The sequence below is a fragment of the Pseudooceanicola sp. DL12 genome (assembly GCF_056270665.1).
The window spans coordinates 4,092,319-4,149,533 of record NZ_CM149884.1 but is presented as its reverse complement, the minus strand read 5'-3'; the positions used below and the strand labels follow the sequence as shown (position 1 = coordinate 4,149,533).

The window sequence follows — 57,215 nt, the reverse complement described above, 5'->3', positions numbered from 1 at the left end:
CCAGTCGAAGGGTGGCTGACCCGGCACGCTCACGCATTCTTTGAGTGACAGCTGCGCGGAGCGGGGCCATGCCTGAGAGGATGGAGCTGATCCTTGCATATCTGGCCGGGCTCGTGACGCTGATCAATCCCTGCGTTCTTCCGGTGTTGCCGATCGTGCTGGGCGCCGCCCTTCAGGCCAGCCCGCGCGGCCCCCTGGCGCTTGCCGCCGGAATGGGGCTCTCCTTCGTGACGCTCGGCGTCCTGGTAACCGCTTTCGGTTATCTTGTCGGCCTGAGCGAGCAGGGCGTGGCCCGTGTGGGGGCCGTCTTGATGATCGTCTTCGGTATCGTTCTACTCGTGCCTCGCTTCGGTGTTGCCTTCGAAGGCATGGCGGCAGGGATTGCCGCGGGGGCTGATGCCGGTATTGCCCGAAGGAAGCAGGTCGGCTGGCATGGTCAGTTCCTGGGTGGGCTGCTTCTTGGCGCGGTATGGAGCCCCTGCATCGGGCCGACGCTGGGCGGGGCGATTGCCCTGGCGGCCGCAGGGCAGGGTCTGTTGCGGGCAACGCTGATCATGATGGCGTTTGCCGCAGGGGTATCCACGCTGATCATGGGGATCGGCTATGGCGCGCGCGGCCTCCTCATGCGCCATCGCGCCCTCGCGGGTCATGTGGCCCGGGTGGCACGGCCCGTGATGGGCATCTTGTTCATCCTCGTCGGTCTGGCCATTCTGTTGCGGCTGCATCACCTTGCCGAGGCATGGGCCGTTCAAAACATGCCAGCGTGGCTCATCGACCTATCTGTCAGGTTCTGACTGCTTATCCGGATCAGGAGTTATCCAATGGATCGCCGCATCTTTCTCGCTTCTTCAGCAGCCCTGATCGCCTTGGGGCCCGGCATGGCCTTTGCCGGTTCCGAGACCCTCGAATACAAGCCGGGCCTGCTGCAGCTACATCTTGATCGGGGCGACACGGTGCTTCTCGACTTCAGCGCCAGCTGGTGCAGCACATGTGCGGCGCAGGAAAAGGTGTTGGCAAGGCTGCGCGACGAGAACCCCGCCTATGATCGCGGCATTACCTTCATCAAGGTTGACTGGGATACCTATGGTCGCGCGACCTTTGCCACACGTATGCGGATTCCGCGCCGCTCGACGCTGGTGCTCCTGAGGGGCGACGCAGAGCTGGGGCGCTTGGTTGCAGAGACCCGGGAAGACAAGCTGAAGGCACTTCTCGAGCAGGCCGTAACGCCGTCGGCCTACTGACGGCACGGGATCAGAGGCCGGGGAAGAGTGGCTGCCGATATCCTTCCGGCAAAGGAAGGGCACCGGCAACCATCCGCTTCTACCCATTTAAGGTGTATCCGTATCATAGGTTAACAAAACGCTAATACGGTCGCGTATGATCTGATCAGAGCAGCAATGCCATGAAGACGGTCAGGGTAAAGAAGGCCGCGATGGTGGAAATCAATACGGTCAGAGAGGCCGCGCCGGATTGGCCGGACTCGTAGGCCAGAAGCGGGAAGATCCCGAAAACCGGCATGGCGGTCGAAATGATCAGCGCGTCGGCCATCGCTCCGGTGGGGTGCGGCAGTCCGACGAGGATGAAAACCGTCAGCATCAACGTTGTGACCATCGGGTGCACGATCAGCTTGAAGAAGGAGATCCCGCCAGCCAGCCTTAGGTTGCCCTGCAGTGGCAGGCCGACCAGGGACCCGCCGATATTGAACAGCGCGATGGGCGAGGCTGCGAAGGACAGAAGCTCCAGCGGGCGGTCAACCGGTTTCGGTATCGGTATTCCAAGCACGGATACGATGGCCCCCACGATCAGCGCGGCGATCATCGGCCGTTTGACCACCGAGATGAGGGAAGTGCGCACCGTGTGCCAGCGGTTGGTGCGGCTGTCGCTGCAGGCGGTGTCCATGATCATCAGGCTGATCGGGTTCAGGATGAAATTCTCGACCAACAGACACATCGCCAGGATCGAGGCTGCATACTCCGGAAAGAGCATCTGGTTGATGGGAAACGCCAGGAAGGCCGAGTTAGGCGTGGCAGAGCCCATCACCCCCACGGCGCGGCGCCGGGGGCCGATGCCCAGCAGGCGCATCGTGATCCACATCAGCAGCTGCGTCGACAGGCCCGCCACCAGCATGATCACGAAGAAGCCGGGCTCTACCAGTTCTGCGAAGGAACGTGTGGCGGTGGCGTGAAACAGCAGGGCGGGCAGCGCGATCAGCATCACGAAGCGACCGAGCACCGTGATGTCCTTGGAGGAGAAGACGCCGAGCCGGGTAAAGAAATACCCCGCGCCGATGATCGCAAAGACCGGAAAGGTGATCGACAGGATGGAAAGCATTCAGCCTATCTTGCCGCCTCCGTCACCGATCTGACCGCGGTGCAGCAGGAAATGGTCGAGCAGCACGCAGGCCATCATCGCCTCGGCGACGGGCACGGCGCGGATGCCGACGCAGGGATCGTGCCTGCCCTTGGTGATGATCTCGGCCGCCTCGCCGGATTTGGTGATCGTCTGGCGGGTCTTCAGGATCGAGGAGGTCGGCTTGACCGCAAAGCGCACGACGACTTCCTGACCGGTGGAGATGCCGCCAAGAATGCCACCCGCGTGATTGGAGGAGTAGACCGGCTCTCCGTCATTGCCGAGGAAGATCTCGTCGGCGTTCTCTTCGCCGGTGAGGGTGGCCGCGGCCATGCCTTCCCCGATCTCGACGGCCTTGACCGCATTGATCGACATCATCGCCGCGGCAAGGTCGGTATCGAGCTTGGCGTAGATCGGCGCACCGAGGCCTGCCGGTACGCCCCTGGCGACCACTTCGACGATGGCCCCGACCGAGTTGCCGGATTTGCGCAGACCATCAAGATAGTCCGCCCATTGATCGGCGGAGCCGGGATCCGGGCACCAGAAGGGGTTTTCCTCGATCTGCAGCGGATCGAACCTGCTGCGGTCGATGCCATACGGGCCGATCTGGGTCATGTAGCCCTTGATCTCGATCTGCGGCGCCAGGACCGACAACGCGGCACGGGCCAGGCCGCCGGCGGCCACTCGCGCTGCGGTTTCGCGGGCCGAAGAGCGGCCACCGCCCCGGTAATCGCGGATGCCGTATTTCTGCCAGTAGGTGATGTCGGCGTGTCCGGGCCGGAACTTCTCGGCAATGTCGCCATAATCCTTCGAACGCTGATCGGTGTTGCGGATCATCAGCTGAACCGGCGTGCCGGTTGTCTTGCCCTCGAAGGTGCCCGAGAGGATCTCTACCGCGTCGGCTTCGCGACGCTGGGTGGTGTACTTCGATTGTCCCGGTTTGCGCCGGTCCAGCCAGTATTGCAGCAGCTCGGGGTCGACGTCGATGCCGGGGGGGCAGCCATCGACCGTGGCGCCGAGGGCCGGCCCGTGGCTCTCGCCCCAGGTGGTGACGCGGAACAGATGGCCGAAAGTGTTGAAGGACATGTGGATCTCCGGGCGTGGTCCGGATCGGGTTACCCCATCGTTTCGTCGCGCGCAATTCCACTGGCGCGCGATGATGCCCGCACAACGGTCTCAGGCGCCCCTTGCGCATGAGCCAAGCGGGTCTTAGGGTTTGCCGCACCTCGGGGAGCCCATCCATGGCTGAGACGCAGATTTGCGGACCCGTTGAACCTGAACCGGTTAGAACCGGCGGAGGGAAGGTCCGGGTCTATGGAACGTGCCCAATCTTTCTCCCGCCCGTAGCAGAATGGAGGATGCGATGAAGCATCTTGTACTCGCCACGGGTTGTCTTCTTGCCATGCCGGCGTTGCCGGCCCTGGCGGAGACCCCCGTTCTGAATGTCTATACCTATGATTCCTTCGTGCCCGATTGGGGCCCCGGGCCGGCGATCGAAAAGGCCTTCGAGGCGCATTGCGGCTGTGACGTGAAGTTCACGGCGGCCGGTGATGGCGCTGCCCTGCTCTCGCGGGTGCGGCTGGAGGGCGCGCGAAGCGACGCAGACGTCGTGCTGGGCCTCGATACCAACCTGATGGCGCAGGCCGAGGCAACGGGCCTTTTCGCACAAACCGATGTGGCCCCCGCGTACGATCTGCCCATCGAGTGGACGGACAAGACCTTCGTGCCCTTCGACTGGAGCTATTTCGCCTTTGTGGCAAATGCCGATGGCCCACACCCGACCTCCTTCCGGGAGCTGGCCGAGAGCGACGCGAGCATCGTCATAGAGGATCCCCGCAGCTCTACGCCGGGCCTAGGTCTTCTGCTCTGGGTCAAGGCGGCCTACGGCGACGAGGCGCCTGCGATCTGGCAGGCGCTGGCGGACAATATCGTGACGGTCACGCCGGGCTGGTCCGAGGCCTATGGCATGTTCACAGATGGCGAAGCCGACATGGTGCTGAGTTATACCACCTCGCCCGCCTATCACATCATTGCCGAGGACGACCGCAGCAAGGTGGCGCTGCCTTTCGACGAAGGCAACTACATGCAGGTCGAGGTGGCGGCCAGGATGGCAAACACGGATCAGCCCGAGCTGGCCGATCAGTTCCTGGCCTTCCTGACCAGTGATGAGGCGCAGGCGCTGCTTCCGACGACGAACTGGATGTATCCCGTGGTGATCCCGACCGGTGGTTTGCCCGAAGGCTTCGGGCAGATCGTGACTCCGGACAAGGCCCTGCTGCTGGATCCTGAAGAGGCCGAATCCATCCGGAGCGAGGCGCTGGAAGAATGGCGCACGGCGCTGTCGCAATAGCACGCATCGGCCTCGGAAAACGCGCCGGGATCGTCACTGCCGCTGCCGTGCTGATCCTGCTGGCGGCACCACTCGTGGCGATCCTCTGGCGGGCCGGAGGGGGCGTCTCTACCGGCCCGGCGGATTGGGCGGCGCTGCGGTTCACGTTGGTCCAGGCGGCGCTTTCGGCCATCTTCTCGGTGGTGCTGGCCATTCCCGTGGCGCGCGCACTGGCGCGACGAAGGTTCCGCTTTCGGCGTCTGCTGGTGGCGCTGACCGGTGCGCCCTTCATCCTGCCGGTGGTGGTTGCGGTTACCGGGTTGCTGGCGGTTTTCGGGCGCGGTGGGCTTGTCAACGAGATTGCGGCGCTTGTCGGCCTCGGGCCCTGGCGGATCTACGGGCTTCATGGTGTCGTGCTGGCGCATGTCTTCTTTAACATGCCGTTGGCGGTGCGGATGCTGCTGCAGGGCTGGCAGGTGATTCCCGCCGAGCGGTTCCGCCTCGCCGCGCAACTTGACCTGCCGCAGGGCCAGGTCTTTCGGCTGCTGGAATTGCCCATGCTGAGGCAGGTGGTTCCGGGCGCGCTTGCCACGATCTTTGCGATCTGCCTTGGCAGTTTCGCCGTTGCGCTGATCCTCGGTGGCGGACCGCGCGCCACGACGGTCGAACTGGCGATCTATCAGGCCTTCATGTTCGACTTCGACCTCGGGCGGGCCGCAATGCTGGCAATCATGCAGCTCGTGCTGGTGGCCGCTGCGGCGGTCCTGGCCCTTTTGGTCACGCGCATGGACGGCAGTGGTACGGGGCTCGACCGTGCGGTGGAGCGCTGGGACAGCCCGGGCGGATGGCGTCGGGGCGGCGACGCCCTCGCGCTGGTGCTGGCCTCGGTCTTTCTGCTCGGGCCGTTGGTGGCCGTGGTTCTGCAGGGGCTTCGGGGTTTTTCCGACCTGCCTCCGGGCCTGATGCCCGCGGCGATCAACTCGGTGACCGTCGCGCTCGTCTCTTCCTTTACCACGGTGCTGGCCGCGTTGATGCTCTCTGCTGCCCGAAGCCGCGTGATGCAGGGCATCGGGCTGCTGCCACTGGCGATGTCCTCGCTCGTGCTCGGTACCGGCTTCTTCCTGATCCTGAACCCGGTGATCGCTCCTGCGCGGCTGGCCTTGCCGATCACCGTGCTGGTCAACACGCTGTTGGCGCTGCCCTTCTGCCTGCGGATCATCGCCCCTGCCTATGACAGGATCGAGCAGGACCACGGCCGGCTTGCCGACATCCTGGGCCTCAGGGGGCTGGCGCGTCTGCGCTGGCTGATCCTGCCGCGGCTGCGTGCCCCGATGGGGTTTGCCCTTGGCCTTGCAGGGGCCCTGTCGATGGGCGACCTGGGGGTCATCGCGCTCTTTGGCACCGATGACCGGCAGACACTGCCATTGCTGATGTACCGGCTGATGGGGTATCGCGGCGAGGCTGCCTCCTCAGTGGGGCTGATCCTGCTGGTGCTGAGCTTCGGGATCTTCTGGCTGTTCGACCGTGGCGGGGGCCGCAAGGATGCTTGAACTGAAAGCCGTCTCACTCCGGCAGGGGGATTTCCACCTGACGGCGGACCTGTCGATCGCCGCCGGGCGCCGCGTCGCCGTGATGGGCCCCTCCGGGGCCGGAAAATCCACCCTGCTGGCAGCGCTGGCGGGCTTCTTGCCGCTGGCCGAGGGTGAAATCCTATGGCGTGGCAGCCCGATTCAGGCGGTACCACCGGGCAAGCGCCCGATTGCGATGCTGTTCCAGGATGGCAACCTGTTTCCCCATCTCGACATCGCGCGGAACGTGGGCCTGGGCCTGAGCACCGCGACACGACTGACGGCAGAGCAGAAGGCCCGCGTTGCCACCGCTCTTGAGCGTGTCGGTCTCGGTGGGCTGGGCGCACGCCTGCCTGCCGCGCTCTCGGGGGGACAGCAGAGCCGCGCCGCCCTCGCGCGGGTGCTTGTGCAGGATCGGCCGCTGCTGCTGCTGGACGAGCCCTTTGCCGCCCTCGGACCGGCCCTGCGTGCCGAGATGCTGGACCTCGTGGCGCAGCTGGCGACCGAGACCGGCGCGACCCTCCTGATGGTCAGCCATGATCCGGGAGATGCGCGGCGCATCGCGGAAGAGATCGTGGTGGTCGATGAAGGGCGGGCATTTGAGCCTGCGCCGGCGCAGCAGACGCTGGACGATCCTCCCGCTGGCTTGAAGCGATATCTGGGATAATATGCGTTTCGGCACAGGCCGGACTTGCATTTCATATTCAAGTTACGATATGTGTATTCTAACCCACGGGCCGTCCTGCGTTCGAGGAAGGAAACATCAATGCCAGCAGCTTCCCGCCAAAGCAAACTACGTATCAGCCGCTACTTTCCGATTCTCGAATGGGGACGGGAATACCGAAAGGACGTCTTCGTAAGCGATTTCGTGGCAGCCATCATCGTGACGGTGATGCTGATCCCGCAATCCCTTGCCTATGCGCTGCTGGCCGGCCTGCCGCCGGAAATGGGGCTTTATGCCTCGATCCTGCCGCTTGTGGCCTATGCCATCTTCGGGACGTCCAGGGCGCTCGCAGTTGGGCCGGTGGCCGTTGTCTCGCTGATGACGGCCGCAGCCGTCGGCGGGCTGAACCTGTCGTCGCCGGCAGAATATGCCGCGGCCGCGATCACGCTTGCCTTCATCTCGGGGGTGCTGCTTGCCCTTCTGGGGCTGTTCCGCCTCGGGTTCCTGGCGAATTTCCTCTCGCACCCGGTCATCGCGGGCTTCATCACCGCCTCGGGCGTGCTGATCGCGGGCTCGCAGCTGAAACATATCCTGGGGATCAACGCCGGGGGGCAGACCCTGCCGGAAATCGTCACCTCGCTGGCCGAGAACATCGGTCAGACAAACTGGGTGACCGTGGTCATCGGGGGGCTGTCACTGGCCTTTCTCTTCTGGGTTCGCAAGGGGCTGAAGCCGCTGCTGGCGAAGATGGGCGTTGGCCCCCGCATGGCCGATATCCTGGCCAAGGCCGGCCCGGTCGCCGTGGTCATCGTCTCGGTTCTCGCGGTCTGGCTGCTGGATCTCACGGCCGCCGGCGTCAAGGTCGTCGGTGACATTCCGACCGGCCTGCCGCCGCTGACCATGCCGAGCTTCAACCCCGAAATGTGGGGGCAGCTGCTGGTTCCGGCCCTGCTGATCTCGATCATCGGTTTCGTCGAATCCGTCTCTGTCGCGCAGACGCTTGCGGCAAAACGCCGGCAGCGGATTTCGCCGGACCAGGAGCTTGTCGGTCTTGGCGCCTCCAACGTTGCGGCCGCCATCTCTGGGGGCTTTCCGGTGACGGGTGGCTTCTCGCGCTCGGTCGTCAACTTCGATGCCGGTGCCGAAACCCCTGCCGCGGGTGCTTATACCGCCATCGGCATCTCGCTCTCGGCGTTGTTCCTGACCCCGCTGCTGTTCTTCCTCCCCAAGGCGGTTCTTGCGGCCACGATCATCGTCGCGGTGCTGAGCCTGGTCGATTTCTCGATCCTGCGGAAGTCGTGGAACTACAGCAAGGTGGACTTTGCCGCCGTGGCTGTGACCATCGTTCTGACCCTGCTGGCCGGTGTCGAGATCGGCGTCAGCGCAGGCGTGGGCCTCTCGGTGCTGATGTTCCTCTACCGCACCTCGCGGCCTCACGTGGCCGAGGTGGGGCTGGTGCCCGGCACGCAGCACTTCCGCAACATCCTGCGGCACGAGGTGGAGACCGATCCGAGCGTGCTGACCATCCGCATCGACGAGAGTCTCTATTTTGCCAATGCCGGGTACCTGCAGGAACTGGTGCAGGAGCGCGTGGTCTGTGACCAGCCGATCCGCAACGTGGTGCTGATGTGCTCTGCCGTGAACGAGATCGACATGAGCGCGCTGGAAAGCCTCGAGGGGCTGAATACCCGGCTGGAGGAAATGCAGATCAAGCTGAACCTCTCGGAAGTGAAGGGCCCGGTGATGGACAGGCTGAAACGCTCGCATTTCCTGCAAGAGCTGACCGGGCAGGTGTTCCTGTCGCAGTATGACGCCTGGCGGACACTGACCGCCGAAGCCCGGCCGCGCGCCGCGGAATGATTGACCCCCGTACCCCGCAGGCATATCTGCGGGGTATGGAATGGCAGGGTCTCGATATCAGCAGCAACACTTGCTGGAACGAGGGGGGCGCATGCGTCCCCCGTACGCTTGGTCCGGAGCGCACCTTGATGGCGGGTGATCCCGCGGTGCCGCCCGGGACGATCCCGGGGCCGCTGTTGCCGGATCAGATGCCGCGAGATGGGCGCGGACTGCATCTGCCGGACCTGGCCGGTCTCGACGCGGGATCGCGGCTGCGTCTGCTCGGCTTCCAGACTCTCAATGCGAACTGGGACGGGCTTGCCATCGTCGTCGGTGAAACGCGGACCCTCTGGGTGACCCTGAGCGCCGGCGAGGTGATCCACCTGCAGGCCTCTGCCACCGGTGAGTTGGCGCAGGCCCTGGGCTGTGCCGAGGCAGTGCCGGGGGATCTGGACGAGGCAATGGATCGGGCCGACAAGCTGCCCTTCAAGCTTGCCGGGGCAAAGGCCCCGGGCGAGCGCCTTGCCGCGCTCCTGGGGGCCGAGATGGCGGCGGCAAAGACCCTTTGGCTGGGCCAGCAGGCGGTGCTGATCGGGCAGGGCCCGCTTTCGCAGGCCTACCTGCAGGCGCTGAAGGGGCTCTATGTGCCGGTCACCGAGACAATGGAAGCGGCATTGATCCGTGAAGGTTTCCGGGCGTTGGCGCGGAAATTCGTGCTGCCGGAATAGGTATCAGTCCATAAATTTGACCGTATGGTATATTTTTGTCGCCGGGTGACGCGCTCCGGCTTGCGTGAACGCGGGACCCGTGGAAAGGTCCGCCACGAGATCAGGAGTGCCGCCATGCAGATGACAGAGACGACGAAGGCAGCCAGTAAAAGCGCCCAGTTGCCCCAGACGATCGACGTGCAACACGAGCCGCGAAACCCGGGCATGCCGCTCGACATGGACTGGGTGCGCTCGGCGAGCGCCAATCGTTCCGCCATCGAACGCAGGGCCGCGACGCTGCCCGGGCGCCGCAGCCTGAAGAAGGATTACCAGGCGGCATGGCTGCTCCGGGCGATCACCTGCATCGACCTGACGACGCTGGCAGGCGACGATACCGAGGGGCGTGTCCGGCGCCTGTGCGCAAAGGCCAAGGCTCCGGTGCGCAAGGATATTCTCGATGCGCTGGGCGTCGAGGGGATCACCACGGGGGCTGTCTGCGTCTATCACGACATGGTGCCCACGGCCGTTGCGGCGCTGGAGGGAACCGGCATCCCGGTTGCGGCCGTTTCCACCGGCTTCCCCGCCGGCCTGTCGCCCTTTCACCTGCGCCTGGCCGAGATCGGCGAGAGCGTGAAGGCGGGGGCGACGGAGATCGATATCGTCATCAGCCGTCGCCACGTGCTGACCGGCAACTGGCAGGCGCTCTATGACGAGATGAAGGCCTTCCGCGAGGCCTGTGGAGACGCCCATGTAAAGGCGATCCTGGCCACCGGGGAACTGGGCACGCTGGCCAACGTGGCGCGGGCGAGCCTCGTCTGCATGATGGCGGGTGCGGATTTCATCAAGACGTCGACCGGCAAGGAGAGCGTCAATGCGACGCTGCCCGTGAGCCTGGTGATGATCCGGGCGATACGCGAGTACCATGAGCGCACCGGGTTCCGCGTGGGGTACAAACCAGCCGGCGGCATCAGCAAGGCCAAGGATTCGCTGGTTTATCTCAGCCTGATCAAGGAAGAGCTGGGCGATCGCTGGCTGCGCAACGACCTGTTCCGGTTCGGCGCATCGAGCCTGCTGGGCGATATCGAGCGGCAGTTGGAACACCACGTCTCCGGCGCCTATTCGGCCGGCTGGCGGCACGCGGCCGGCTGAGGCCGGAATCCGTATTTCTGGAAAGATGAAAGATCGGGGTAAGGGCATGAGCGTGAAAGAGATTTTCGAGACGATGGACTATGGCCCCGCCCCCGAGGCGGCCGGCGAGGCACTGGCCTGGATCGCATCGCACGACGGGGCCTTCGGGCAGTTCATCGACGGCAAGTTTACCAAGGCGGGCGAGACCTTTGAGAGCCGCAACCCGGCGACGGGAGAGGTGATGGCCAGGGTATCGCAGGCGGGCCAGAAGGACGTGGATGCCGCAGTGAAGGCCGCAGCGGCCGCGCAGGCCAAATGGGCCAAGCTCGGCGGCCATGGTCGGGCGAGAATTCTCTATGCAGTTGCGCGACTTATGCAGAAGAACGCGCGGCTGTTCGCGGTGCTGGAGACGCTGGATAACGGCAAGCCGGTGCGCGAGGCGCGCGACGTCGACCTGCCGCTGGTGCATCGGCACTTCTACTATCATGCTGGCATGGCGCAATTGATGGAGAGTGAACTGCCCGGGCGCGAGGCCATCGGCGTCTGCGGCCAGGTGATTCCATGGAACTTCCCGCTGCTGATGCTGGCCTGGAAGGTGGCGCCGGCCCTGGCCATGGGCAACACGGTTGTGCTGAAGCCGGCCGAATACACCTCGCTGACGGCGCTGCTGTTCGCGGAGATCTGCGTGCAGGCGGGCGTGCCGAAGGGCGTGGTGAACATCGTCACCGGCGACGGTGCCGTGGGCGAGATGATTGTGACGCACCCCGGCGTGGACAAGGTGGCCTTTACCGGCAGCACCGAGGTCGGGCGGAAAATCCGTTTGGCCACAGCAGGTTCGGGCAAGGCCCTGTCTCTCGAGCTGGGGGGCAAGAGCCCCTACATCGTCTTCGAGGACGCAGACCTCGACAGCGCCGTCGAGGGGCTGGTGGACGCGATCTGGTTCAACGGCGGGCAGGTCTGCTGTGCCGGCAGCCGGCTGCTGGTGCAGGAGGGCGTGGCCGAGACTTTCCATGCCCGGCTGAAGGCGCGGATGGAGAAGCTGCGGGTGGGCAACCCGCTCGACAAGAGCATCGACGTAGGGGCCATCGTCGACCCGGTGCAGCTCGAGCGGATCCGCTCGATGGTGGCGGCGAGCGAGGGCGAGGTGTTCCAGCCGGCCTGCGAGATGCCCGAGGGCTGTTTCTATCCGCCGACGCTGATCACCGGGCTGGAGACGGCCAACCCGCTGATGCAGGAGGAAATTTTCGGGCCGGTTCTGGTCTCTACCACCTTCCGCACGCCAGAAGAGGCGGTGCAGCTGGCCAACAACACGCGCTATGGCCTGGCCGCGACGCTCTGGAGCGAGAACATCAACGTGGCGCTGGATGTGGCGCCCAAGCTGGTGGCGGGCGTGGTCTGGATCAACGGGACCAACATGTTCGACGCCGCCGCCGGATTTGGCGGGATGCGCGAGAGCGGCTTTGGCCGCGAGGGCGGCTGGGAAGGGCTGAGCGCCTATACCCGGCCCGCGGGCAAGCGCAAGGAACTGAAAAAGCTGGAGGTTTTCAGCGGCGAGGCGGGGCCTGTCGAGGGCCTCGACCGGACGCCGAAGCTGTATGTCGGCGGCAAGCAGGCGCGGCCCGATGGCGGCCATGTGAAAACCGTGTTCGGCAAGGGCGGCAAGCCGCTGGGACAGGTGGCCATTGCCGGGCGCAAGGACGTGCGCAACGCCGTGGAAGCGGCGCAGGCGGCGAAGGGCTGGTGCGGATCCACGGGGCACCTGCGGGCGCAGATCCTCTATTACATCGCCGAGAACCTGGAAGCGCGGAGCGCGGAATTTGCAAGTCGCCTCAATGCCTTGAGCGGGCATGGCAAGGGCGCGGACGAGGTGGAGGCCGCGGTGCGGCGCCTGTTCACCTATGCTGCCTGGGCGGACAAGTTCGCCGGCGACATCCGTGACGTGCCGATCCGGGGCACGGCGCTTGCGACCCGCGCACCGGTGGGGGTGATCGGGGCGCTCTGCCCCGAGGAGGCGCCGCTGCTGGGCCTTGTCAGCGCCATGGCGCCGGCCATCGCCATGGGCAACCGGGTGATCCTCGTGCCCGGCGAGAGCGGGCCGCTGACCGCGACGGACTTCTATCAAGTGCTTGATACATCTGACGTTCCCGGCGGCGTGGTGAACATCCTGACGGGGCCGCATGCCGATCTGGCGCCGGTTCTGGCGGCGCATATGGACGTGGATGCGGTATGGTCCTTCTCCTCGGCCGACCTGAGCGGCGTGATCGAGGCGGAGAGCGCCGGCAGCCTGAAGCGCACCTGGGTCAACGACAGCTATGGCCGAGACTGGGCCGGGGCCGAGGGCGAAGGTAAGGAATTCCTGAATGCAGCGACCGAGGTCAAGACTCTCTGGATTCCGTGGGGAGCTTAACCCTTTGAAATCGCCAATTTCCAACGTCGGTATTACGTCGGTATCGCGTCGGTAATCCGTCGGTGCGAAATCGGCACCGGCGGAACGGGCGAAAAGGTTAATCGGGGAGAATCACCTCGACATCGGCGTCGTCGTGATGGGCCTTGTGCTCGGGCTCGATGTGGATCTGGATCGAGGTATCGGGTCCGAGCTCGCGGATCAGCGCGCGCTCGATCCGGTCGCAGATCTCATGCGCGTCGAAGACCGTGGTCGCGCTCGGCACCACCAGGTGGAAATCGATGAAGTTCATCGGCCCGGCGTGGCGGGTGAGCAGCTTGTGCGTCTCGATGGCGCCCTGGCTCTCGGCGGCGATGACGCGGCGGACGGTGGCAAGGTCCTCCTCGGGGAGGGCTTCGTCCATCAGGCTGGAGAGCGATTCCCGCACCAGCCCGTAGCCCTGCCAGAGGATGTTGAGCGCCACGGCCACGGCCATGAGCGGATCGAGCAGCCACCAGCCGGTGATCATTGCGAGCACGATGCCGGCGAGCACGCCCACCGAGGTATAGACATCGGTCATCAGGTGGCGGCCGTCGGCCACCAGCGCCGGCGAGCGCAGGCCCCGCCCGCGCCGGATCAGCACCAGCGCCCAGAGCCCGTTGCAGGCGGTGGCGGCCAGGTTGATCGCCATGCCGAGGGCGGGCGCATCGAGCGCGGTGGGCGCGGCAAAGGCGTACCAGGCGTGGCGCAGGATCAGCAGGGCGGCGACGATGATCATCACGCCCTCGAGCACGGCCGAGAAGAACTCGGCCTTGTGATGGCCGTAGTTGTGGTTTTCGTCTGCCGGGATCTGGGCGATGCGGATGGCGAAGAGGGCGGTGAAGGCGGTGGCCACGTTCACCGTGCTCTCCAGCGCATCGGAGTAGAGCGCGACGGAGCCGGTGAAGAGGTAGGCAAGGGTTTTCAGGCCGAGGACAAGGACGCCGATGAAAAGGCTTCCGATGGCAAGTTTCATCGTACCCGACATGGAAGTCTCTCTGATCCTGGGGTTTGTGTCCCTTCCGGGGATAGGCAGCACGTGCCGCAAGGGCAAGGGGAGAATGTCGAGGATTGGCGCGGGTTGTCGCCGAGCGCGGGAGTATTTCCGGAAAGAGGGCGGCAGGGGTGCCCGGGGAGGCGCCGGGGAGGCGCCCCGCCCGGAGTGCAGCCGGGGCCGGGCGGCGGATCACATCTCGATGGGCACGATCGGCGTGACCTCGATCTCGCCGCCGCCGGTGACCATCGGGTTGTCGGCGGCCAGGGCGCAGGCCTGTTCGATATCGGCGCAGTCGAGGATGGAATAGCCCATGATCGGGGGCGTGTTGCCGCCCTGAGCCGCGCCCGAGGCGGTGACCGTCCAGGAGGTGCCGACCGGGTTGCCGGGATCGGCGATATGGGGGCCGACCTTTTCCATCCAGGCGCCCCAGGCGGCCATGGCGGCGAATTGCGCCTCTGGCGTTGTGGGGACCTGCGAGAGGTCGGATTTGTAGATCAGCAGGTACCTTGGCATGGGCTGTCTCCTCGGGTCAGCCGGTGATGAAGACGTCGGGCCGGCGCGTGAGCCTTTCCCCCAGGGCGGGGCGGAAAGAGGCGGGAAGGGCGGGCGCAAGATCGGTCATGGGAAGAGGATGAGGGGATTCCCGGTTTTGCGCGATGGGGAATTGAGGCAAGGGGCAAATGGTGCATTTGGCGGGCACGGCAGAAAACGCGTGGGTGGAAAGTGTTGTATACAGGCTCTAGTCGCCGGGTTTCATGTAATTGGATGTATCCCTGTACGTATATTCGGTGCTAGCCTTCGCGCGAGGGTCGAGCCGTTGGGAGGCTGGCCCTTGTGTATCCATCACGAGTTTTGCCGCGTCGCGCGAGCCCGGACAGATCTGTCCGGCGCATCGTCATGCACGTGGTCCGTCGTCTGAAAAGCCCGGTGTCTGCGCGGCCGAAACGAGCCGCAGGATCTCGGGTTGCAACACATAAAGCGGAGAAACCGTGTTGAAACAGTCTGGGAAGAGCGCGGCACTCAAGGTGTCGGCGCTGGCAATGCTGATGTCCTCCACCTCGATCGTGCCGGCATCGGCGCATTGCTCGGTGGATGGCGATACAATGACCTGCACCGGGGAATTCAGCGATGTCATCTCGCCCGCGTCCTCGGACGTCACGACGCTGAAGATCAGCGGGCTGACCGAGGACATGACCCTGAGCTTTTCCGATGGCGGGGCGGTGAACCAATACGTGGATGGCACGAACAGCACCTCGGACTCTCCGGATTCCACGGGCTGGACGATCCCGGCGATGCCGGACCGGACAATCTCGATCGACCTTGGCGACGGCTACAGCATCGTCAGCCCGACGGGCGGCATCTGGGTGACCCTGACCGGGGCCGATGGCGAAACCGGCTCGAAGGAGACATCGCATGACCACGGCGGCACAGGCCAGGAAGGCCAGTCTTCGGGATCGCTGACGCTGACGGTGACGGGCGACGAGGTGAGCGGCAAGGGCGCGATGATCAGCTCTACGGACCAGTCGGTGCTGAACCTGAAGCTCTATGGCGGCGACGGCGGTGCGGGCCAGGAAATAACCTCTGGCCTGGGCTATCAGGCCTTTGGGGGGGACGGTGCAAGTGGCGCCAGCGGCGGCGCGATCACCGTGACCCTGGAAGACGAGACCTATCTGAGCGCCACGCTGGGCAGCGGATCGGACCAGAACGGGATCAACATCCTGTCGCAGGGCGGCGACGGTGGCGACGGTGGCAAGGGCAAGTCCGGCGGCTGGCTGGACGCCACCGGCGGCACCGGCGGTGATGGCGGTGATGGCGGCGATGTCTCGCTGACGGCCAATTCGACGAGCAACAGCATTTCGGTAGATGACGGATACGGCATCCTGATCGCCTCGGTGGCGGGCGATGGCGGCACCGGCGGCACCGCGGATTCCGATTCAGACGCCTCTCCGGGGGATGGCGGCGACGGCGGCATCGGCGGCAAGGTGACGCTGAGCTACAGCGGCAGCGTGACGACCACCGGAGACGACGGGATCGCGATCCTGGCCGTGTCCGCCGGCGGCGTGGATGGCGCGGACGGATCGGCGGAAGGGCTGTTCCACCGCACGGATGCGGGGACGTCAGGCGAGCCGGGCGCCGGCGGCGAGGTCGAGGTGACCCTGACGGATGCCACGATCAGCACCAGCGGCAACGACGCCTATGGCCTGCTGGCGCAGAGTATCGGCGGGATGGGCGCGAACGGCGGCGACAGCGTCTCTCTGGGGCTGTCCTCCTATGCGGCGAGTGCCGGGTCCGGCGGCGGCGGCGATACCGCCAAGGCCAGCCTGAGCGGGACCACCGTGAAGACGATCGGCACCGGCTCCATCGCGGTGGCGGTGGTCTCGGCCGGCGGCGGCGGCGGCACCGGGGGCAGCGCCACCGGGATCACGGCAATGGGCGGTTTCGGCGGCACCGGCGGCGACGGTGGCGATGCCGAGCTGACGCTCGACACCACGCAGATCACGACCAAGGGCGATTACGCCGAGGGGGTAACCGTGCTGAGCGTCGGGGGCACCGGCGGCAACTCGGGCACGGCGGGAAGTATCTCCTCGACCGGGGCCAGCGGCGGCAACGGCGGTGACGGCGGCGACGTGACGGTGACCTCGACCGCGAGCAAGATCACCACCGGCGGCAGCGAGCTGGCCGGGATCCTGGCGGCCTCTGTGGGCGGGGGCGGCGGCAACTCGCACTCTACCGTGGGGATCGAGAGCATGGGCGCCAGCGGGGGCGTGGGCGGCAGCGCCGGCTCGGTCACCTATACCTCGAACTCGGGCACGCTCGACGGCGAGACCATCGGCACCGTCGTGGACACCACCAATGATGGCGAGGGCGCCGACCTGGCGCCGGGCATCGTTCTGCTCTCTGTCGGGGCGGGCGGCGGCGCGGCCAGCTCGACGCATGAGCTCTCCGTGGTGGATTTCACCACCGTGGTGGGGGCGGACGGCGCCGGTGGCGGTGACGGCGGCGACATCAGCTTTTCCATGAGCGACGATGATTCCATCTCGACGGCGGGCACGCTGTCGGAAGGTTTCGTGGCGCTCTCGGTCGGCGGCGGCGGCGGCAAGAGCGGATCGGTTACCACGGTGAGCCTGGTCAATGCGTCCACGGGGCATTCCGTGGGCGGCACCGGCGGTACGGCGGCGGATGGTGGCGACATCGACACCTATACCAATGCGGATGGCACGACCTCTTCGAACCTGCTGGCCGGGACGATCACCACCACCGGCGACCTGTCGACCGGCGCGCTGATCGGGTCGGTCGGGGGCGGCGGCGGCAATGCCGGCACCTATACCCATGCGACGGTGGGCGTGAACTTTGGCAATACGCTGGGCGCCGATGGCGGATCGGGCGGCGATGGCGGCACGATCAGCGTCACCAATGATGCGACGATCACCACCTCCGGCGACGTGTCGGAAGGGCTGCTTGCGTTTTCCGTGGGCGGCGGCGGCGGACGGTCGAGCACGGTGCACGAGTTCGACGCGGGCGTCGACATGAGCGGGCTGACCTATAACGTCAACAATGCCACCACTGCGGGCAATGCCGGCGATGGCGGCAAGGTCACGGTGGTCAACAACGGCACCATCACCACCGGCGGCCATGCCTCGGCCGGGCTGGTGGCGGCGAGCATCGGCGGCGCCGGCGGCATTGCCGGCGGCACGGTGAACGGCGATATCGGCGGCTTCAGCTACAACAAGGTGGTGGGCTCGAACGGCGGTACGGGCGGCAGCTCGGGCGACGTGTCGGTGAGCAACTACGGCGACATCACCACCGGCTACGTGGCAAGCAGCAGCAGCGACGACGACAGCACCGACGAGGTGGCCGGCGCCCTGAGCCCGGCGATCCTGGCGCTGTCGATCGCGGGCGGCGGCGGCGATACCTCGACCGTCTTCAGCGGCACGATCTCCTCCGTGACCTTCAGCGAGACCCAGGGCGGCACGGCAGGGACCGGCGGCACGGCGGGCAACGTGACGGTGACGAACATCGGTTCGGCCACCACCAACGGCGACCTGTCCTCGGCCATCCTGGCGATGAGCATGGGCGGCAGCGGCGGCTCCGGCGGGACGGTGATCGCGGGGTCGATCAGCGGCGGCAGCATCAACGGCACCATCGGCTCGGACGGGGCCGACGGCGGCACCGCCGGCACGGTCACCGTGAAGGGCGCCGGCGACGTTGCGACCAGCGGCAACCTGTCGATGGGGATCGCGGCGCTGTCGATCGGCGGCAGCGGCGGCACCGGCGGCACGGTGGACAGCGGATCGCTGACCATCGGCGAGGTGACCGGCAGTGTCGACATTTCGATTGGCGGGGACGGCGGCACCGGCGGTACCGGGGGTGCGGTGACGGTGAACACCCAGCCGATCGCGGACGACGGCGAGACCGAGAACGGCACGATCACCACCTTGGGCTTCGGCTCGATCGGGATCCTTGCGGCCTCGATCGGGGGCAACGGCGGCGCCGGCGGCACGGTGACCGCCGGCAGTGCCTCGGCCTCGGAATACTTCTCGCTGAGCTTCTCGGCCTCGGTCGGTGGCGACGGCGGCAGCGGCGGCGATGGCGGTACCGTCTCGGTGACGAACTACTCCGCGATCACCACCAGCGGCCATTATTCCACCGGGATCCTGGCCGAATCCATCGGCGGCAACGGCGGACGCGGCGGCTCGAGCTATTACGCGGCGGTGACCCTGTCGGAAGGGTCCACCGCCAAGACTTCGGTCACCGTGGGCGGTGACGGCGGCGGTGGCGGCACCGGCGGCGAGGTCACGGTCGAAAACTATGCCGACATCGCCACGACCGGCGGCAATGCCCAGGGCATCCTGGCACAGTCGATCGGCGGCAACGGCGGCAGCGGCGGCAACGGCGTGGCCTATGCGCTGAGCCTGGGCACCGACGAGAATTCCGCGGGCTCCTTCTCCTTCACGACGAACGTGGGCGGGGACGGCGGCGACGGCAGCACCGGCGGTACCGTCACCGTGACCAACAGCGGCGCGATCAGCACCACCGAGGATACCTCGGAGGGGATCGTCGCCCAGTCGATCGGCGGCAATGGCGGCGATGGCGGCAGCGTCGGGTCCTACAGCGTGGGATACACCAAGGAGATGCTGGAGAAGGCCGCGGAGGCGGAAACCAGCGAGAGCAGCGGTTCGGGCGAGGAAGAAGAAACCCCCGAGATGGAATACGAGTTCAACATCGGTGGCAGCGGCGGCGGTGGCGGCACCGGCGGCGACGTCACGGTGACCAACGCGGCCGGCGGCAGCATCTCGACCGGCGCCACGGTGACGGTGGACGGTACCTCTGTGGACAGCACCACCTATACCTATACCACCGGCACGGCCTCCTACGGGATCTATGCGCAATCGATCGGCGGCAACGGCGGCAAGGGCGGTGACGGCGACATCGACGCCTCAGGCTGGGTCGGCGACATCTACAACGTCTATGACGACTGGGAGTCGATCAAGGAGCAGTACGAACAGTACAAGGCGCTCTACAAGGACGACTGGAAGAGCGCGATGAAGAAGCTGCTGAGCAGCTTCTCGGTCAGCGTCGGCGGCAGTGGCGGCGATGCCTCGGACGCCGGGAAAGTGACGGTGACCAACGACGGCAGCATCACCACCCTGGGCGACAGCGCCACCGCGATCTTTGCCCAGTCCGTGGGCGGCGGTGGCGGCTCCGGCGGGGATGGCTCGGAAGGGCTGCTGACCTCGGTCGCGATCGCCGGCGGCGCCGGTGGCGGTGGCAACGGCGGCGAGGTGATCGTGAGCAACAGCGGCACGATCACCACCTCCGGCGACGGCGCCATGGGCGTCTTTGCCCAGTCGCTGGGCGGCGGCGGCGGTGCGGCGGGCGAGATCGAGGGCTCGATCGTGCACGAGCTGACCGACCTGCCCCAGACCATCGGCAAGGGCCTGCAGACAAAGGTCGACGAGGAAGGCAACGTGACCGACAACGGCGATGGGGGTGACGGCAAGAACGTGACCGTCAGCGTCGAGTCCGGCGGCTCGATCAGCACCAGCGGGCGCTATGCCCACGGGATCTGGGCGCAGTCCATCGGCGGCGGCGGCGGTGCCACCGGCAATACCGACACCGACGAGGACGCCGAGGAGATCGCAGACGACACGATCTATGCGATCTCGGGCAGCACCACGGCCGATGGTGACAGCGGGCTCGTCTCGGTCAACGTGGCGGGCAGCGTGACGACCACCGGCTATGGCGCCACGGCGATCTTTGCCCAGAGCGTTTCCGGCGGGTCCGACGACAATACCTCCGGCGGCGTCCGCGTGGTGGTCAGCGGCACCGTCAGCGCCGCGGGCGATGATGCCCGGGCGATCCTTGTGCAGGCCGATGGGGAGGACAACAACGCCGCGACCAGCGGCGACACCTGCGCCTCGAGCGACGCGGCCTGTGCCGGCAACTCGCATGTCATCGTGGAAAAGGGCGGCGTGGTGGAGACCACCAGCACCAGTGCCTACGAGACCATCGCCTTCATGAACGGGTTCTCGACCAAGAACAGCGACGGCAGTGTCTATGCCTCGAACCTGCTGGACAATTCCGGCACCGTGCAGAGCGCCAGCGCCGACAACGTGGTGGTGGCCAGCACCGGCGGCCTGTTGCGGATCCACAACAAGGACGGCGGCTATCTCTATGGCTCGATCTCGCTGGAGGACGGTCACACCAACGAGTTCGAGAACCAGAAGGGGGCGACCTTCGCGGCCGGCTCCTCGGTCGACCTGGGCGACGAGGGCTCCTACTCCGGCGAGGCCGGCAGCCTGATGTCGCCCTATGGTCTCGACGTGGTGGGTACCACCACGCTGACCTTCGGTGGCACCTACGACGAGGCCGGCACGATCCAGATCGATGTCAGCGCGTCGAGCGGAAGCAGCAGCCTGACCAACGATGTCCTCTCCTTCGTGCCCGTGGAATACAACGGCAGCGGCAGCCTGGGCACGGCGACGATCTCGGGCGAGGTGACGCTGAACTGGGTGGGGCAGACGACCCTGAAGAACGGTGACACCGGCAGCATCTACTTCCTGGAAATCGACAGCGACGATACCGATAGCCTGGACATCTCGGCGATGACCATCGCGGCCAGCACCGTTCTGAGCACCAGCCAGGTGACCAGCACGGACGGCTCCACCGCGCAATACGGCGTCAGCTACACGGTGGATTACACCGGCGCCTCGACGGGCGCGACGCTGGGCCGTACGGCGCTGAGCTATGCCGGTTTCTTCAACGATGCGATCACGGCGATCCAGCAGGGTAATGTGTCGGAAAGTGGAGTTTCCGATGCCCTGCAATACCTTGCGAGCCAGTTCCTGAACACGGGCAGCGCCGCCGAGCTGGAGCAGGCCTATCTCGAGCATGTGCCGGACGAGACCACCATCACGGTTGCGGCGGCGGGACGGGCGGCCCTGCAGCTGCACAGCGTGCTGCAGAGCTGCCCGGTGCTGGACACCTCGGCCGGGGCGGATTTCCTGCGCCAGCAGGACTGCAACTGGGTGGAGTTCACCGGCTCCGGCATGACCCAGGATGCCACCGGCACGGAACCCGGATACGACGAGACCAGCCGTGGTGTCGCGGGGGCGGTGCAGCGCGAGCTGGAGAACGGCCTCTTCGTCGAGACCGGCGGCCAGTACGAGACAGTCACCGTGAGCGGCTCCAACTTCAGCCAGGAAGGCAACCGTTATGGCATCGGGGTGGCGCTGAAGAAGGAGGTGGGCAACCTGACCTTCTCGACCACGCTGGGCGGCGGGGCTTATGACCTCGACTATACCCGCACCTATGGCGTGGACGGCACCCGCTATGATGCCGATGCGGATATCAGCGGGCGCTTCCTGACCTGGGAGGCGCGGGTCTCGGGCCTCTACCAGCACGACAGTTTCTATCTGAAGCCGAGCGCGGCGCTGGCGGTGACACGGGTCTGGCAGGACGGCTTCACCGAGAGCGGTGAAGGCAGCCTGAACTGGAACGTCGACGGCTTTGCGAAGACCTCCGTGGATCTGACGCCGACGATCGAGCTGGGCCATGCGACCTCGTTCAAGGGACGTGCGACGGTGGCCTACCTGCGGGCCGGCGTCACCATGGCGCTGACCGATCCCGCCTACGCGATGACCTCGAGCTTCGTGAACGGCGATCCGGCCTTCTCCTCGCTGAGCACCACGGTGGAGGGCGACCGCTATCGCGGCAATCTCGCCGCGGGTTTCGAGATGGACGTGGCCAGGCAGATGACGCTGGCGGTGCGCGCCGAGGCGGGGCTGAGCGAGAACAGCCAGGCCTATGGCGGCACGCTGAGACTGTCCTACCGCTTCTGAGCGGGCCGGCAGGAAAGACGGGAAAAGACAGGGAAACACAGGGAAACACAGGGGGGGGCGGCGCCGAGAGGTGCCGCCCCTTTGTCATGGCCGGTTGATCCGGATTGGATTTCGGGCCGCGCAGGCGCGTCCCTAAGCCTCCGGCGAGGATATCCCGGGGGAGGCGCGCAGCGACGGGGGCAGAGCCCCCGCGTCGCTTTCGGATGTCGCTGTCCGGCGGACCGGCTGGCGCCGTTCAGGCGGCAGCGAAGTCCTCGCGGGCGTAGCCCTGCAGGTAGAGCAGCGCGGTCAGGTCGCCAAAGTTCACCCGCAGTTCGCATTGGGCGGCGACAGAGGGCTTGGCGTGCAGTGCCACGCCGGAGCCGGCGCGGGTGAGCATGCCGAGATCATTGGCGCCGTCGCCCACGGCGATGACATCGGCCTCGGCGATGCCGAGGCGGGCGGTGATCTGTTCCAGCGCCTCGACCTTGGCCTCGCGGCCGAGAATGGGGCGGCCGACCTCGCCGGAGAGGGTCTCGCCCTCGGTCAGGAGCGTGTTGGCGCGGTTCTCGTCGAAGCCGAGTGTCTCGGCGACCCGGGCGGTGAACATGGTGAAGCCACCGGAGACCAGCGCGCAATAGGCGCCCTCGGCCTTCATCGTGGCGAGAAGGGCAGGGCCGCCGGGCATCAGGGTGATCCGCTCGGCCAGTACCTTGTCGATGACCGAGACCGGCAGGCCCCTGAGCAGGCCGACGCGTTCGGTGAGCGCGCCCTCGAAGTCGAGCTCGCCGTTCATCGCGCGGGCGGTGATGTCCTTGACGCGGGCACCGACGCCGGCCTCGTCGGCCAGCTCGTCGATGCATTCCTGCTGGATCATGGTGCTGTCCATGTCGGCGAGCAGCATCTTCTTCTTCCGGCCCGCGCTGGGCTGGATGCAGAGGTCGACCCGTTGTTTCTGCAGCTCGGCCCAGGTGTCCTCGAAGCTGTCGGGCCGGGCGGGCACGGCGAATTCCGCGGCCTCGCCATCGGCCAGCACACGGATCTCGCCGCCGCCCCAGGCGTTGCGCAGCGCCGAGACCAGCGCGGTGTCGAGATGCGGTTTGGCCGGGCTGGTGAGCAGCGTGACGGTGAACATTGGGCGCCTCCTGAGAGCATGGCGATACGGATCCTGCGGCCCGTGTATTCCACGCGGCAGGGCCGAGGGCCAGAGGGGAAGTGGCCCCGGGCGCCGGGAGGGGACGGCGCCCGGAGGGCTGTTTTGCTCAGCCCCTTGCCGGCAGGATCTGCTGCACTTTCGCGGCAATGGCGCGGCCGAGGGTACGGTTGCTCTCTGCCGTAAGGTGCAGGCCGTCGATTCCGTCGGTCTCGATCACCTCGGAGGCGTCCATGAAGTGCACCTTCATCAGGTCGGCGAGCGAGCGGTAGAGCGGGCCCAGGGCCTCGGACTTTTCGCGGGCGCCTTCGAAGAGCGCCTGGAAGTAGGGATGCGGCGGCTCGCCGATCACCGGCGGCGCAACGAGCAGGATCTGAGGCGCGGGATAGGTGGTGCCGCCGGCGCCGGCCGAGGCATAGGCCTGGCCGATCAGCACCTGCATGCCGGTGGCGATGTCGAAGGGCGTGCGGCGCAGGAAGCACTTCATGTCGTTGGTGCCGAGCATCAGGACCAGCAGGTCGAGGGGCAGGTGGCTGGCCAGGGCCGTGGGCAGGTGTCTGCTGCCGTTCAGGCGCGGATCGGTCGGGTCGTCGGTGGTGGTGCCGCGGCCGCTGAGGCCTTCCTCGATCACGCGGTAGCCGGCGCCGAGGGTGGCCCCCATGGCGCCGGTCCAGCGGTCGGCCAGGGGATAACGGGTGGTGGGCGCGGCATGGCTGACCGGGACCCAGCCCCAGGTGAGCGAATCGCCGAAGCACATGACGGAATAGGGATCGGACATGGTTTCCTCGCGGGAGAGCGTGAGTGGGGGCGCGCCGCATTCCTGAGAGGTGGGAGCCGGCACTGAGGGCAGAATGCGCGTCTTGGGAAGTGAGTCCACATAAATCCACATAGGCGTGGGATTATCATCGGCGTTTTCATGTAGCTGCGGAAGAATTGTCCTGAATGTGATGCCGTGTCAGCGCGAGACGTGGTGTCGGGTCGATATAATGTTGCGTTATTTCAGCACTTTTCCCTGGTGTCTCGAGGACGGTATCCTGCCCTGGTTCTTCCGGAGGCCCGTTTGGAGAATGGCACATAAAAGCACATACGTGCAAAATTCAGTGGCGCTGGAACCGCGATGGAGACTGAGGTGCGGCTGATCTCGGCGGCGCCTTCCGCGGCCGGACATGTTGTGGCCCGGCCCACGCAGTCGCGAACCACTCGGAGATCACGCCGCAGTCCGGTCTTGAATGGCAGGCCCCCAGGGGCCACTGAAATGGCGAGGCAGTGACCCGGTCGCAGGATGGCCGATCCAAGGAGAAGATCATGACCAAGCAGTTGTTCTTTTACGAGAATGCCGTGCCGGTGAATGCCACGCGCCATGGCGGAACCAGCGTGAAGGCGGGCAGCGATTTCAGCTTTGCGGCCGAGGTCAACTCGGTGCCGCTGGTGGCGTCCGAATTCATGGCAGCGGCGGGGCAGTTTCCCATCGTCTTTGCCGGCGAGGGCGAGGCCGTCGTGCCGACCGTGATCCTGGGTGTCGAAGGGGCGCGGAATGCGTTTCTGGCGGCGGATGGCAGCTGGACCGGCAGCTATGTGCCCGAGTTCATCCGGCGCTATCCCTTCGTCTTTTCCCACGACAGGGCCGCGCAGAAACTGACCCTGCACATCGACGAGAGTTTTTCCGGGGTGAACACCGAGGGGCGTGGCGAACGCCTGTTCGATGCCGAGGGCGCGCAGAGCCAGTACCTGCGCGGCATGGTGGCCTTTCTCCAGGACTTCCAGACCCGGTTCAACCGCTCGCAACTCTATGCGCGGCGGCTGCAGGAGCTGGACCTGCTGCAGCCGATGCGCGCGACCTTTACCCTGCCCGGTGGTGAGACGAAGACGCTGACCGGGTTCAAGACGGTGAACCGGGACAGGCTGAAGGCGCTGGGGGATGCGGAAATCCTGCAGATGTTCCGGACGGACGAGCTTGAATGCACCATGCTGCATCTCTTCTCGCTGCGGCATTTCGCGGATGTGGCGCAGCGCTCGGTGGGTGCGGTGGCCGCCACCGTGCCTGGGGCGGAGCCCGCGATGACCGAAGCTGAATGAGCCCGACGGGAACGGCCGCCGGAGGGGATCCGGCGCCCGTTTCGGTGAGGGTTGGCCCCGGGCGTTTGGGCGGGGTCAGTGCGGCCGGGCGTATTTCGCCAGTTCGGCCTCGACCGCCGGGTCGATTTCCAGCGAGTCGCCGCCGCCCAGGCCCGCGTCCGGGTCGTGGTAGGCGTCGAGGCTCATCTGCTTTTCGCTCTTGGCCACGATGGCGGTCACCACGGCATCGCCGGTGATGTTCACGGCCGTGCGGATCATGTCCATCAGGCGGTCGACGCCGAGGATCAGTGCGATCCCTTCGAGGGGCAGGCCGACCTGGCTGAGCACCATGGTCAGCATCACGAGGCCCACGCCGGGCACGCCGGCGGTGCCGATCGAGGCCAGCACGGCCATGGCGATCACGGTGAGGTAGCCCGTCACGCCGAGATCGATGCCGTAGACATTGGCAAGGAAGACCGTGGCGACCCCTTGCATGATCGCGGTGCCGTCCATGTTGATCGTGGCGCCGAAGGGCACGGTAAAGGAGGCAACCGAGTTGTTGACGCCCATGCGTTCGGTCACGCAGCGCAGGGTGACGGGGATCGTGGCATTCGAGGAGGCGGTGGAAAAGGCGAAGATCTGCGCCGGGCGGATCTTGCGCAGGAAGATGATCGGGCTGAGGCCGGAGAGGACCTTGAGGTAGATCATCAGCGTGCCGAAGAGGTGGATCAGCAGGGCCGCAACGAGGACGAGCACATAGGTCATCACCGGGAGGAAGAGGCCGATGCCCTGTTCGGTGAAGGTCTTGGCAATCAGGCAGAAGACCCCGATGGGGGCAAAGGCCATGACGATCTGGACCACCTTCATCATGAGTTCGTTGAGGTATTCGCAGGCCTCGACGAAGGGTTTCGACCGTTCGCCCAGCATCAGCGCGGCAATCCCGAGGATGATGGTGTAGAAGATGATCTGGAGCATCTCTCCGCCGGCGAAGGCGGCCACGGGGTTGCGCGGGATGATGGCGGCAAAGGTATCCCAGACCGAGGGTGCCTCCTTGGCGGTGACGGCAGAGGTGTCGAGCCCCTCCATGGTGAATCCCTGCCCGGGGCCGACGATGAGGGCAAGGATGATGGCCACCGCAATGGCCGTTGCGGTGGTCAGCAGGTAGAGCACGAAGGATTTGCCGCCGACCCGGCCCAGGATCCGCACGTCGCCGATCCCGGCCACGCCACAGAGCAGCGAGAAGAAGACCAGCGGCACGACCAGCATCGACAGGGCGTTCACGAACATCCGTCCGACCATGCCGAAGAAGCCACTGACGATGTAGGTGTTGATGAAGCCGATCTGCAGCTGGTTCAGGATGACGCCCAGCAGGAACCCGGCCCCCATCCCGATCATGACCTTGGTGGTCAGGGAAAGGCGTTTCCCGCCCTTGGTGTCCTCGCTCATGGATGCTCTCCCGCATTGATGTTCTATCAGGGTGCCGGTCAGGGCACGGATATTGAATGACATTTTGCGGCATCTGGCCACTCGTGTCGTGCATCGGGCGGGTCTTTGCCCACGGGGCGGGCCGCCGGCAGGTCAATCCTGTGGCGCATGTCCTTTTGGGGCCGCCTCGGCGCAGGGGGGCATGCGTGGGCGGAGGGGGCCTGGGCCGTGACGGCGCAAGCTCATGCCATCACGGCATAACGCGCCGGCCGAGGGCGATTCGAGGGATGCGCAAGCCCGTGCAGGGCGCGCGGATTCGAAGCGAAGAGGGCCGCCAAGGCACGGGAAGGTGGAGGGCGGACAGCGATTTTCACCGATTTTCGAGGTTTTGCGGAGGCTGACGATATTCGCAATGCCACCGAAGTTGGATCTTGCGTGATTGAGGGCGGAGCCGTATATCCGGCGGCGGGACACCTCTCCCCAACGAGAGGCGCTTATCTGGAAGGATAGCTAGCAATGGCTACTGATCACCCGGCAACGCGGCCGGCAAACCCGCGTTTTTCCTCTGGCCCCTGTGCCAAGATCCCCACATTCACGCTCGACAAGCTTGCTGACGCCGCGCTCGGCCGCAGCCACCGTGCCGCCATCGGCAAGGAAAAGCTGAAGGCCGCGATCGAAGAGACGCGCGACCTGCTGGGCGTGCCCGCCGACTACAAGATCGGCATCGTTCCCGCCTCTGATACCGGCGCCGTCGAAATGGCGCTCTGGTCGATGCTGGGCGCCCGCAAGGCGACCATGGTCGCCTGGGAAAGCTTTGGCTCGGGCTGGGTGACGGATGTCGTCAAGCAACTGAAAATCGACGCCGAGGTGAAAACCGCCGACTACGGCCAGATCGTCGATTTTGCAGAGATCGATTTCAACACCGACGTGGTGTTCACCTGGAACGGTACCACATCTGGTGTGCGCGTGCCGAACGGCGACAAGATCCCGGCCGACCGCGAAGGCCTGACGATCTGCGACGCGACCAGCGCCGCCTTCGCGCAGGACCTGCCCTGGGACAAGCTCGATGTCGTGACCTTCTCCTGGCAGAAGGTGATGGGCGGCGAAGCGGCCCACGGCATGCTGATCCTGAGCCCGCGCGCCGTCGAGCGCCTGGAAAGCTATACCCCCGCATGGCCCCTGCCGAAGATCTTCCGCATGACCAAGGGCGGCAAGCTGAACGAAGGCATCTTCCGCGGTGAAACCATCAACACCCCCTCGATGCTGGCCGTCGAGGATTACCTTGTGGCACTGGACTGGGCCCGCAGCATCGGCGGCCTGCCGAAGCTGATGGAACGCGCCGACACCAACGCCAAGGTTCTGTGGGACTTCTGCGACCGCAACGACTGGATCGCCAACCTGGCGGAAGATCCCGCCACGCGGTCGAACACCAGCGTCTGCCTGAAGTTCACCGACGAGCGCATCAAGGACGGCGCGGCATTCGCCAAGGCCGTGGCCAAGAAGCTGGAAACCTACAACGCCGCCTATGATATCGGCGCCTATCGCGATGCCCCTGCCGGTCTGCGGATCTGGTGCGGTGCCACCGTGGAATCGGCCGACATCGAGAAGCTGACGCTGTGGCTGAAGTGGGCCTTCGAGGCCTGCATCGAAGAGCAGGAATAATTCCGACGAAGGGTGCCGTGGCGGCGGGAGTGATCCCGCCCTGCGGCCGAGCTGAACGGTCGGGCGGGAGTGATCCCGCCTGCCAACGCCCCCATTGCATCGAGAGGAGCGCCTGACATGGCCCCCAAAGTTCTGATTTCCGACAAACTCTCCGCCGCAGCCGTGCAGATCTTCAAGGATCGCGGCATCGAAGTCGACTTCCAGCCCGACCTGGGCAAGGACAAGGACAAGCTGGCCGAGGTGATCGGCAACTATGATGGCCTGGCCATCCGGTCCGCCACCAAGGTCACCGAGAAGATCCTGGAGAACGCGACCAACCTGAAGGTGATCGGCCGCGCCGGCATCGGCACCGACAACATCGACAAGGAAGCGGCCTCCAAGAAGGGCGTGATCGTGATGAACACGCCCTATGGCAACATGATCACGACGGCGGAACACGCCATCGCCATGATGTTCGCCGTGGCGCGCCAGATTCCCGAAGCCAGCGCCTCCACCCATGCCGGCAAATGGGAAAAGTCGAAGTTCATGGGCGTCGAGCTGACCGCCAAGACCCTGGGCGTGATCGGCGCCGGCAACATCGGCGGTATCGTCTGCAACCGTGCCCTGGGCCTGAAGATGAAGGTCGTGGCCTACGACCCGTTCCTGAGCGAGGAAAAGGCCGCCAAGATGGGCGTCGAGAAGGTCGAGCTCGACGAGCTGCTGGCGCGCGCCGATTTCATCACGCTGCACGTGCCGCTGACCGACCAGACCCGCAACATCCTGTCGAAGGAAAACCTCGAGAAGACCAAGAAGGGCGTGCGGATCATCAACTGTGCCCGCGGTGGCCTCGTCGACGAGGAAGCCCTGGCCGAGCTGCTGAAGAGCGGCCACGTGGCCGGCGCCGCCTTTGACGTGTTCAGCGAGGAACCGGCAACGGAAAACCCGCTGTTCAACCTGCCCAACGTCGTCTGCACGCCGCACCTGGGCGCGGCCACGACCGAAGCACAGGAAAACGTGGCCCTGCAAGTCGCCGAGCAGATGTCGAATTACCTGCTGGACGGCGCCGTGGAAAACGCGCTGAACATGCCCTCGATGACCGCCGAGGAAGCCAAGGTGATGGGCCCCTGGGTCACGCTTGCAGGTCACCTGGGCAACTTCATCGGCCAGCTGACCGACGAGCCTGTCGAGGCCATCAACATCCTCTATGACGGTGTCGTGGCAGAGATGAACATGGCCGCGCTGAACTGCTCGGTCATCGCCGGCATCCTGAAGAAGGCCAACCCGGACGTGAACCTGGTGTCGGCCCCGGTTGTCGCCAAGGAGCGCGGCATCCAGATCTCGACCACGAACCAGGCCAAGGGCGGCACCTTCGATGGCTACATCAAGGTGACGATCAAGACCCCGAGCCTGGAGCGTTCGATCGCCGGTACCGTCTTCTCCGACGGCAAGCCGCGCTTCATCCAGATCAAGGGCATCAACATCGACGCCGAAGTGGGCGAGCACATGCTCTATACCACCAACGAGGACGTCCCCGGCGTGATCGGCACCCTGGGTCGCGTGCTGGGCGAAGCGGGCCACAACATCGCCAACTTCACCCTGGGCCGCGCCGGTGCAGGCGGTCAGGCGATCGCCATGGCCTATCTCGACGAGAAGGCCAAGCCCGAAGCCATGGAAGCGCTGAAGGCCACCGGGCTGTTCAAGCAGGTGCGTCCGCTGGAATTCACCGTCGCCTGATCTGCGTGACACGAAATTGCGAAAGGGCCGCCCGGCAAGGCGGCCCTTTTTCATGCCCGTCTCCTGCCCTGCGGCGGGGAATGGGCAAAGGATTTGTGACATTTGTTCCGGGCCGGCCGTCGCGGGGCCCGGGGCTCTGGTCATTTCCGGCGAAAGATGCTGCTTTGCCGCGACAGACAAAGGCGGGCAGAAATGACCATTTACGCGATCGGCGACATCCACGGACAAATCGGCATGCTGGAAGGCGCGCTGGAGAAAATCGCGCGCGACGGCGGTGATGATGGTGCCGGCGGGGCGGACGAGGTGATCTTTCTCGGTGACCTGGTGGATCGTGGCCCCTTTTCGCGCGAGGTGAACGAGCGCATCCGCCAGGGCATCGAAGAAGGCCGGAACTGGACCGCCCTGATGGGCAACCACGACATGATGTTCCGGCGTTTCGTAGAAGGCGGGGTGATGCATGATGCCGCGATCAAGAGCGGCCGCTCCTGGCTGACCCCGCCGCTGGGCGGTCGCCGCACGCTGGAGAGCTATGGTGTGGACGTTGCGGAGGGGCGGCCGTTTTCCGAGATCTTCGCCGACGCCCGCGAGGCGATCCCGGCAAGTCACCGCGATTTCCTGCACAATCGACCCTTGTGGCAGGAGCGTCCGGAGGAAGGGCTTCTGTTTGTCCACGCCGGGATCCGTCCGGGGATTGCCCTGCCGGAGCAGGATGTCCAGGATCTGACCTGGATCCGGGAGGATTTCTACGCCGTGACCGATCCCTTCCCCTGGCTGATCGTGCATGGTCACACGGTGATGGAGCGCCCCAGCCACTTCGGCAACCGGATCGACATCGACACCGGCGCCGGGGCCCCCGAGCCGCGCTACCTGACGGTCGCGGCCTTCGAGGGGCAGGAGTGTCTTGTGCTCACGGAGGATGGCCGCAGCCTGCTTGAGCCCGGTAACCACTGAGCGGTCTGACGTCGCGACACAACGTCATGGCCTGCACACGTTGCGCCCGGGCACACCTTGCGTTCATACAGAGCCGGACACTGACATGGTCGAGGAGGACTCCATGGACGATATCGTCATTCTGGGCGGCGCGCGTACCGCCATCGGCACCTTTGGTGGCAGCCTGTCGGCCGTGCCGCCGATCGAGCTTGCCACGATCGCGAGCAAGGCCGCGCTGGAGCGCGCGGGCGTCGAGGGCGGCCAGGTGGGCCACGTGGTCTTCGGCCATGTGATCAATACCGAGCCGCGCGACATGTACCTGAGCCGTGTTGCCGCGATGCAGGCCGGCATCCCCGACAGCACGCCCGCGATGAACGTCAACCGCCTCTGCGGCTCCGGCGCCCAGGCGATCGTCTCGGCGGTGCAATCGCTGATGCTGGGCGATGCCGATTTCGCCCTGGCCGGAGGGGCAGAGAGCATGAGCCGGTCGCCCTTCATCATCCCGAGCCAGCGCTGGGGGGCCAAGATGGGCGACGTGCAGACCCTCGACATGATGCTTGGGGCGCTGAACTGTCCATTCGGCACCGGCCACATGGGCGTGACCGCCGAGAACGTGGCGAGCGAGACTTCGATCTCCCGCGAGGATCAGGATGCCTTTGCGCTGGAGAGCCAGCGCCGTGCAGGAGCCGCGATCGAGGCAGGCTATTTCAAGGAACAGATCGTGCCGGTCGAGATCCAGGTCAAGCGCCAGCACGTGCATTTCGAGGTGGATGAGCACCCCAAGCCGGCCACCACCGCAGAGGTGCTCGCCGGCCTGCGCCCGGCCTTCAAGAAGGACGGGTCGGTCACGGCGGGGAATGCCTCCGGCCTGAACGATGGGGCTGCGGCGCTGGTCCTGGCCCGCGCTTCGGCCGCCGAGGCCGCCGGCCTCACGCCCTCTGCACGCGTCCTGGGCTACGCCCATGCCGGTGTGCGCCCGGAGGTCATGGGGATCGGTCCGATCCCGGCGGTGGAAAAGCTGCTCGAAAAGACGGGCCTGTCCGTTGCTGATTTCGACGTGATTGAAAGCAACGAGGCCTTTGCCGCCCAGGCCATCGCGGTGAACCGCGCCCTGGGGCTCGACACCGCGAAGGTGAACCCCAACGGCGGCGCCATCGCCCTCGGCCACCCGGTGGGGGCCACCGGCGCGATCATCACCGTCAAGGCACTCTACGAGCTGGAGCGGATCGGCGGCAAGCGGGCCCTGATCACCATGTGCATCGGCGGCGGCCAGGGCATTGCCCTTGCCATCGAGCGCCTCTGATCGTTTCCCTGTCGGAAATATCCTCGCCGAAGGCAAAGGGGCGCCCAGGGGGCGCCCCTTTTTCATCTCCGCAGCCGGGCTGGCTCAGGCCGCGTCGACCTTCTTGTGGGCTTCCTCGGAGGCGACCTCCTCGGCATGCTCCTCGGCGGTCTCTTCCGGCAGGACGAGGTTCAGCACGATCGACAGGAAGGCCGCGGGCAGCAGGCCCGAGGTCATCAGGATCTGCGCGGTCCGGGGCAGGTGCTGCAGCGCCGAGGGTTCGAGCTGAAGGCCGAAGCCCACGGAGAGCGAGACCGCGAGGATGATCATGTTGCGGCGGTTCCAGGTGACGTCGGAAAGCATGTTGATCCCCGAGGCGGCCACCATGCCGAACATCACGATCACGCCACCGCCGAGCACGTTGATCGGCACGGTGTTGATAATCGCGCCGACCTTGGGCACCAGGCCGCAGACAATCAGGAAGACCGCGCCGATGGTCACCACGTGGCGGCTCATCACGCCGGTCATGGCGATCAGGCCGACATTCTGGCTGAAGGAGGTGTTCGGCAGGCCGCCGAAGACGCCGGCAATGGCGGAACCGAAGCCGTCGGCAAAGGTCGCGCCTGCGATTTCCTTGTCCGTGGCCTCGCGCCCGGCGCCACCCTTGGTGATGCCCGAGGTGTCGCCGACGGTCTCGATCGCCGAGATCACCGCCATGAAGCACATGCCGATGATGATCGCCGGATCGAAGGAGAAGCCCCATTTGAAGGGCATCGGAAGGTCGAAGAACGAGGCCCGCGACACGTTGGCAAAGCTGACCTGGCCCATCATGGCCGCCACCGCGTAGCCCGCCAGGATCCCGATGAGCACGGAGGCAACGGAGAGCAGGCCTGTTGTGAAGAAGCTGAGGGCCAGGGCCACGATGATCACGACCAGCGCAGGCACCCACATGGCCAGTGAGCCGAATTCCTCGGTACCGACCTTGGGAACGCCGCCGGCGGCATACTGGATGCCGGTCTTGAGCAGGGCGAGGCCGATCATCAGCACGATCAGCCCGGTGACCAGCGGCGGCAGTGCATAGCGGAACTTGCCGATGACGAAGCCGAGGCAGAAGTGGAAGGCCCCGCCGATGACGATCCCTGTCATCAGGCCGGACATGCCATCGACACCGAGACCCGCGACGGCGGGGATCATGATCGGCAGGAATGCGAAGGAGGTGCCCTGGACGATGGGCAGGCGGGCCCCGACGGGGCCGAAGCCGATCGTCTGAAACAGCGTGGCGATCCCGGCGAAGAGCATGGCCATCTGGATCATGTAGGTCATGTCCGGGAAGCCTAGGGCCCCCTGGTCGGAGCCGAAGCCGAAACCGGCAGCGCCGGCAATGATGATGGAAGGCGTGACGTTGGATGCGAACATCGCCAGCACGTGCTGGATGCCGAGCGGAACGGCATCGGAAATCGGCGGCATGTAATTCGGATCGCGGAGTTGCTCCGCGGTACCGAGTTTGCTTTCTGCCATTGTTCTGTCCCCTGGATCAGTTTCTTTTTGCTTGTTTGTTGGCCGGGACCTTTGGGAGGCGCCGGTAAGCTAGGAGACTACAGAAAATGGTTGCTCGAGAAAGTACTCTTCGAGGTTGGGTGTGCGTCCAATCCGGTCCACAACCGCAAAGAGACCCGGTTCTGCCAAAGGTGTAAGCACACCGTGCCAGGTACCCCGGTGAAAATTCACGCATTGCCCGGGTTCCACCATGAAGGCGCGCGGCGTTCCGGGGCGCCCGCCCGCATCGGGGGCGACGATCACCATCCAGGGGGCATCGGACATCGGGATGAAGGCCTGGCTGCCCTCGGGGTGGCGTTCCAGCAGGTCGCAGGCATAGGGCAGGCTGCGTGGCACGGCCTTGAACAGGCTGATCCCCGCGCGCCCCTCCGGTCCGAAATCGAGCCGGGCGCGATCATGGAAGCGTTCGCACATGCCGGCATTGATCAGCTTGTCATAGCTGCCCTCCACCTGAAGCACATCGCCGAAAGGCGCAAAGGCCTCGGCGGTCAGCGGCTCGGCAGTGATTTCGGTGGTGATTTCGGCGGGATCGTCGGAGGGTGTCTCGCAGGGCATCGCGGGGATCTTCCGTTCAGGTCAGAGCTTGAGTGCCGGGTGACGGTTCATGTCCTTGTAGAGCAGGTAGCGGAACGGCTCGTCGCCGAGCTGTTCGCAGGCCTGCGGGCAGAAGGCGCGCAGCCACATGAAATCGCCTGGCCCGACATCGACCCAGTCCGTGTTCAGCAGGTAGCGCCCGCGGCCCTGCAGCACGTAGAGGCCATGCTCCATGATGTGGGTCTCGGCAAAGGGAATGCGCCCGCCGGGTTTGAAGGTGACGATGTTGACGTGCATGTCGTGACGCAGGTCGGACGGGTCGACGAAGCGGGTCGTGGCCCAGGTGCCGTTTGTGTCGGGCATGGCATTGGGCTCGACGTCGTCGTCATGGCTGACGAAGGCCTCGGGCAGGTCGATGCCGGGGGCCTCTTCATAACGTTTGCGCACCCAGTGGAAGGAGGCCGTTGCCCCGCTCCGGTTGCGGATCTGCCACTTGCAGGCAGGCGGCAGGAAGGCATAGCCGCCGGCGGTCAGCTCGTGGGCCGTGCCGTCGATGGTCACGATGACCACGCCGTCGGTGACGAAGATCACGCCTTCCGCGCCGGCGTCGGGCTCGGGCAGGTCCGAGCCGCCACCGGGCTGCAGCTCGACGATCAGCTGTGCAAAGCTCTCTGCAAAGCCGGAGAGCGGGCGGGCCAGGATCCAGGAGCGGGTCCCCTGCCAGCCGGGCAGGGGAGAGGTGACGATGTCGGTCATGCAGGCGGCCGGAATGACCGCATAGGCAGTGGTGAAGCGGGCCGGGTCGTAGAGGCTTTCGTCCTGTCCGGGCAGCCCGCCACGGGGCGTGTAGTAGGTGCGTGTCACGCGAAGATTTCCTTGAGCCTGTGATAGGCGATGCGCTCGACCTGATGGCAGGCCTCCGCAAATTCCGCGTCGGGCCCGTTGGTCAGTCGTGTCTTCATCGCCTCGGTGATCGTGGCCTTGGTATGATCTTTCACGCAGATGATAAAGGGAAAGCCGAACTTTTCGGTATAGGCCTTGTTTGAATTCTCGAAGAACGCGCGCTCTTCGTCGGTCAGCATGTCGAGGCCTGCCGAAGCCTGTTCGGCGGTGCTCTCTGGGGTCAGGCGCTTGGCCGCGGCCAGTTTGCCGGCGAGGTCGGGGTGGGCGGTCAGGACGCCGAGCACACGATCCCGGTCGGCTGCGCGGAAGGTGCGGGCCAGCACGGACCAGACGCCGATGGCACTGTCATGCGCGGGGCCCATCTCGAGCGCCCAGGCGCCTTCGGCGATCCAGGGGGAATGTTCGTAGACTGCACCGAAGGTCGAGACGAAGGTATCTCGGTCCATTTCGCTGGGCACCAGTTTCGGCGCCACGGGCGGATGGTTTTCCAGCCAGTGATTGTAGATGTCGATGCGCCGCGGGAACCAGACGTCGCCCTTGGCCTGGGCGTATTCGATGAACTTCTTCAGCGCGGCCATGCGGCCCGGACGACCGAGCAGGCGGCAGTGCATGCCGATGGAGAACATCTTGGGGCTGCCGGCTTCGCCTTCCTCGTAGAGCACGTCGAAGGCCCCCTTGAGGTACTCGAAGAATTCCTCCTGACCACCAAAGGTGGCAGGGCCGGCAAAGCGCATGTCGTTGGTATCCATGGTGTAGGGAATCACCAGGGTCTGATGGCCGTCGAATGTGCCCCAGTAGGGCAGATCGTCGTCGATGGTGTCGGAGACCCACTTCATGCCAAGCTCGGCCGCGAGCTTTACCGTGTTCATCGAGCAGCGGCCCGTATACCAGCCCTCGGGTTCACTGCCGGTGACTTCCTTGTGGAGCTTGATGGCGTCGAGCATCAGCTGACGCTCCTCGTCCTCGGGCATGTCCTTGTGCTCGACCCACTTCTTGCCGTGAGAGGCCATTTCCCAACCGGCCTCCTGCATCGCCCAGACCTGCTCCGGGCTGCGGGCGAGGGCATCGGTGACGCCGTAGACGGTGAGCGGCACGCCCTTTTCGGTGAACAGGCGGTGCAGCCGCCAGAACCCGGCGCGGGCGCCGTATTCGTAGACGCTCTCCATGTTCCAGTGGCGCTTGCCCTCCCAGGGAACGGCGCCGATCACCTCGGAGAGGAAGCCCTCGGAGGCCGCATCGCCATGAAGGATGTTGTTTTCCCCACCTTCCTCGTAGTTAAGGACGAAGGAGACCGCGACCTTTGCGCCGCCGGGCCAGTTGGCGTTCGGTGGGGTGGGGCCGTAACCGATCATGTTGCGCGGGTAGCGGTTCATGTGTTTGTCTCCGTCTGCAATGAGGGCCGGCGCATATTCGTACCGGTCGGAGAGGGGATTCAAGGGGATTTTCCAGGAAAGGAACCAGAATGGCCGAGGGCTTTCTGACAACGCATGTTCTTGATACCGCAAAGGGTGTGCCCGCTGCGGGAATGGAGGTGGTTCTCTATCGCCTGCAAGGAGACACCCGCGACGAGCTGGCGCGGATGACGACCAATGCCGACGGCCGGACCGACAGTCCGATCCTGCCGAAAGAGCATTTCATTCCGGGCACATACGAGCTTGAATTCCATGCCGGGGCCTATCTTGATGCCAGCGGCGTGCCGCCGGAGGAGCCGAGGTTTCTGGATGTCGTGCCGATCCGGTTCGGGATCTCTGACGCGACAAGTCATTACCACGTGCCGCTTCTTGTCTCGCCCTTCGGAATGAGTACCTATCGCGGCAGTTGAGCTGACAGCCTGTCCGAAAAAAGCAAAACGCCCCGCCGGCAACCGGCGGGGCGTTTCATTTGCAAGCTCGGAATGGCTTACTGGTTCGGGCTGATCGTGATCGCGACGCGACGGTTCAGGGCACGACCCTCGGGCGTCAGGTTGGTCGCGATGGGTTCTTCCTCGCCACGGCCGGTGGCGGTGATGCGGCGAGCTGCCACGCCATCGCCGACCAGGGCGCTGGCGACCGAGTTTGCGCGCTGCAGCGAGAGCTGCTGGTTGAAGGCCGCGGAACCGGTGTTGTCGGTGTGCCCCACGACCATGACGGTGGAGTTCGGGTATTTCAGCAGCGAGTTGGAGACGTACTGCAGGTCGGCAAGGGCCGAGGAGCTGAGCGTCGAGCTGCTGGTCGCGAAGAGAATGTCGTTCTGCATCGTGACGACCATCTGGTTGCCGTTCACGTCGACAGTGCCGGCATTGCCGAGGTCCTGCTGCAGTTCGCGGGCCTGTGCGTCGAGAGACGCGCCGATGGCGCCGCCCGCCATGCCGCCAGCGACGGCACCGATGGCGGCACCCTGCGCAGGGTCGTCGGAGATGATGGCGCCGGCCAGGCCACCGAGAGCGGCACCGATACCCAGGCCCGAGCGCGTGTTCTGATACCCGTCGTTCGGATCGGAGCAAGCAGTGAGCACGAGCAGAGCCGAGCCCGCGATGGCAAGTGTCGAATTTCTCAGAATAGTCATGGGTGCCTCATATGTCTGGCCGCGTTCTGCGGAGCTGCATGGTACGTAACCGGGATAGCCGATTGCATCGCAGCTCCCAACGACAATTATGTGAGAGTTAAGCGAGTTTTTGCTTCCGGCAAAAAGGTTTTAATACGTACTGTGGCATGGTTGCCCGTTTGCGAGGCAGGTTCCTGTGGTTCTGAAGCGGTTACAGCACGGGTATTGCGCAAGCTGTCTCAGGGCGTTTCTGCCTCGGCCCTTGCACCTTCCCACGCCAGCATGGCGCGTTTCACGGGAAGCCCCCAGTGATAGCCGCCCAGGGCGCCGCCCTTCCGGAGAACGCGATGGCAGGGGATCAGGAACGAGACTGGGTTTCGCCCGACAGCCGTGCCCACGGCGCGGTGTGCCTTGGGCGTGCCGATGGCACACGCCAGGTCGGAATAGGTGGTGACATGCCCGCTCGGGACGGCAAGGAGCGCCTCCCAGACCTTGATTTGGAAGGGGGCTCCCAGCATGTGCAGCTGCGTCTCGCCGCGCCCGGCAAAGGCGGGTTCGGCAAAGCAAAGAACCCGATCCGGCGCCTCGACATAGCTCGCGCGGGGCCAGCGCCGGATCATGTCCTGCCAGGCTTCGGTACGGCCGGTTTCCGAGGTGAAGGCAATGCCGCAGAGCCCCTTCTCGGTCGCCATGACGAGGGCTTCGCCAAAGGGCGTGTCCATATGCGTCCAGTGGATATCCAGGCCGGCGCCACCGGCGGCGTAGTCGCCGGGGCTCATCGCTTCCCAGCGCAGGAAGAGGTCGTGCAACCGGCTGGAGCCCGACAGGCCGGTATGCAGGGCAGTCTCGAGGGTGGAATGACGCGCGGCGAGAAGGCCACGCGCATGGTCGAGGGCAAGATATTGCTGGTAGCGCTTGGGCGAAACGCCGACCCAGGCGGAGAACTGGCGCTGGAAATGCGCGGGACTCATGCCCATGCGGTTCGCAAGGTCCTCCAGCGAGAGGGGGGCGGCGGAATTGTCGATTTCCGCGATGGCACGGCGCATCACCTGGTAGTGGTAGCTGGCCTCCCGGGAGACGTTGGGCGAAAGGGTATCGGGCATGGCGGGCGGATCGCTGATCTGTTGCTGCTGCTGTCACGAGGATAGGCAGCCCGGCTCTGCCTCGCGACCCGTTTCTTGCGCAAAGGCGCTGGCGTTGTCCGACATGGCAACGCGGGAGAAGCAGCGCAGAATGACGCCGCCGCGCCTCAGGCGCTGAGCAGGTCGAGCAGGGAGAGTTCCGGCGGCACGGTCGTGCGCAGCATCCGCGCTTCCTCCGGGCTGAGGCAGATCCGCGGCGGCGCCATGTCCTCGTCGAAGAGGCGCGTGGCGCGGACCACCGCCGGGGGCAGGTCGAGGCGCCGCGCCATGGCGGGATCGGTGCTCTCTACCCAGAGAGAGCCCGCGTTGATGATCTCGTGCGCTTCCAGGATGATCAGATGGTACGTCAGCCCGCCCATCGTCGGATCGTGCCGGGCCCGGTTGCGACGGGACACGTCGCAGAACCGTACGAGCGCCTCGCTCGTATTGAATTTTTCGGCGATTTCCGGGCGGTTGATCAGCCCGCGATGGCCGGGGGCGACGCGCAGCTTGTCCTTGAGAGCGCCCTGCGGCCCACGCTCGCCGCGCAGGAAGGTCATCGGTTGCGGCAGGAACGATCCTTCGGGAGTGCGGCGCAGCCGTTCGATGTGCAGGATCGGCTGGGCGCCGTTGTCCCGCGTGATGACCATGTCCCCGGGCGCCAGCCATTCGACGGGCAGGTCCCCTTCGAGGGTAAGGACCATGGTGCCGGGGCCCAGACCGGAGATGGGTTCGTAAGAATCGAGCATTGTCGTGCCTCCGCCCGCACATTCGCCACTTCCGGTTGATGCTGAGTTAAACCGGCTTGTTGCCGGGCCGCTTTCAGGGCAGAAACTCCGCATGGCCCGCCAATTGCCCTACCAGACGCTCCGCGAGATCTTTTCCCGCTTCCAGGCGGCAGAGCCCGAACCGAAGGGTGAGCTGGAGCATGTCAACGCCTACACGCTGCTCGTCGCGGTCGCGCTTTCCGCGCAGGCTACCGATGCCGGCGTGAACAAGGCCACGCGCAAGCTGTTCCCGGTGGCAGACACGCCGGGGAAGATGCTGGCTCTGGGCGAGGAGGGGCTGATCGAGCACATCAAGACGATCGGCCTTTACCGCAACAAGGCAAAGAACGTCATGAAGATGGCGAAGATCCTCGTCGAGGACTACGGCGGCGAGATTCCCAATTCCCGCGCGGCCCTGCAGGCGCTGCCGGGGGTGGGGCGCAAGACTGCGAACGTGGTTCTGAACATGTGGTGGCACTTCCCCGCGCAGGCGGTGGACACCCACATCTTTCGTCTCGGCAACCGGTCCGGCATCGCGCCGGGCAAGGATGTCGTTGCCGTCGAGAGGGCCATCGAAGACAATATTCCCGTGGACTTTCAGCTGCACGCTCATCACTGGATGATCCTGCACGGGCGCTATACCTGCGTCGCCCGCAAGCCGAAATGCGGCGCGTGCCTGATCCGCGATCTCTGCGAATACGAGGACAAGATTCTATGACCAAATACGACGTGATCGGTATCGGCAATGCCGTGATGGATGTGATCACCCAGAAGGACGACGCCTTCCTGTCGCGCATGGGCATCGAGAAGGGCATCATGCAGCTGATCGAGCAGGACCGTTCGGAAATGCTCTATGAGGAAATGGGCGAGCGGCGCCAGGTTCCCGGCGGCTCGGTGGCCAATACGGTGGCCGGTGTGGCCAACATGGGCCTGAAGACGGCCTTCATCGGCAAGGTCAGTGATGACGAGGTGGGCCTGAGCTATGCCAGCCAGACCGAAGCCGGCGGAACCGATTTTCCGAACGCGCCGGTCGTTGCGGGTGAATTGCCCAGCTCGCGTTGCATGATCTTTGTCACGCCGGATGGCGAGCGTTCGATGAACACCTATCTGGGGATCTCCTCGGAAGTCGGACCCGACGACGTGCCGGAAGAGGTCTGTGGCAATGCCAAGATCCTGTTCCTGGAGGGCTACCTCTATGACAAGCCGAAGGGCAAGCAGGCCTTCGAGACCGCTGCGCGCCTGACCCGTGCGGCCGGCGGCCTGGCGGGTATTGCGCTGTCGGATCCCTTCTGCGTGGATCGTCACCGGGAGGACTTCCGCAAGCTGGTCAAGGAGCTCGACTACGTGATCGGCAACGAGCACGAGTGGAAATCTCTTTACGAGACCGAGGACCTTGGGACCGCTCTGGAAACCGCGGCCAAGGAAAGCGGCCTGATCGTCTGCACGCGCTCCAGCCACGACGTCGTGCTGGTGAAGGGCGATGAACAGGCAGTCGTGCCGGTCAAGCCGGTGACGCCTGTGGATGCGACCGGGGCGGGCGATCTGTTTGCGGCCGGGTTCCTCTTCGGTCTCGCCACGGGGGCGGACCTGGCAACCTCCGGCAAGATGGGCGTCGTCGCGGCAGCCGAGGTGATAGGCCACTACGGCGCTCGGCCCGAGGCGGACCTGAAGAAGCTCTTCGAGGAGGCCGGCCTGATCTGACCGACGGTCTAATCATCTGCCTAGCTGGAGAAGGACAAGGGGGCGCGGCGGCGCCCCCTTTCGTGACGGGAGGAAGTTCATGGACATCGTGACGACAGCAAGCCTGCAGGAGGATCTGAAGGCCCTTGGCGTGTCGCTCGGAGACGGGCTCTTCGTGCACAGCGCGATGCGCCCCCTTGGCCAGGTGATCGGCGGGCCGCGTGCCGTGGTCGGTGCCCTGATGGCTGCGGTCGGGCGCGTGGGCCTCGTGGCGATGCCGGGATATTCCGACGATGCGAAATTCCCGCCCTCGATCAACCCGGAGGCCTGCACGGCCGAAGAGATCGAGGCGATCGAGGCAGCCGTTCCGGGGTTCGATCCGCAACTGTCGCCGACCGCCGGGATGGGTGCCATTGCCGAATGTTTCCGCACCTGGCCCGGAACAAGGCGCAGCGGTCATCCGACGATCTCGGTTTGCCTGAATGGCGTGGGAGCCGAAGAATATGCCGCCGTGCACGATCTGGAGTGGGCCTGTGGCCCGAATTCGCCGCTGGGAACACTGCGGGGGCGGGCACGCATGAAGATCCTGCTGGTGGGCGTGGGCTGGAACCGCTGCTCTGCCCTGCATACGGCAGAGGTGCTTGCCGACCACCGGCGGACGAAATCCAGACGCTTCAAGCTGCCCGGCGCCGAGCCGGAATGGCGCGAGGTTCCGGACGTGGCAAATGACATGAACCGGCTGTTCCCGTCGGTGGGCGCGGCCTTCGAGGCGACCGGCGCGGTGACCATCGGAAAGCTGGGCCAGGCCGAGGCGCGGATCTGCGACTATGCGGCGTTGGTGGAATTCGCCACCGGATGGATCAATGCCGCAAATGCCGAGAGCGGCGATCTGCACTAGCCGGCAAAGAGGCGGTCGAGGGCCGTGTCCAGCGGTGTTGCATCGGCCAGTTGCAGGCGCACGGGCAGTGTCAGGACCTTCTGCTGCCAGTCCCTGGGCAGGCGGACGGCGTCCTTCTCGGTGGTGACAAGCTGTGCACCGTGCTGCGCGGCATCCCGCTCCAGCCGCGTCATGAGGGCAGGGGTCAGTGGTTGGTGATCCGCGAGCCCCTCGGCATGGATCAGCCGCACGCCGAGCCCCTTCAGCGTGGCAAAGAATTTCTCGGGGTGACCGATGCCGGCAAAGGCGAGCACGGGCAGGTCCTGCCAGGGCATGCCTGTCGGAAGCGGTGCCAGCTGTCCGCGCAGATGCGGGATGGTGATCGCCCCGCCCCAATCACGCGCGAAAGCCGCCTGTGCAGTTTCATCGCCGATGGACAGGAGCAGGTCGGCACGGGCGAGGCCCGTCGGGACCGGCTCTCTCAGCGGGCCGGCGGGGATGCACCGGCCATTGCCGAACCCCTTTGCGGCATCGACGGTGATGATCGAAAGCGCCTTCCGCAAGGCCGGATCCTGAAACCCGTCGTCCATCACGATGACATCTGCGCCGGCATCCCGCGCGGCGCGGGCGCCTTCTGCCCGGTCGCGCGCAACCCAGCCGGGCGCGAAGGCCGAGAGCAGCAGGGGTTCGTCGCCAGCCTGGGCCGCCGTGTGGATGCGGGGATCGACGCGGGTGGTTTCCGTCAGGCTGCCGCCGTAGCCGCGGGACAGGAAATGCGGGGTCAGTCCGCGCGCCGTGAGGCGCATCAGCAGATCCATGGCAGTGGGGGTCTTGCCCGTGCCGCCGGCGTTCAGGTTGCCGATGCAGATCACCGGGATGCCAGGGTCGATGGGGGTGCCACGCGACAGGCGGCGTGCCGTGGCGGCCGCATAGGCCCGACCAAGGGGGCCCAGCAGACGGGCTTGAAGGGCCGGACGGGCGGGAGCGGTGAACCAGTAGTCCGGCGCCTGCATCAGATCAGCCCTTTCTCGTCGAGACGTTCGGTGACCCAGTCGATGACGCGATCGGTCATCTCGGCGCCCTCGGTGGTGATCTGCCAGGCGGCGGCGGCCATGGTGGCGGCCTGGTCGGGTGCCAGCAGGCGCGACAGGGCCTTTTGAAGGTCGTCGGCGTCCCGCACGAGCCGCGCCGCCCCGGCCTGCGAGAGCCGCGTGTAGGCGGCGAGATGAGCCGGTACGTGGGGGCCGTAGATGACGGCAGAGCCGAGCGCCGCGGGTTCGAAGGGATCATGTCCCTTCATGCCCTTCTTCAGGGAGCCGGCCATGAAGGTTACGGGCGAGAGGCGGTACCACAGGCCCATCTCGCCCCGTGTGTCGGCCAGCAGGATCTGGGTTTCGTCGCGGGGCAGCTCGCCGTCGGACCAGCGCAGGAAGCGCCAGCCCTCCGCGGACAGACGCTCGGCCATGCCTTCGGCGTCCTCGGGATCATCCGGGACGAGAATCAACAGCAGCCGGTGGGCAAGCCGCGAGGCACTGCGCTGCGCGTCCAGGATGATGTCGAGCTCCGGGCCGTGGACCATGGCGGCGAGCCACAGCGGGCGTCCCGCCATTTCGTCGGCCAGCTCCTCTCGCTGCGCCTCGTCGCAGGGCAGCGCCAGTCCGCCTTCCTGCAGGTGCCCGGTGATCTCTATCCGGTCCACCTCGGCGCCAAGGCGCTGCAGGCGTCGCGCGCCGTTTCCGCGGGTCACGAAATACCGCGAGAACCCGGCAAGGAGGCGCCGCCCCTGGGGCACGCGCAGGCGCAGTCGACCCTCGTCGAAGGCATCGGCTTCGGCCTCGGCGAGAAGCATGGGCAACCCGGCCTTGCGGGCCTGTGACAGCATGAGGGGGCGCAGGTGGCCGGTCAGCCAGATCAGGACATCCGGTTGCCAGTGCTCGAAAAACTCGGTGACGGAGGGGGGGGCGTCTTCCGGCAGGATTGCCGTGTAGAGACCGGGCGTGGCCGGGCGGGCCGCCGCCAGGGCCGCTGGCCGTTCAAGGGTCAGCAGCACCGAACATGGTGCGTCTTCCTGGGCGATCAGCCGGCGGGCAAGCTGTTCCGCCGCCGGGCGGCGTTCAAGCCGCGGACAGTGGATCCATATGAGGGAGCCGCGCGGACGCGGCGGCTGCCCCCCGGAGTCGGGGCGCGTGCCGCGCCGGGTCAGCGCCTTGTAGGAGGCGGCCAGTCCGACTGCACGCGCCATGGGGGTTAGCCCAGCTCCTCGGTCGTCGAGGCCTCGAGTTCCTCGTCGCGCAGCCGGTGGATATGGGCGATGTAATAGCGCATGTGGGCGTTATCGACGGTCTTTTGAGCGGCTGCTTTCCAGGCGTCGAAAGCCGAGGCGTAATCGGGGAACATGCCGACGATGTCGAGGTCATCGACATTGCGGAAGACGTTCTTGGACGGATCGACAAGTTCTCCGCCGAAGACAAGGTGAAGGCGTTGCGCCATGGGCTGACTCCTTTCAGGACTGAACGGGCCGGGGCCGGGGCCGGGGCCAAACGGGCAATGCGCGCGCAAACTGCGCAGAAAGGCCCCTGCGGTCAAGTGCGGCGCGGCGGAAGACCGGGATCTCTCTCCGGCGCAGGGGCCAGCCGTGCCACCATCTCCTGATGCAGCGCAGGGCCGGCGGCGACAACCCCATCAAGCAAAGGTTTCGGATTATTGAACGACAAAGGTGAACCTGCCCGTGTGGATGCCACGGCACCGGCCTCTTCCGCGATCAGGGCGCCTGCGGCGATATCCCATTCCCAGCTGGGGCGCAGGGTGATCATGGCGTCGTAGCGCCCCTCGGCCACCAGCGACAGCCGGTAGGCCAGCGAGGGTCGGTAGACCCGCTCGAAGGCCGGCACGGCGCCCAGCCAATGGGCGGCGTCGTAGTTTGGCCGCGCGGCCAGAAGCGTGGCGCCGGCGAGCTCGGTGCGGCTGCTGCAGCGGATGGGGACCCCGTTGAGGCGCGCGCCGTCCCCCCGCGTGGCCGCAAAGAGCTGATTGCTGACAGGCAGGTAGACGACCGCGGCCACGATGCGCCCGCCACGTGCCACGGCCAGGGAATGCGACCAGGCACCGTCGCCCTTCATGAAGGCACGGGTGCCGTCGATCGGATCGATGATGAAGACGCTCTCGCGCGACAGCCGGTCGGGATCATCCGGGCTCTCCTCGGAGAGCCAGCCATACCCGGGCCGCGCGGACCGAAGCTCGCGCTGCAACATGTGGTTCACGGCCAGGTCCGCCTCGGTCACCGGGCCCTGGTCGTCGGGCTTTTCCCAACTTTGGGCCCCCGACTCGGCAAAGCTCAGGGCAATTTCTCCGGCGGCGCGGGCGGCATCGGTCAACAGGCCGAGGTCGTCCTGAAGACCCCCGTGGGAGGCATCAGGTTCCTGCAAGCGTCATCCCTTCGACCAGAAGCGAGGGAACGACGGTGCCGCGCCAGAGGCGGGCGTCGTTGCCAGGCGTCATCGCCCGCAGCATGTCTCGCAGGTTGCCGGCGATGGTGCATTCGTTCACCGCACGGGTGATCTGACCGTTCTCGACCCAGAAGCCCGCGGCTCCGCGCGAGTAGTCGCCCGTGTTCGGGTTGATGGTGGAGCCGATCAGCGAAGTCACCAGAAGGCCGGTGCCCATCTCCTGCATCAGTTCCTCGCGGGTCTTGTCGCCCTGGGTCAGGGCCAGGTTCCATTGTGCCGGGGAGGGGGGCGAGGACAGGCCGCGGGCTGCGTTGGCGGTGGAGGTCATGCCGAGCTTGCGCGCGGTGGCCAGGTCGAGCGTCCAGCCCCTGAGCACGCCATCGGAGACGATCTCGCGGCGGGCGGTGGGCAGGCCCTCGGCATCGAAGGGGCGGGAGCCGGCGGCGCGCAGGCGGAGCGGATCCTCGATCAGCGACAGGCCCTTGCTCAGGACCTCCTCGCCCAGGCGGTCGGAGAGGAAGGACGAGCCGCGCGCAATGGCAGCCCCGTTGATCGCCCCGCAGAGGTGACCGATCAGGCTTGCGGCGATGCGTTCGTCGTAGAGCACCGGGTAGGCGCCGGTCTTGGGGGCACTGGCGCCCTGCCGGGCAATGGCGCGTTCCGCCGCGGTACGGCCGATTTCCTCCGGGCTGCGCAGGTCGCCCTGAAAGATCCGGCTGTCACCGTCATAGTCGCGTTCCATTCCGGCCCCGGTGCCGGCGATGGCTACACAGGACGTAGACCGCGAAGTGCGGCGATAGCTGCCGGAAAATCCGTTGGTCGCGGCGAAATAGACCTCGGAGGCGCCATAACCCGCACCGGCGGATTGTACCTGGCTGATGCCTTCGCAGGCCAGCGCGGCGGCCTCGGTCCGGGCGGCATCGTCCTGCAGGGCCTCGGGGGCGGGCTCGGGCGCGGGATCGAACATCTCGAGCCCGTCACCGGTGCGACGGTCCGAGAGCTGCTCGGGATCGGCGAGGCCGATGAAGGCGTCTTCAGGGGCTTCCCTTGCCATCGCAACGGCGCGTTCGGCCATGATGGCAAAGGTTTCGGGGCGGGAATCCGACCCCGACACGCAGGCCTGCCGCTTGCCCACGAAGACGCGCAGACCGGTCTCGAAGCCTTCCGAGCGTTCCGCGTGCTCCAGCGTGCCGCCGCGCACGTCGATGGAGACGGAGCTGCCCTGGCGGGAAATGGCATCGGCGGCGTCTGCCCCGGCTGCGCGGGCAGCTTGAAGCAGGGCCTGGGTGAGATCTTCGAGGGAATGCGTCATGGGAGCCTCTGGAGGGAACCTCCCTGACGTAGCCTCTGGGGGCTACCGGATCAAGGCGGCTGGCCGGGCAGGGCGCCGGGCCAGCCGAGATATCATTGAATTGACTGTCGGATCACGGCATCAGGGGTTGGCCGTTGATCAGCAGCGACTGATCCGGCGTGATCTCGATGGTGGTCGCGAGGTCATCCGGGCCACTGACCTCACGCGTGAACATGCCGGCGAACATCGGGATCATCATGGCCTGCTGCGGCGGGATCACGCCGGCCTTGGACAGGGTCTGGATCAGGTCCATGACGCCATTGGCGGCAATGTCCACGGTGCCTGTCACCTGCGGGAAATCCCCGAACTTGCTGGTCGCGTCGTTGTCCACGGACAGCTGGCCCTTGGCGGTAACCTCGGCGCCGAGGCCCTGCACCAGAAGTTGGTCGATGGCCAGGTTGTCGACCTCGATCGGCGGCTTGCCCGACGGCAGAGCGGCGAAGGCCATCGGGTCGGAGGGATCGACCAGCAGCTTGCCCTCGCCCGAGAGCGTGGCGGAGACGGTGACCGGGTCACGGGGCAGTGCGTTCTCGGGGTCGATCATGGCCCAGGCCATGTCCGGCACGGAGGCATCGGTCACGTCGAAATGCATCGAGAAGGGCTCTGCCTCGTCCGTGGGTACCATCGGGCCGGACAGGGCGGCGGAGGTCGACGCGATGGAGAGCATGATCGGCATGGGCAGCGATTTCCCGGTCACGCCAAGGGCGATTTCCTTTGTCGTGCTGTCGTAGCCGAAGAGCCCGTCCTTGACGGTGGATCCCATGCTGCCGGCGCCGGAGGCCATGGTCATGGTGATCTTGTCGCCGTCCTCCTCGACGGTTGCCTGGCCCTGCAGGGAGTCGAAGAGCAGGGTCGAGGTCGAGGTCATTCCGGCGGCGATACGGTCGGCCATCGTCGCGGTGGGCAGGCCGCCGGCCATGGTGGCCGCGCTGTCCATGTCGAGGCCGTTCATCGTGAGATTAAGCGTAACAGGTTGATTGTCTTCGGCATCTTCCGGCGGCGTGATGGTGCTGTCGACCGTGATGCTGCCGATGGTGACATCCGTGGTCAGGGTGTTCTCGTCGCCCTGCTTGATCTGCGTCGTGCCGGCCATGTCCGCCAGCTGCAAGCTGCCCGTGGCAAACTGGGAGCCATCGGCCGGATCGGTCGTGCTGAAGCTGAGCGTGGCGTCCGGGCTGTTCGATGTATAGGTGATGTCTTCCGGGGTGCCTGACGCGACGAGCGACATGTCATCCGAAGTATAGCTGCCGGTCGTCAGGATATCGCCACCGGGATTGCTGCTGCGGATCTCGTAGCTCCAGGGCTGGACCGGTGCGATGGAGACGCTGTCGGGGGCCGCAGCGTCGGGAAGAAAGGTGATGGCGCCTGTCGTGATGGTTTCGACCGCGTCGGTGCCGGTACCATCGGGTTCGCTCAGGGTCAGCTTCAGCTGATTGACGATGAGGCCGTCCTTGTAGGGCTCGACGTCCGCCTCGGTGGCATAGCCGGATTCCTCCAGAAAGCCCTTGAGCTGGCCCCAGGCCTCCTCCGGGGTCAGCGCAAGGGCGGGCGCCGCGAGGGCAAACTGACCGGCGAGGACGACCCCACCGGCGACGAGAACATGACGAGACATGGGCAACTCCTGATAAGCTTGAAGGGAAAGTGGGGAAGCGGTGGCACGGGGTCAAGGCGAAGCCTGCTCACGGGCGTTCACGTGCACCGCTCCGCCGTGTCACGGCGTGGGATGCAGCCGGGGGTGGACCAGGGGGCAGGGCTTCGCTACCCCTCGGTGCAGGACATCTGCGCGCCGGGCCTCGGAAGAGGCGGCGCCGGCGCGGCCAGGACACGACAGGAGAGAGAGCATGACGGATCTGACCGGCAAGACGGCAATGATCACCGGCGCCAGCCGCGGCATCGGAGAGGCCACGGCGCGGCTTCTGGCAGGGGCCGGGGCGCGTGTCGTCCTCTTGGCACGCCGGGGCGACGACATCGCAACCATCGCCGGCGAGATTGGCGAACAGGCCGTGGCCATCCCCTGTGACGTGTCGCGCTTCTGGGAGGTCGAGGCCGCGGTACAGAAGGTTGTCAGCACCTTCGGCAGCCTCGACATCCTGATCAACAATGCCGGCATCCTGAAGCCGATCGTTCCTCTGGCAGAGGCCGACCCCGAAGACTGGGGCAATGTGATCGACGTGAATATCAAGGGCGTTTTCAATGGCATGCGCGCGGCGATGCCAGTGATGATGGCTCAGGGCGGTGGCACGATCCTGACCGTCAGTTCCGGCGCGGCGCACCGCCCGCTGGAGGGCTGGAGCGCCTATTGCACCTCGAAGGCCGGGGCTGCGATGCTGACGATGTCTGCGCACCTGGAGGGGGCGGAGCACGGTCTGAGGGTCATGGGGCTGAGCCCCGGTACGGTGGCAACGCAGATGCAGCGCGATATCAAGGCCAGTGGCGTGAATGCGGTGAGCGAACTGAACTGGGAGGACCACGTGCCGCCCGAATGGCCCGCAAGGGCCCTGTTGTGGATGTGCGATCCGGCCTCGGATGCGCACCTTGGCGAGGAGCTGTCGCTGCGCGATGAAGGCCTGCGCCGGACCCTGGGGCTGATCGGATGATCCGCGTCGAGAGCCCGGAGGAGGGGCTTTCCCTGATCACCATCGCGCGACCCGACAAGGCCAATTCCCTGACGCCGGACATGCTGGAGACGCTCTGCGAAGCCTTTGAAAACGCGAGGGAAGCGCGGGGCGTGATCCTGACGGGCGAGGGCCGTGTCTTTTCCGCGGGCGCGGATCTCGAGGCCGCGAAGGCCGGCCTTGGCGTCTCTCCGCTCTGGGAACGGCTCTCGGGGGCGGTGGCGGAGGTCGAGGGGATGACCATCGCCGCGCTGAACGGCACCCTGGCCGGCGGCGCAATGGGCATGGCGCTGGCCTGTGATCTGAGGATCGCGGTGCCTGGCGCGAAATTCTTCTATCCTGTCATGCGGTTGGGCTTTCTGCCCCAGCCCTCGGACCCGGGCCGGATGGTGGCTCTGATCGGGCCGGCCCGCACCAGGATGATCCTGATGGGGGGCCAGAAGATCACCGCCGAAGAGGCCCTTACCTATGGGCTGATCGACCGGATCTGCGAGGGCGACGTGGTGGCGGAAGCGCGCGGGATACTGGGCGATTGCCTGGCTGCGGAGCCGGTGCATGCAAGGGCCATCAAGGCCATGTGCAAGGCGCCGTGAAACGCGTCGGTATTCCGGAAACGGCGTATTTCCAAGCCATTGAAATGGCCGGATTCCAACGTCGGTATTACGTCGGTATCGCGTCGGTATTGCGTCGGTGCGAAATCGGGCAAATCCGGGCCGCGCGAGCGCGCCCGCCGAAGCCTCCGGCGGGGATATTTCGGGCCAGATGAAAGAGCGTCACCGCTCCCCGTCATCTGGCCACAAATATCCCGGGGGAGGCTCCGAAGGAGACGGGGGCAGAGCCCCCTCTGCTGTTACCGCTTGCGCCGCCGGCCGGGCGTCCTGGAATGGAACGCGGGTGGGCGCCTTGCCACCCAGGCGGCGAATTTCGCCAGCCGCGGGTGGGCGCGGAGCTTTTCCGGGGTGTCGTAGGCGCGGGCCAGTTCCCCCTCGGTCAGGGTGGCATGAATCTCGTTGTGACATATCTGGTGCAGAAGCACGGTCGGCCCGCCCTTGCCGCCTTTCAGTTTCGGCACCAGGTGATGCAGGCTCTGCGGGGCCTCGGGCGGGATCGGACGCAGGCAGAGCGGGCAGAGTGGCACGGTCTGCGAGGCAAGCGGCGGGGCGCGATCGGGCTGATTGTCGGATGGCGGCACTTGGATGCTCCTTGCCGGCACGATAGCAAGGGCGTTGAGAAAAGCGAGGGGGCGCAATGCGGCAGGCACTGGTGATCGGCGGGGGCCCGGCGGGTCTGATGGCGGCGGACGAGCTGGCGGGCGCGGGCCTGCGGGTGGTGCTGGCCGAGAAGATGCCGACCCTGGGGCGCAAGTTCCTGATGGCGGGAAAGTCCGGGCTGAACCTGACCAAGGTCGAGGCCCCCGAGGCCTTCCTGTCGGCCTTTGGCGAGGCCGCGCCGCAGCTGAAGCCGATGATCGACTGCTTCGGGCCGAAGGAGGTGCAGCGCTGGGCCGAGAGCCTGGGCGCGCATCTGTTCACAGGCACCACCGGGCGGGTCTTTCCCGAGGAGATGAAGGCCTCGCCCCTGTTGCGGGCCTGGATCCGGCAGCTGTCGGACCGGGGTGTCGACATGCGGGTGCGCTGGGCCTGGCGCGGCTGGGAGAAGGGCGCGGCCCTTTTCGACACGCCCGAGGGCCGGCAGGAGATCCGCCCCGATGTCACCGTGCTTGCCATGGGCGGCGCGAGCTGGCCGCGGCTTGGCTCGGACGGCGGCTGGACCGGGGCGGTGGGCCATGTGGCGCCCTTTGCGCCGGCGAACTGCGGCTTTCGCGTCGGCTGGAGCCGGCACATGGCGCCGCATTTCGGCGCGCCGATCAAGGCGGTGGCGCTGCGCGCCGGTGGCCAGGAGAGCCGCGGCGAATTCGTGCTGAGCCGGGAGGGCGTGGAGGGCGGCGCCATCTATGCCCTGTCGCGGGTGCTGCGGGAGGGGGCGCTGCTGCGGCTGGACCTGCTGCCGGACCTGGAGGCCGGGGAGATTGCCGCGCGGCTGGCGCGGGCGAAGCGCGGCGAGAGCATGGCCAACCGGCTGCGCAAGGCGCTGCACCTCGATCCGGCCAAGCGCGCCCTGCTGCAGGAGTTTGCCCGGCCGCTGCCCGAGGAGCCGGGCGCGCTGTCGAAGGTGATCAAGAGCCTGGAAGTGCCGCTGGGCGGGCCGCAGGGCATCGACCGGGCGATTTCCACCGCGGGTGGCCTGCGGATGGATGCCATGGACGCGCACCTGATGCTGCGCGACCGGCCCGGCGTCTTTGCCGCGGGCGAGATGCTCGACTGGGAGGCGCCCACGGGGGGCTATCTGCTGACTGCCTGCATGGCGACCGGCAAATGGGCCGGTTTCCACGCCGCCCGCTGGAGCTGAGGGCGCTCAGCGGCGCAGGGCGAGGCCCTTGATCTCGTGCTCGGAGGCCTGGGCAGCCTGGTAGGCGGGGCGGGCGCGCATCCGTGCGGCATACTCCAGCAGCTGCGGATCCTCGACCGCGAATTTCGCCACCTGGGCCCAGTCGAGGCAATGGGTGGCGATGATGTCCGGCACGGTCATCTCCTCTCCCATCATGAAGGGGCCCTTGAGTCGGGTCGAGAGCTTGCGGATGTTGCGTTCGAACTCCCAGCGGAGCGAGGTCTTGATCTCCTTCACGCGCAGCTCCTCGGGCAGGATGAAGCTGTGGCGGGCCGACATCCAGATCAGCCCCTCGATCTCGTCCACAACCTGCTGGGTCACACCATCCTGGCGGGCGCGTTCGTAGGTGCCGGCGGGAAAGGTGAAGCGCTTGTGGTGATCGGCAAGGAAGGTGACGATGGCCACGCTGTCGGTCATCGGCCTGCCGTCGACGAGCAGCACCGGCAGCTTGCCCAGCGGCGTATGCGGCGAGACGATATCGTCATGCGGATGGGCATCGGTGCGCTGATAGGGCACGCCCAGTTCCTCCAGCATCCAGATCACCCGGAAGGAGCGGTTATGGGCACCGCCGATTACGTTGTACATCCTGTCCTCCGTTCCCGTATCGCGGGAAGAAGAGCGCCGATAGAGATGAAAATCCAGTGAAATCTTGGACGATTTCGCCGCGTCACGGCGCAATCAGCGCGGCCGGCCCATCATGGCGAGCCGGATCAGCATGCGTTCGACCAGGGCCATGCCCGGTGCCGTGGCCCCGGCGGAGCGCAGCGTGAGGTCGGTATCGGTGATCAGGGAGAGCGCGGTTTCGAGCTTTGGCGCGCCCCAGGTCGAGGCCTGGCGCATCACCCGGTCGCGGCGCGGCCCGAAGACCGGCGGCCGCAGCTTGCCGATGCCGGCGCCGGGCCCGTCGGGGTGGGCGGCGACGGCGTAGAGGGTGCGGAAGTGCCGGATCGCGGCGATGCAGAGACCCGTCGGGTTGGCGCCCTGTTCCTGCAGCCGGGCGAGCATCGGCCCGATCTCTCCGGTGCGGCCCTCGGCGGCGATGTTCAGGATGTCGTCCATCTCGGCCTCGGTGGAGGCGGGGGCGCAGAGGGCGACCTCGGCCCCGGTGAGGGGGGTATCGTCGCGGAACTTGTAGAGGGCGATCTTTTCCACTGTCTGGCGGAAATCGCCGGGATCGACGGTGAGCGCCAGGTCCGAGAGGTCGCGGAGCACCTCGGGGGAGAGTTTGGTCAGGCCGGCCTTGTTCAGGGTCGCCTCGATCTCCTCGCGGCTGGGCGGGTCGTCGTAGATGCCGCAGGCATAGGCGTTGCGATGGTTCTCGAAGGCCTTGCGCAGTTTCGACGTGGCCTTGAGCCCGCCGGCGCAGACGATGAGCTGGGCGTCGCCCTCCTGCCAGTCCTCGAGGGCGGGCAGGATATGGGCTGCGTTGTTCTCGGTCGCGCCGTCGAGGAAGACGACGCGGGGGCCGGGAAAGAAGCTCTGGGCCTTCACGGCGTCGAGCAGGGCGGCGGGATCGCGGCGCAGGTCGGAGGCATGCATCCGCGTCAGGCGCATCTCCTCCTCACCCTGGGGGCCGACGAGGGCGGCGACCATCTCCTGGCGGCGGAGCGAGATGCGCATCGCGTCGGGGCCGTAGAGCAGCACCCCGAGGCGGTCGGCCTCGGGTTTCGCTGCATAGCGGGCAATGTCGCGGGCGGCGAGCTTCATCGCGGCGCCGTCACGTGGCGGAGGGCGGGGTGAGGGGGGCGGGCGTGTAGGTGGCCACATCGCGCATCAGCTTGGGCACCAGCAGGTCGGTGAGGATCTGCATCAGCCGTTCGTGGGCCGAGGCCTTGGCGGCCTGGGTCGCGACGGTGGAGCCGGAGGCGGAATAGCCGGAGAAGGAATTGACCGAGCCGCGGCCGATCTCGTCGCCGGTGGTCGCGTCGTTGAGGACATAGGCCAGGGTGCCGATCACGTTGAACCGCGAGGTGACGCTGTCGGAGGTGACGGCCATGCCCTCTTCGCTGACGTCGAGCTTGAGGTCGAGGGTGTAGCGCGGCGATCCCTGCAGGCGCCCGAGCTCGCCCTCGAGCGTCTCCACGAGGATGTAGCTGTCGAGCGTGTTGGGATCGGGGATCTCGGTCACGCCGTAGAGCGCGGCCCCGGCACCGCCCGGCGCATAGGCCGGGGTGAAGCCGCAGGCCGCCGCCGCGCCGAGCAGGGGCAGGCCGATGGCCGCGCCCCTGAGGAGGGCGCGCCGGGTCAGCCTGTGGTCTGCAGCGTCTGGTTTATACGACGACATTCACGATCCGTCCGGGAACGACGATGACCTTCTTGGGCTGTGCCCCGTCCAGCGTCTTTGCGACATTCTGCTGGGCCAGGGCAAGTTTTTCAACCTCGTCCTTGGGCATGTCGACCGGAACGGTGATTTCGCCGCGGCGCTTGCCGTTGACCTGGATCGGCAGGGTGACGGTGTCTTCGACCATCATCGCCTCGTCGGCCACGGGCCAGGCCGCCTGAGAGATCAGCCCCTCGCCGCCGAGCATCTGCCACATTTCCTCGGCCAGGTGCGGCGTCATCGGCGACATCAGCTGTGCCAGCACCTTGACCGCCTGCTTGCGCACGGCACCGGAGGCCGGCGATTTCTGCACGAAGTTGGTGAAGGCATAGAGCCGCGCGATGGAGGCGTTGAAGCCGAAGCTCTCGACACCAAGGGTCACGTCGCGGATCGCCTTGTGCATCTCGCGCAGCAGGGCCTCGTCGTCGGCGGGCTTGCCGGCGGCAGCTTCGTCCAGCTCGGCGGCCAGGCGCCAGACGCGGGCGAGGTGCTTGGAGGCGGCCTCGGCGCCGGCGGCGGTCCATTCCACGTCACGTTCGGGCGGGCTGTCGGACAGCACGAACCAGCGGGCGGTATCGGCGCCGTACTGGCCGATGATCGCCACCGGGTCGACCACGTTGTTCTTCGACTTGGACATCTTGGCCGAGGGGATGATCTCGACCTCGGTGCCGTCCTTGAGGAAGCCGCGACCATCGCGCAGCTCGACCTCTTCGGGGTAGTGATAGACCGGGCGACCCTCGGCAGATTTGGTCTGATAGATCGCGTGGGTCACCATACCTTGTGTGAAGAGCGCGTCGAAGGGCTCGCGCGATTTCTCCGGCAGGTGGCCCGTCTCGTTCATCGCGCGGGCAAAGAAGCGCGAATAGAGCAGGTGCAGGATCGCATGCTCGATGCCGCCGATGTACTGGTCGACGTTCATCCAGTAGGCGGCCTCGTCGAGGTCCGTGGGCGTGGTGGCATGGGGCGCGGTGAAACGCGCGTAATACCAGGAGCTGTCCACGAAGGTGTCCATCGTGTCGGTCTCGCGCTGAGCCTTGCCGCCGCAGGCGGGGCAGCTGCAATCGCGCCAGGTCGGGTGACGATCGAGCGGGTTGCCGGGCACGGAAAAGTCGATCGGCTTGTCGCCCTCGTCATAGGGCAGCTGGATCGGCAGGTTTTCCTTTTTCTCGGGCACCACGCCGCAATCGGGGCAATGCACCACGGGAATCGGGCAGCCCCAGTAGCGCTGACGGGAGAGGCCCCAGTCGCGCAGGCGGAACTTGGTCACGCCCTTGCCGATGCCCTTTGCCTCGCAGAACTCGACGGTGGCGTCGATGGCCTCGTTGCCGGTCATGATCTCTTCGCCGGCGACGCGGCGGAGGAAACGGACACGGTCGGGCTTGGGCGGCACAAAGGCGCCCTTGGCCGGGTAATCGCCCTCGACCGGCTCGAAGACCGGGGTGATCGGCAGGTCGTACTTGGTGGCGAACTCGTTGTCGCGCTCGTCATGCGCGGGCACGCCGAAAATGGCGCCGGTGCCGTAATCCATCAGGATGAAGTTGGCGATCCAGACCGGAAGTTTCCATTCCGGATCAAGGGGGTGGGTGACGGTGAGGCCGGTGTCGTAGCCCAGCTTCTCGGCGGTCTCGATGGCCTCTTCGGTGGTGCCGCCCTTACGCGCCTCGGCGCAGAATTCGGCCACCTTCGGGTCTTTCGCCTCGAGCGCCTTGGCGAGCGGATGGTCGGGCGAGATGCCCACGAAAGAGGCGCCCATGAGCGTGTCGGGGCGGGTGGTATAGACCTCGATCTGCTCGAAGCCTTCCGCAGGCGCGGTGAGATCCCAGGCGAACTGCAGGCCGCGCGACTTGCCGATCCAGTTGGCCTGCATCAGCTTGACCTTGGCGGGCCAGTTGTCGAGGCCGTCGAGGGCCGTCAGCAGGTCATCGGAGAAGTCGGAGATCTTGAAGAACCACTGGGTGAGCTCCTTGCGCTCGACCAGGGCGCCGGAGCGCCAGCCGCGGCCGTTCTCGACCTGCTCGTTGGCCAGAACGGTCATGTCGACCGGATCCCAGTTGACCACGGCGTTCTTGCGGTAGACGAGGCCTTTTTCTAGGAAATCCAGGAACATGGCCTGTTGCTGGCCGTAATATTCCGGGTCGCAGGTGGCGAACATGCGCGACCAGTCGAGGCCGAAGCCGAGCGGCTTCATCTGTGCGACCATCGTGTCGATGTTGCCGTAGGTCCAGTCTTTCGGGTGGCCGCCGGAGGCCATGGCGGCGTTTTCCGCCGGCATCCCGAAGGCGTCGAAGCCCATCGGGTGCAGCACGTTGTGGCCCGTCGACAGCTTGTAGCGCGCGATGACGTCGCCCATCGTGTAGTTGCGGACGTGGCCGATGTGGATGCGGCCCGAGGGATAGGGGAACATCTCGAGCACGTAATACTTCGGCTTGCCGCCTTCGCGGGTGGCCTTGAACACCTGGGCGTCATCCCAGGCCTTCTGCCACTTCGGTTCGATTTCGGCTGCGGAATAGCGCGACATGGACGCTCCCT

48 protein-coding genes and 1 riboswitch (1 of these 49 running past the window's edge) are annotated in these 57,215 nt (G+C 66.2%); of the genes, 23 read left to right on the top strand and 25 right to left on the bottom strand.

Going from position 1 to position 57,215, the window contains the following annotated elements:
- The 3 genes in view from AC0WR5_RS19400 to AC0WR5_RS19390 are tightly spaced (at most 49 nt apart) and all read left to right on the top strand, a layout consistent with a single transcriptional unit that may run on beyond the window.
- Window positions 1-19, top strand: the 3' portion of a protein-coding gene (locus AC0WR5_RS19400) for a DMT family transporter (protein ID WP_475865451.1). It extends 854 nt beyond the left edge of the window; only the last 19 of its 873 coding nucleotides appear in the window; its start codon lies off the left edge, out of view; its stop codon occupies window positions 17-19.
- Window positions 20-68: 49 nt separating this feature from the next.
- Window positions 69-794 carry a cytochrome c biogenesis CcdA family protein gene (locus tag AC0WR5_RS19395; protein WP_475865450.1) on the top strand — a complete coding sequence of 242 codons (726 nt, stop codon included), beginning with the start codon at window positions 69-71 and terminating at the stop codon, window positions 792-794.
- 27 nt (window positions 795-821) lie between these two features.
- A complete protein-coding gene (locus tag AC0WR5_RS19390) occupies window positions 822-1,241 on the top strand; it encodes a thioredoxin family protein (protein WP_475865449.1) in 420 nt (139 codons plus the stop codon).
- Window positions 1,242-1,386: 145 nt separating this feature from the next.
- Here AC0WR5_RS19390 and AC0WR5_RS19385 read toward each other — a convergent pair whose 3' ends face one another.
- The gene (locus AC0WR5_RS19385; protein ID WP_475865448.1) at window positions 1,387-2,331 is read right to left on the bottom strand and encodes an AEC family transporter; all 945 of its coding nucleotides are present in this window, start codon (window positions 2,329-2,331) and stop codon (window positions 1,387-1,389) included.
- A complete protein-coding gene (gene aroC / locus AC0WR5_RS19380) occupies window positions 2,332-3,435 on the bottom strand; it encodes a chorismate synthase (protein WP_475865447.1) in 1,104 nt (367 codons plus the stop codon).
- 131 nt (window positions 3,436-3,566) lie between these two features.
- A riboswitch (TPP riboswitch) is annotated at window positions 3,567-3,668 on the top strand.
- Between the two features lie 44 nt (window positions 3,669-3,712).
- Between aroC and thiB the strand changes: the two genes are divergently transcribed.
- The 7 genes from thiB (at window position 3,713) to AC0WR5_RS19345 (ending at window position 12,991) form a co-directional block, all read left to right on the top strand.
- Window positions 3,713-4,699 carry a thiamine ABC transporter substrate binding subunit gene (gene thiB / locus AC0WR5_RS19375; protein ID WP_475865446.1) on the top strand — a complete coding sequence of 329 codons (987 nt, stop codon included), beginning with the start codon at window positions 3,713-3,715 and terminating at the stop codon, window positions 4,697-4,699.
- On the top strand, window positions 4,675-6,228 hold the full coding sequence (locus tag AC0WR5_RS19370; protein WP_475865445.1) for a thiamine/thiamine pyrophosphate ABC transporter permease ThiP: 1,554 nt from the start codon (window positions 4,675-4,677) through the stop codon (window positions 6,226-6,228). Before thiB ends, AC0WR5_RS19370 begins: the two co-directional genes overlap by 25 nt.
- Complete coding sequence (locus AC0WR5_RS19365; protein WP_475865444.1) at window positions 6,221-6,913, top strand: thiamine ABC transporter ATP-binding protein; 693 nt, start codon at window positions 6,221-6,223, stop codon at window positions 6,911-6,913. Before AC0WR5_RS19370 ends, AC0WR5_RS19365 begins: the two co-directional genes overlap by 8 nt.
- A 99-nt stretch (window positions 6,914-7,012) precedes the next feature.
- Entirely contained in the window at window positions 7,013-8,770 is a 1,758-nt protein-coding gene (locus AC0WR5_RS19360; protein ID WP_475865443.1) for a SulP family inorganic anion transporter, read from the top strand.
- A 128-nt stretch (window positions 8,771-8,898) separates the two neighbouring features.
- On the top strand, window positions 8,899-9,477 hold the full coding sequence (locus AC0WR5_RS19355; protein WP_475865442.1) for a 2-dehydro-3-deoxygalactonokinase: 579 nt from the start codon (window positions 8,899-8,901) through the stop codon (window positions 9,475-9,477).
- Between the two features lie 120 nt (window positions 9,478-9,597).
- On the top strand, window positions 9,598-10,605 hold the full coding sequence (deoC, locus tag AC0WR5_RS19350; RefSeq protein WP_475869070.1) for a deoxyribose-phosphate aldolase: 1,008 nt from the start codon (window positions 9,598-9,600) through the stop codon (window positions 10,603-10,605).
- A 46-nt stretch (window positions 10,606-10,651) separates the two neighbouring features.
- Window positions 10,652-12,991 (top strand): aldehyde dehydrogenase family protein, encoded by a 2,340-nt coding sequence (locus AC0WR5_RS19345; protein ID WP_475865441.1) that lies wholly within the window; start codon window positions 10,652-10,654, stop codon window positions 12,989-12,991.
- A gap of 97 nt (window positions 12,992-13,088) precedes the next feature.
- Here AC0WR5_RS19345 and AC0WR5_RS19340 read toward each other — a convergent pair whose 3' ends face one another.
- Together AC0WR5_RS19340 and AC0WR5_RS19335 are read right to left on the bottom strand one after the other, a co-directional pair.
- The gene (locus AC0WR5_RS19340; protein WP_475865440.1) at window positions 13,089-13,994 is read right to left on the bottom strand and encodes a cation diffusion facilitator family transporter; all 906 of its coding nucleotides are present in this window, start codon (window positions 13,992-13,994) and stop codon (window positions 13,089-13,091) included.
- Between the two features lie 198 nt (window positions 13,995-14,192).
- Complete coding sequence (locus AC0WR5_RS19335) at window positions 14,193-14,516, bottom strand: hypothetical protein (RefSeq protein ID WP_475865439.1); 324 nt, start codon at window positions 14,514-14,516, stop codon at window positions 14,193-14,195.
- Window positions 14,517-14,995: 479 nt separating this feature from the next.
- On the opposite strand from AC0WR5_RS19335, the gene AC0WR5_RS19330 reads away from it, so the two are divergent.
- On the top strand, window positions 14,996-22,345 hold the full coding sequence (locus tag AC0WR5_RS19330; protein ID WP_475865438.1) for a hypothetical protein: 7,350 nt from the start codon (window positions 14,996-14,998) through the stop codon (window positions 22,343-22,345).
- A 235-nt stretch (window positions 22,346-22,580) separates the two neighbouring features.
- On the opposite strand, the gene serB is transcribed toward AC0WR5_RS19330, so the two are convergent.
- The gene (serB, locus tag AC0WR5_RS19325; RefSeq protein ID WP_475865437.1) at window positions 22,581-23,459 is read right to left on the bottom strand and encodes a phosphoserine phosphatase SerB; all 879 of its coding nucleotides are present in this window, start codon (window positions 23,457-23,459) and stop codon (window positions 22,581-22,583) included.
- 127 nt (window positions 23,460-23,586) lie between these two features.
- Complete coding sequence (locus AC0WR5_RS19320) at window positions 23,587-24,255, bottom strand: SGNH/GDSL hydrolase family protein (protein WP_475865436.1); 669 nt, start codon at window positions 24,253-24,255, stop codon at window positions 23,587-23,589.
- Window positions 24,256-24,782: 527 nt separating this feature from the next.
- Here AC0WR5_RS19320 and AC0WR5_RS19315 point away from each other — a divergent pair.
- Entirely contained in the window at window positions 24,783-25,553 is a 771-nt protein-coding gene (locus AC0WR5_RS19315; protein ID WP_475865435.1) for a SapC family protein, read from the top strand.
- Window positions 25,554-25,628: 75 nt separating this feature from the next.
- On the opposite strand, the gene AC0WR5_RS19310 is transcribed toward AC0WR5_RS19315, so the two are convergent.
- On the bottom strand, window positions 25,629-26,978 hold the full coding sequence (locus AC0WR5_RS19310) for a dicarboxylate/amino acid:cation symporter (RefSeq protein ID WP_475865434.1): 1,350 nt from the start codon (window positions 26,976-26,978) through the stop codon (window positions 25,629-25,631).
- A 495-nt stretch (window positions 26,979-27,473) separates the two neighbouring features.
- On the opposite strand from AC0WR5_RS19310, the gene AC0WR5_RS19305 reads away from it, so the two are divergent.
- The 4 genes from AC0WR5_RS19305 (at window position 27,474) to AC0WR5_RS19290 (ending at window position 32,565) form a co-directional block, all read left to right on the top strand.
- Window positions 27,474-28,619, top strand: coding sequence for a phosphoserine transaminase (locus tag AC0WR5_RS19305; protein ID WP_475865433.1), 1,146 nt, complete (start codon window positions 27,474-27,476; stop codon window positions 28,617-28,619).
- Window positions 28,620-28,736: 117 nt separating this feature from the next.
- Entirely contained in the window at window positions 28,737-30,332 is a 1,596-nt protein-coding gene (serA, locus tag AC0WR5_RS19300; protein ID WP_475865432.1) for a phosphoglycerate dehydrogenase, read from the top strand.
- A 192-nt stretch (window positions 30,333-30,524) separates the two neighbouring features.
- Window positions 30,525-31,283 (top strand): metallophosphoesterase, encoded by a 759-nt coding sequence (locus AC0WR5_RS19295; RefSeq protein ID WP_475865431.1) that lies wholly within the window; start codon window positions 30,525-30,527, stop codon window positions 31,281-31,283.
- Between the two features lie 103 nt (window positions 31,284-31,386).
- The gene (locus AC0WR5_RS19290) at window positions 31,387-32,565 is read left to right on the top strand and encodes an acetyl-CoA C-acyltransferase family protein (RefSeq protein WP_475865430.1); all 1,179 of its coding nucleotides are present in this window, start codon (window positions 31,387-31,389) and stop codon (window positions 32,563-32,565) included.
- An 84-nt stretch (window positions 32,566-32,649) separates the two neighbouring features.
- On the opposite strand, the gene AC0WR5_RS19285 is transcribed toward AC0WR5_RS19290, so the two are convergent.
- The 4 genes from AC0WR5_RS19285 to puuE form a co-directional block, all read right to left on the bottom strand.
- Window positions 32,650-34,062, bottom strand: coding sequence for a uracil-xanthine permease family protein (locus tag AC0WR5_RS19285; RefSeq protein ID WP_475865429.1), 1,413 nt, complete (start codon window positions 34,060-34,062; stop codon window positions 32,650-32,652).
- A 69-nt stretch (window positions 34,063-34,131) separates the two neighbouring features.
- Window positions 34,132-34,656, bottom strand: a complete 525-nt coding sequence (locus AC0WR5_RS19280) for an ureidoglycolate lyase (RefSeq protein ID WP_475865428.1) — start codon at window positions 34,654-34,656, stop codon at window positions 34,132-34,134.
- A 21-nt stretch (window positions 34,657-34,677) separates the two neighbouring features.
- Entirely contained in the window at window positions 34,678-35,499 is an 822-nt protein-coding gene (locus AC0WR5_RS19275; protein WP_475865427.1) for a bifunctional allantoicase/(S)-ureidoglycine aminohydrolase, read from the bottom strand.
- The gene (gene puuE, locus AC0WR5_RS19270; protein WP_475865426.1) at window positions 35,496-36,911 is read right to left on the bottom strand and encodes an allantoinase PuuE; all 1,416 of its coding nucleotides are present in this window, start codon (window positions 36,909-36,911) and stop codon (window positions 35,496-35,498) included. The genes AC0WR5_RS19275 and puuE overlap by 4 nt, the downstream gene beginning before the upstream one ends.
- Window positions 36,912-37,000: 89 nt before the next feature.
- Here puuE and uraH point away from each other — a divergent pair, with 89 nt between their 5' ends.
- Window positions 37,001-37,360 (top strand): hydroxyisourate hydrolase, encoded by a 360-nt coding sequence (uraH, locus tag AC0WR5_RS19265; protein ID WP_475865425.1) that lies wholly within the window; start codon window positions 37,001-37,003, stop codon window positions 37,358-37,360.
- A gap of 77 nt (window positions 37,361-37,437) precedes the next feature.
- On the opposite strand, the gene AC0WR5_RS19260 is transcribed toward uraH, so the two are convergent.
- From AC0WR5_RS19260 to AC0WR5_RS19250, 3 genes are all read right to left on the bottom strand, one after another.
- Window positions 37,438-38,082 (bottom strand): YiaD family glycine zipper/OmpA-like lipoprotein, encoded by a 645-nt coding sequence (locus AC0WR5_RS19260; protein ID WP_475865424.1) that lies wholly within the window; start codon window positions 38,080-38,082, stop codon window positions 37,438-37,440.
- A gap of 218 nt (window positions 38,083-38,300) precedes the next feature.
- A complete protein-coding gene (locus AC0WR5_RS19255; RefSeq protein ID WP_475865423.1) occupies window positions 38,301-39,164 on the bottom strand; it encodes a methylated-DNA--[protein]-cysteine S-methyltransferase in 864 nt (287 codons plus the stop codon).
- 146 nt (window positions 39,165-39,310) lie between these two features.
- The gene (locus AC0WR5_RS19250; RefSeq protein ID WP_475865422.1) at window positions 39,311-39,931 is read right to left on the bottom strand and encodes a Hint domain-containing protein; all 621 of its coding nucleotides are present in this window, start codon (window positions 39,929-39,931) and stop codon (window positions 39,311-39,313) included.
- 91 nt (window positions 39,932-40,022) lie between these two features.
- Between AC0WR5_RS19250 and nth the strand changes: the two genes are divergently transcribed.
- From nth to AC0WR5_RS19235, 3 genes are all read left to right on the top strand, one after another.
- Window positions 40,023-40,667 carry an endonuclease III gene (gene nth / locus AC0WR5_RS19245; RefSeq protein WP_475865421.1) on the top strand — a complete coding sequence of 215 codons (645 nt, stop codon included), beginning with the start codon at window positions 40,023-40,025 and terminating at the stop codon, window positions 40,665-40,667.
- Window positions 40,664-41,650, top strand: a complete 987-nt coding sequence (locus AC0WR5_RS19240; RefSeq protein WP_475865420.1) for an adenosine kinase — start codon at window positions 40,664-40,666, stop codon at window positions 41,648-41,650. The genes nth and AC0WR5_RS19240 overlap by 4 nt, the downstream gene beginning before the upstream one ends.
- A gap of 79 nt (window positions 41,651-41,729) precedes the next feature.
- Window positions 41,730-42,527: an AAC(3) family N-acetyltransferase gene (locus AC0WR5_RS19235; protein ID WP_475865419.1), complete on the top strand. Its 798-nt coding sequence runs from the start codon at window positions 41,730-41,732 to the stop codon at window positions 42,525-42,527.
- Here the strand turns inward: AC0WR5_RS19235 and lpxK are convergent.
- The 6 genes from lpxK to AC0WR5_RS19205 all read right to left on the bottom strand — a co-directional run bounded on the left by lpxK (window position 42,524) and on the right by AC0WR5_RS19205 (window position 48,915).
- On the bottom strand, window positions 42,524-43,519 hold the full coding sequence (gene lpxK, locus AC0WR5_RS19230; protein ID WP_475865418.1) for a tetraacyldisaccharide 4'-kinase: 996 nt from the start codon (window positions 43,517-43,519) through the stop codon (window positions 42,524-42,526). The genes AC0WR5_RS19235 and lpxK overlap by 4 nt on opposite strands.
- Entirely contained in the window at window positions 43,519-44,748 is a 1,230-nt protein-coding gene (locus AC0WR5_RS19225; protein WP_475865417.1) for a 3-deoxy-D-manno-octulosonic acid transferase, read from the bottom strand. The genes lpxK and AC0WR5_RS19225 overlap by 1 nt, the downstream gene beginning before the upstream one ends.
- A gap of 5 nt (window positions 44,749-44,753) precedes the next feature.
- Window positions 44,754-44,996 (bottom strand): DUF4170 domain-containing protein, encoded by a 243-nt coding sequence (locus tag AC0WR5_RS19220; protein WP_475865416.1) that lies wholly within the window; start codon window positions 44,994-44,996, stop codon window positions 44,754-44,756.
- A gap of 92 nt (window positions 44,997-45,088) precedes the next feature.
- Window positions 45,089-45,931: an inositol monophosphatase family protein gene (locus tag AC0WR5_RS19215; RefSeq protein ID WP_475865415.1), complete on the bottom strand. Its 843-nt coding sequence runs from the start codon at window positions 45,929-45,931 to the stop codon at window positions 45,089-45,091.
- A complete protein-coding gene (locus tag AC0WR5_RS19210; RefSeq protein ID WP_475865414.1) occupies window positions 45,918-47,264 on the bottom strand; it encodes a TldD/PmbA family protein in 1,347 nt (448 codons plus the stop codon). Before AC0WR5_RS19210 ends, AC0WR5_RS19215 begins: the two co-directional genes overlap by 14 nt.
- 112 nt (window positions 47,265-47,376) lie before the next feature.
- Window positions 47,377-48,915: a DUF2125 domain-containing protein gene (locus AC0WR5_RS19205; protein WP_475865413.1), complete on the bottom strand. Its 1,539-nt coding sequence runs from the start codon at window positions 48,913-48,915 to the stop codon at window positions 47,377-47,379.
- A gap of 229 nt (window positions 48,916-49,144) precedes the next feature.
- On the opposite strand from AC0WR5_RS19205, the gene AC0WR5_RS19200 reads away from it, so the two are divergent.
- Entirely contained in the window at window positions 49,145-49,900 is a 756-nt protein-coding gene (locus AC0WR5_RS19200; protein ID WP_475865412.1) for an SDR family oxidoreductase, read from the top strand.
- Window positions 49,897-50,511 carry an enoyl-CoA hydratase/isomerase family protein gene (locus tag AC0WR5_RS19195; RefSeq protein WP_475865411.1) on the top strand — a complete coding sequence of 205 codons (615 nt, stop codon included), beginning with the start codon at window positions 49,897-49,899 and terminating at the stop codon, window positions 50,509-50,511. Before AC0WR5_RS19200 ends, AC0WR5_RS19195 begins: the two co-directional genes overlap by 4 nt.
- Before the next feature lie 257 nt (window positions 50,512-50,768).
- Here AC0WR5_RS19195 and AC0WR5_RS19190 read toward each other — a convergent pair whose 3' ends face one another.
- Window positions 50,769-51,110 (bottom strand): HNH endonuclease family protein, encoded by a 342-nt coding sequence (locus tag AC0WR5_RS19190; RefSeq protein WP_475865410.1) that lies wholly within the window; start codon window positions 51,108-51,110, stop codon window positions 50,769-50,771.
- Between the two features lie 56 nt (window positions 51,111-51,166).
- On the opposite strand from AC0WR5_RS19190, the gene AC0WR5_RS19185 reads away from it, so the two are divergent.
- The gene (locus tag AC0WR5_RS19185) at window positions 51,167-52,327 is read left to right on the top strand and encodes a TIGR03862 family flavoprotein (RefSeq protein ID WP_475865409.1); all 1,161 of its coding nucleotides are present in this window, start codon (window positions 51,167-51,169) and stop codon (window positions 52,325-52,327) included.
- Between the two features lie 6 nt (window positions 52,328-52,333).
- Here AC0WR5_RS19185 and AC0WR5_RS19180 read toward each other — a convergent pair whose 3' ends face one another.
- The 4 genes from AC0WR5_RS19180 to leuS all read right to left on the bottom strand — a co-directional run bounded on the left by AC0WR5_RS19180 (window position 52,334) and on the right by leuS (window position 57,204).
- Window positions 52,334-52,951, bottom strand: coding sequence for a glutathione S-transferase family protein (locus AC0WR5_RS19180; RefSeq protein WP_475865408.1), 618 nt, complete (start codon window positions 52,949-52,951; stop codon window positions 52,334-52,336).
- Between the two features lie 93 nt (window positions 52,952-53,044).
- On the bottom strand, window positions 53,045-54,073 hold the full coding sequence (gene holA / locus AC0WR5_RS19175) for a DNA polymerase III subunit delta (protein ID WP_475865407.1): 1,029 nt from the start codon (window positions 54,071-54,073) through the stop codon (window positions 53,045-53,047).
- Between the two features lie 10 nt (window positions 54,074-54,083).
- Window positions 54,084-54,650, bottom strand: a complete 567-nt coding sequence (locus AC0WR5_RS19170; RefSeq protein ID WP_475865406.1) for an LPS assembly lipoprotein LptE — start codon at window positions 54,648-54,650, stop codon at window positions 54,084-54,086.
- Complete coding sequence (leuS, locus tag AC0WR5_RS19165; RefSeq protein WP_475865405.1) at window positions 54,637-57,204, bottom strand: leucine--tRNA ligase; 2,568 nt, start codon at window positions 57,202-57,204, stop codon at window positions 54,637-54,639. Before leuS ends, AC0WR5_RS19170 begins: the two co-directional genes overlap by 14 nt.
- Between the last annotated feature and the right edge of the window lie 11 nt (window positions 57,205-57,215).

Coding starts and splice junctions, on each gene's coding strand:
- AC0WR5_RS19395 (WP_475865450.1), top strand. CDS start 69: ATGCCTGAGAGGATGGAGCTGATCCTTGCATATCTGGCCGGGCTCGTG.
- AC0WR5_RS19390 (WP_475865449.1), top strand. CDS start 822: ATGGATCGCCGCATCTTTCTCGCTTCTTCAGCAGCCCTGATCGCCTTG.
- AC0WR5_RS19385 (WP_475865448.1), bottom strand. CDS start 2,331: ATGCTTTCCATCCTGTCGATCACCTTTCCGGTCTTTGCGATCATCGGC.
- aroC (WP_475865447.1), bottom strand. CDS start 3,435: ATGTCCTTCAACACTTTCGGCCATCTGTTCCGCGTCACCACCTGGGGC.
- thiB (WP_475865446.1), top strand. CDS start 3,713: ATGAAGCATCTTGTACTCGCCACGGGTTGTCTTCTTGCCATGCCGGCG.
- AC0WR5_RS19370 (WP_475865445.1), top strand. CDS start 4,675: ATGGCGCACGGCGCTGTCGCAATAGCACGCATCGGCCTCGGAAAACGC.
- AC0WR5_RS19365 (WP_475865444.1), top strand. CDS start 6,221: ATGCTTGAACTGAAAGCCGTCTCACTCCGGCAGGGGGATTTCCACCTG.
- AC0WR5_RS19360 (WP_475865443.1), top strand. CDS start 7,013: ATGCCAGCAGCTTCCCGCCAAAGCAAACTACGTATCAGCCGCTACTTT.
- AC0WR5_RS19355 (WP_475865442.1), top strand. CDS start 8,899: ATGGCGGGTGATCCCGCGGTGCCGCCCGGGACGATCCCGGGGCCGCTG.
- deoC (WP_475869070.1), top strand. CDS start 9,598: ATGACAGAGACGACGAAGGCAGCCAGTAAAAGCGCCCAGTTGCCCCAG.
- AC0WR5_RS19345 (WP_475865441.1), top strand. CDS start 10,652: ATGAGCGTGAAAGAGATTTTCGAGACGATGGACTATGGCCCCGCCCCC.
- AC0WR5_RS19340 (WP_475865440.1), bottom strand. CDS start 13,994: ATGTCGGGTACGATGAAACTTGCCATCGGAAGCCTTTTCATCGGCGTC.
- AC0WR5_RS19335 (WP_475865439.1), bottom strand. CDS start 14,516: ATGCCAAGGTACCTGCTGATCTACAAATCCGACCTCTCGCAGGTCCCC.
- serB (WP_475865437.1), bottom strand. CDS start 23,459: ATGTTCACCGTCACGCTGCTCACCAGCCCGGCCAAACCGCATCTCGAC.
- AC0WR5_RS19320 (WP_475865436.1), bottom strand. CDS start 24,255: ATGTCCGATCCCTATTCCGTCATGTGCTTCGGCGATTCGCTCACCTGG.
- AC0WR5_RS19315 (WP_475865435.1), top strand. CDS start 24,783: ATGACCAAGCAGTTGTTCTTTTACGAGAATGCCGTGCCGGTGAATGCC.
- AC0WR5_RS19310 (WP_475865434.1), bottom strand. CDS start 26,978: ATGAGCGAGGACACCAAGGGCGGGAAACGCCTTTCCCTGACCACCAAG.
- AC0WR5_RS19305 (WP_475865433.1), top strand. CDS start 27,474: ATGGCTACTGATCACCCGGCAACGCGGCCGGCAAACCCGCGTTTTTCC.
- serA (WP_475865432.1), top strand. CDS start 28,737: ATGGCCCCCAAAGTTCTGATTTCCGACAAACTCTCCGCCGCAGCCGTG.
- AC0WR5_RS19295 (WP_475865431.1), top strand. CDS start 30,525: ATGACCATTTACGCGATCGGCGACATCCACGGACAAATCGGCATGCTG.
- AC0WR5_RS19290 (WP_475865430.1), top strand. CDS start 31,387: ATGGACGATATCGTCATTCTGGGCGGCGCGCGTACCGCCATCGGCACC.
- AC0WR5_RS19285 (WP_475865429.1), bottom strand. CDS start 34,062: ATGGCAGAAAGCAAACTCGGTACCGCGGAGCAACTCCGCGATCCGAAT.
- AC0WR5_RS19280 (WP_475865428.1), bottom strand. CDS start 34,656: ATGCCCTGCGAGACACCCTCCGACGATCCCGCCGAAATCACCACCGAA.
- puuE (WP_475865426.1), bottom strand. CDS start 36,911: ATGAACCGCTACCCGCGCAACATGATCGGTTACGGCCCCACCCCACCG.
- uraH (WP_475865425.1), top strand. CDS start 37,001: ATGGCCGAGGGCTTTCTGACAACGCATGTTCTTGATACCGCAAAGGGT.
- AC0WR5_RS19260 (WP_475865424.1), bottom strand. CDS start 38,082: ATGACTATTCTGAGAAATTCGACACTTGCCATCGCGGGCTCGGCTCTG.
- AC0WR5_RS19255 (WP_475865423.1), bottom strand. CDS start 39,164: ATGCCCGATACCCTTTCGCCCAACGTCTCCCGGGAGGCCAGCTACCAC.
- AC0WR5_RS19250 (WP_475865422.1), bottom strand. CDS start 39,931: ATGCTCGATTCTTACGAACCCATCTCCGGTCTGGGCCCCGGCACCATG.
- nth (WP_475865421.1), top strand. CDS start 40,023: ATGGCCCGCCAATTGCCCTACCAGACGCTCCGCGAGATCTTTTCCCGC.
- AC0WR5_RS19240 (WP_475865420.1), top strand. CDS start 40,664: ATGACCAAATACGACGTGATCGGTATCGGCAATGCCGTGATGGATGTG.
- AC0WR5_RS19235 (WP_475865419.1), top strand. CDS start 41,730: ATGGACATCGTGACGACAGCAAGCCTGCAGGAGGATCTGAAGGCCCTT.
- lpxK (WP_475865418.1), bottom strand. CDS start 43,519: ATGCAGGCGCCGGACTACTGGTTCACCGCTCCCGCCCGTCCGGCCCTT.
- AC0WR5_RS19225 (WP_475865417.1), bottom strand. CDS start 44,748: ATGGCGCGTGCAGTCGGACTGGCCGCCTCCTACAAGGCGCTGACCCGG.
- AC0WR5_RS19220 (WP_475865416.1), bottom strand. CDS start 44,996: ATGGCGCAACGCCTTCACCTTGTCTTCGGCGGAGAACTTGTCGATCCG.
- AC0WR5_RS19210 (WP_475865414.1), bottom strand. CDS start 47,264: ATGACGCATTCCCTCGAAGATCTCACCCAGGCCCTGCTTCAAGCTGCC.
- AC0WR5_RS19205 (WP_475865413.1), bottom strand. CDS start 48,915: ATGTCTCGTCATGTTCTCGTCGCCGGTGGGGTCGTCCTCGCCGGTCAG.
- AC0WR5_RS19200 (WP_475865412.1), top strand. CDS start 49,145: ATGACGGATCTGACCGGCAAGACGGCAATGATCACCGGCGCCAGCCGC.
- AC0WR5_RS19195 (WP_475865411.1), top strand. CDS start 49,897: ATGATCCGCGTCGAGAGCCCGGAGGAGGGGCTTTCCCTGATCACCATC.
- AC0WR5_RS19185 (WP_475865409.1), top strand. CDS start 51,167: ATGCGGCAGGCACTGGTGATCGGCGGGGGCCCGGCGGGTCTGATGGCG.
- AC0WR5_RS19180 (WP_475865408.1), bottom strand. CDS start 52,951: ATGTACAACGTAATCGGCGGTGCCCATAACCGCTCCTTCCGGGTGATC.
- holA (WP_475865407.1), bottom strand. CDS start 54,073: ATGAAGCTCGCCGCCCGCGACATTGCCCGCTATGCAGCGAAACCCGAG.
- AC0WR5_RS19170 (WP_475865406.1), bottom strand. CDS start 54,650: ATGTCGTCGTATAAACCAGACGCTGCAGACCACAGGCTGACCCGGCGC.
- leuS (WP_475865405.1), bottom strand. CDS start 57,204: ATGTCGCGCTATTCCGCAGCCGAAATCGAACCGAAGTGGCAGAAGGCC.